The following is a 57,267-nucleotide window of genomic DNA, read 5'->3' as shown; positions in this document are numbered from 1 at the left end:
GTGGCAGATTTTTGGTGCGCTGGCGGATCAGCGTGCGCATCAGCCCCAGTTCGCTGCGCCGCGGCTCCTCCGCGACGGCTTCCTGAGCTTCGAGCAGCCGTGTCATGCCCGCGAGGTTCGGCGACTTCTGCATCTGCGAGCGTGCCAGCGCATGCGCGGCATCGGGTCCGCGCAGCGTGGCGACGTGCTGGTAGGCGACGTCGAGCAAATCATTGGTCGGATAGCGGTCCACCCACGTGGTAAGCAGATCGGCGCCTTCCTGCGGGCGGCCGAGCGCTTCGTAGGCCTTCATCACCTTTTCCGCGACGAGCGGCAGATAGGACGAATTCTGTTCCTCCACCCGCCGCCACTGCGCGATAGCCGCTTCCGGCGCACCGCCGGCCGCATCGACGTCGCCGAACAGGATCGTGGCGCGCACATTGGTCGGGTTCGCCTTCAATGCGAAGCCGAGCTGGCGGCGAGCCTCGTCCGGGTTCTTCTGCTGCAGCGCCTCCTGCGCCAGTTCGCAATGGAACTGGGCGATTTCCTTGTCGAGCGATTCGGCGCCCATCGTTTCCAGATGGCGGGCCGTGTCGATCGACTTGACCCAGTCCTTCTCGATTTCGTAGATGGTGAGCAGCGCGCGCTGCGCCCCGAGCGCGTAGTCGCCGGTTTCGAGCGAGCGGAACGTTTCCTCCGCGCGATCGAGCAAGCCGGCTTTCAGGAAGTCCTGACCCAGTTCGTAGAGCGCGTGGTCGCGCTCGTTGACCGGCAAATCGGCGCGGCTCAGCAGATTCTGATGCACGCGAATCGCGCGGTCCGTCTCACCACGGCGCCGGAACAGGTTACCTAGCGCGAAGTGCAATTCGATCGTTTCCGGGTCGAGCTTGACGACTTCGATGAACGCATCGATTGCCTGGTCGGGCTGCTCGTTGAGCAGGAAGTTCAGGCCACGGAAATACGACCGCGGCAGGTTGGCGCTTTCGGACAACAGCGTCTTGAGGTCGTAGCGCGCGGCCATCCAGCCGAACGCGAAGGCGACGGGGATGACCAGCAGCCACCAGAAGTCTAGATCCATGCGATTAATGCAAATGTGCGGGACAGCGAAAACGGAAAGCCGCGCTTAATACGCGCGGCGCAAGAAAATTCAGATCAGCGGCGGCATGGGCGGCTGTTCGACCACCGCCGGGGTTTCGCGCGCCACACGCAACTCGCGCTTGAGCCGGCCATTTTCCATGCGCAAGCGCACCATGGCCGGCATTGAGGACACCAACCCTGCCAGCAGCCCCACCACGAAAAACGCGAGGCCGATCAGGATCAGCGGCGCAGACCACGCGTAGCCAGCGAGGAAATTCAACGTAGCAGGTTGTGTGTTGGAGAGCGCCAGCACCAGCAGCAGCACGAACACCAGCACACGGATCAGCCAGACGATAAATTTCATGAATAGGTCTCTTGACGGCAGTTGCGGGGTGACGCCGGCTTGATGACGCGTCGCGCCACGGTGTTGCCCGCGCCGAAGTGACCCGTATTGTAATTGAAGCCCTCGCGGCTGGGCAGGAACTGGCGGATTGCCGGTTGATGCCGCGAAATGAATGAAACCTGTGGACGAAAAAAAAGCGCCCTAAGGCGCTTTTTCTGGTCTTTTGCCGACTGGCTTTGGCCGCTGACGCTACCATGCCGCGCTGCAAAAGGCACAGCGGAGCATTTACAGATCGTCATCCGGCTCTTCGGCCTTCAGCGGTTCGCCCGAATGTCGGTCTACCCGCTCGCGCAATTCCTTGCCAGGCTTGAAGTGCGGTACGTACTTCTCAGGCACCAGCACCTTCTCACCGGACTTCGGATTACGCCCCACGCGAGATGGACGACGATTGAGGCCGAAGCTGCCGAAGCCACGAATTTCAATGCGATGACCGTTGGCAAGCGCCTCCGACATCGCATCAAGCATCGTCTTCACCGCGAAATCCGCATCTTTAAGTACAAGTTGCGGAAATCGCGTAGCCAGCTGGGCGACCAATTCCGATTTGGTCATACTGCAGCAGACCTCTCAAGAAAACGCCGGGCCACCCCCGATTTTTCTGCTCCGCACCAAGTCCCGCAGGGGGCCTGGCGCGAAGAAACAGCTTTGGGGGCGTTCCTCAATTACTGGTTCTGGCCGTCGAGCTTGGCCTTCAGCAGCGCGCCGAGGTTCGTCGTGCCGGTAGCAGCTGCGCTCGAGTCCGACGAAGCCAGACCGCGGATCGCTTCCTGCTGCTCAGCCGAATCCTTGGCCTTGATCGACAGGTTGATGCCACGCGACTTGCGATCGATGTTGATGATCATCGCGTTGACCTTGTCGCCGTCCTTCAGCACGTTGCGAGCATCTTCCACGCGGTCTTGCGACAGCTCCGAAGCACGCAGGTAGCCTTCGACTTCCGCCGACAGCTGAACCACTGCACCCTTTGCGTCCACCGTCTTGACCACGCCGTCGACGATCGAACCCTTGTCGTTCATTGCAACGAAGTTGCTGAACGGGTCGCCTTCGAGCTGCTTGATACCCAGCGAAATGCGTTCCTTCTCGACGTCGATGCCGAGAACGATCGCTTCCACTTCGTCGCCCTTCTTGTACTTGCGGACAGCTTCTTCGCCCGTTTCCGACCACGACAGGTCCGACAGGTGAACCAGACCGTCGATGCCGCCCGGCAGACCGATGAAGACGCCGAAGTCGGTGATCGACTTGATTGCGCCTTGCAGCTTGTCGCCCTTCTTGAAGTTGCGGCTGAAGTCGTCCCACGGGTTCGGCTTGCACTGCTTCATGCCGAGGCTGATACGGCGGCGGTCTTCGTCGATTTCGAGAACCATGACTTCGACTTCGTCGCCCAGCTGCACAACCTTCGACGGTGCAACGTTCTTGTTCGTCCAGTCCATTTCCGACACGTGAACCAGGCCTTCGATGCCCGATTCGACTTCGACGAATGCGCCGTAGTCGGTGATGTTGGTGACCTTACCGAACAGGCGCGTGCCCGACGGGTAACGGCGCGAGATGCCTTCCCACGGATCGTCGCCCAGTTGCTTGATGCCCAGCGAAACGCGGTTCTTCTCTTGATCGAACTTGAGGATCTTCGCGGTGACTTCCTGGCCAACCGACAGCACTTCGCTCGGGTGACGCACACGACGCCATGCGATGTCGGTGATGTGCAGCAGGCCGTCGATACCGCCGAGGTCCACGAATGCGCCGTAGTCGGTGATGTTCTTGACCACGCCTTCCACGATCGCGCCTTCCTTCAGCGTTTCGAGCAGCTTTGCGCGCTCTTCGCCTTGCGTCGCTTCGATCACAGCGCGGCGCGACAGCACCACGTTGTTACGCTTGCGGTCCAGCTTGATGACGCGGAATTCCAGCGTCTTGCCTTCGTACGGCGTCGTGTCCTTGACCGGGCGCGTGTCGACCAGCGAGCCCGGCAGGAATGCGCGAATGCCGTTGACCATGACGGTCATGCCGCCCTTGACCTTGCCCGTGATCGTGCCGGTCACGAGTTCGTTGTTGTCGAGAGCCTTTTCCAGCGACAGCCACGAAGCGAGGCGCTTCGCCTTGTCGCGCGACAGGATGGTGTCGCCATAGCCGTTTTCCAGCGCGTCGATCGCGACGGAAACGAAGTCGCCCGCCTGCACTTCTACCTCGCCCGCGTCGTTCAGGAACTCTTCGAGCGGGATGTAGGCTTCGGACTTGAGACCAGCGTTGACGACCACAAAGTTGTGGTCAACACGCACGACTTCGGCGGAGATCACTTCGCCGGCGCGCATGTCTTGCTTGGTCAGCGACTCTTCGAACAGAGCCGCAAAAGATTCGGTATTCGGGGTAGAGGTTTGCAGGTCGGACATAAAAATCAAAATTTGCATGGTTCTCGCGGTGCCCGGCTGACCGTACGGCCAGCAAATTCGGCAATAAAGCGAATGCCACGCGGGGTTAAAGGGTTAATACAACGCTTCACGACAATCGCGAAGCACCTACTGACAACGGACTTCTACTGCGCCCGCCGCTGATCAGCAACTCATGTTTCAATCAGGCATGCGGGGTTAAAGCTTCATACCATTGCACCACCTGCTCGACCGCCTGGTCGATCGACAATGCGGAGGTATCAAGCAGCTTTGCATCCGCCGCGGGCTTGAGTGGCGCGGCTGCGCGCTGACTGTCACGCTCGTCGCGCTCACGCAAATCCCGGAGCAAGTCATCTATATTAGCAGAAAATCCTTTTTGGATCAATTGCTTATACCGGCGCGTCGCACGGGCCTCGACGCTGGCGGTCATGAACACCTTCAGCACGGCGTCCTGGAAGATCACGGTGCCCATGTCGCGGCCGTCGGCGACCAGCCCGGGCTCCTTGCGGAATGCCCGCTGACGCGCCACCAGCGCGGTGCGCACGGGGGCGTGCACGGCGATTGCCGAAGCGCGGCTGCCCACTTCCTCGGCACGAATCTCAGCCGACACGTCGATGCCGTCGAGTTGCGCCAGCCCCTCGCGGAACGTGATATGGAGGTCGTCGACCAGTTCCACAAGGGCGTCGGCATTGTCCGCCGCGATGCCATAGCGCAGGCTGGCCAGCGCGGTGAGACGGTACAGCGCGCCGCTGTCCAGCAGATGGAAGCCGAGGCTCGCGGCCACCAGCGCGGCCACGGTGCCTTTGCCGGAGGCACTTGGGCCGTCGATCGTAATGACGGGCGTCTGGTGAAAGGGACGGGTCGGTTTCATCGAAAAAGTCGCACGTCAGTCAATTCGGGGTCGAATCAGGGTTGAGCGAGCGCCGTGAAGCGCTCGAAATAATCGGGAAACGTCTTGCCGACACACTTCGGGTCGTTGATCCGGACCGGCACGCCGCCGAGACTCACCAACGAAAAACACATCGCCATGCGGTGATCGTCGTAGGTGTCGATAGCGGCGTTCGGAATCAGCTTTTCAGGCGGCTCGACCACGAGGAAATCCTCGCCCTCCTGAACCTTCGCGCCCACCTTGCGAAGTTCGGTGGCCATCGCGGCGAGCCGGTCGGTTTCCTTCACGCGCCAGCTGGCGATATTGCGCAGCGTGGTCGCACCGTCCGCGAACAGTGCTGCGACGGCAATCGTCATCGCGGCATCCGGGATCAGATTGCAGTCCATGTCGATCGGCTCGAGCTTGCCGCTGTCGTGACCGACGCCTCGCACTTCGATCCAGTCCTCGCCCATCTGCAGGTTCGCGCCCATCCTGATGAGCGCATCGGCGAAGCCGACGTCGCCCTGAATGCTGGCGCGGCCCACGCCTTCCACTCGCAACGGGCCACCGCCGAGCGCGCCGGCCGCGAGGAAATACGAGGCGGACGAGGCATCGCCCTCCACCATGATCGTGCCCGGCGACTGATAACGCTGGCCGGCCGGCACCACGAACTGATGCCAGCCATGACGCTCGACCTTGATGCCGAAGCGCTCCATCAGCTTGATCGTGATCTCGATATAGGGCCTGGAGATCAGCTCGCCGTCCACCTGGACGGTGCTCACGCCGCTGGCAGTGCGCAGGAGCGGCAGCGTCATGAGCAGCGAGGTCAGGAACTGGCTCGACACGTCGCCACGCACGCGAATCGGCGCTTCGGCGGAAATCTGCGCTGGGCGGATCCGCAGCGGCGGATAGCCTTCGTTCTCCTCGTAGTCGATTCGCGCGCCGAGCTGACGCAGGCCGTCGACCAGGTCGCCGATCGGCCGCTCGTGCATGCGCGGCACGCCGTGAATACGATAGTCGCCGCCATTGACCGCCAGTGCCGCGGTCAGGGGACGCACCGCCGTGCCGGCATTGCCGAGGAACAGATCGGCCGTGCGCGCGGTGAACGCGCCGCGCGTGCCGGTCACGACGCAGGTGTCGCCCTCGCGCGTGAAGCGCACGCCGAGCTTCTCGAGCGCGTCGAGCATGACGCGGGTGTCGTCGGAATCGAGCAGATTGGTGATCGTGGTTTCGCCTTCGGCCAGCGCCGCAAGCAGCAGAACCCGGTTCGAGATGCTCTTCGAGCCGGGCAGACGTACCGTGCCGGACGCGCGGGAAAACGGTCCGAGATCGAGGAATTCCATGATTGAGTCCAGTTTCCGGTTATTTCGACGCGTCGCTGTTGGCAACGCCGGCAGCGCGCTGTTCCTGCCATTCTGTACGCGCCACGCGTGAGCGCGCGAACACGGCTTCGAGGGTGGCGCCGTCCGCAGACTCGATAGCGGCGCGCAAACGCGCCAGCACGGCCGTGTAGGCGTCAAGCTCGTCGAGCAGTGCAACGCGATTGGCCACGCACACGTCGCGCCACATTTCCGGGCTCGACGCGGCAATGCGCGTAAAGTCGCGGAAGCCACCCGCCGCGAACGAGAATTTCAATGCCGCGTCGGGCGAATTGAGAATCTGCTCGACCAGCGCGAACGACAAGACGTGCGGCAAGTGGCTGACTGACGCGAACACGCGATCATGCTGCTCAGGCGCCATGTTGCGCACGAGGGCGCCGGTTGCCCGCCACATCGCCGCCACGCGCTCGACGGCCTCCGGCGCATTCTCCGGAAGTGGGCACAACACGACGTTACGGCCCACGTACAGGTCGGGCAAGGCGGCGTCCACGCCACTGGACTCGCGCCCGGCAATGGGATGCCCCGGCACGAACTGGCCGACGCGCGCACCGAGCGCGGCTCGCGCCGCGGCGACCACGTCCGATTTCGTGCTGCCCGCGTCGGTGACGATCGTACCCAGGTCGAGAAACGGCCCGATGCGCTCGAGCAAGGACTGCGTCTGAGCGACGGGCGCCGCCAGCAGGACAAAGTCAGCGCCGGACAGCGCGTCGCGCAGCGCCGCATCGTCGTTCAACGCCGCCGCGCCGTCGATCACGCCTAGTTCCGCGGCGCGTTCGGTCGACGCGGGCGAGCGCCCGACGCCGATCACCTTGCGCCCGCCCTCGGCTTCGCCGCGCTCGCGCAGTGCGCGCGCCAACGATCCGCCGATCAGGCCGACACCGAAAATTACCAGCTTGTTAAATGAAAACGCGGCCACGTCGGTCACAGAATAAGCGCGCCTTTCATGCTAATTAGGCGCGCGGGTCAAGGGGCAACGCTTACGCGGTGGCGAGCGTCTTTTCGAGCGCCGCGAGGAACGCTTCATTTTCTTCCGGCAGGCCGATCGTAATACGCAGCCATTGCGGCAAACCGTAATTGCCGACCGGGCGCACGATCACGCCCTGCTTGAGCAACTCGAGGTTGACGCGCTGGCCGGCCGCATCGTCGTTGCCGACGCGCACCAGCACGAAGTTGCCGTCCGACGGCACGTACTCCAGACCGAGCTTGTCGAACGCTTCGGTCAGCCGACGATAGCCCTGAGCGTTCAACGCCGCACTCTTTTCCAGAAACGCCTTGTCGTTCAGTGCCGCGATGGCCGCCGCTTGCGCCAGCGTGTTCACGTTGAACGGCTGACGCAGACGGTTCAGCAGATCGGTCAACTCGGGCTGCGCAATCGCAAAACCAACGCGCAGACCTGCGAGGCCGAACGCCTTCGAGAACGTGCGCGACACCAGCAGATTCGGGTAGCGGCGCACCCACGCGATCGAGTCGTAGCGCTTCTCTTCTGGGAGATATTCTGTGTAAGCCTCGTCCAGCACGACGACCACGCTGCGCGGCACCTTGTCGAGAAACGCCTCGAGCTTCGCGCCGTCGATGAAGGTGCCGGTCGGGTTGTTCGGATTGGCGACGAAAATCAGGCGCGTGTCGTCGGTGACCGCGGCGAGCATCGCGTCGAGGTCATGACCGTACTGGACGGCCGGCACGACGATCGCGCGCGCGCCCACGCCTTGCGTGGCCAATGCGTAGACGGCAAAAGAATACTGCGCGTAGACAATCGACTGGCCCTTTTCCACCAACGCATGCGCGGCGATTTCGAGGATATCGTTACTGCCGTTGCCGAGCGTGACCCACTCGGCCGGCACGCCATAACGTTCGCTCAACGCAGCCTTCAGCTCGAACGCGTTCGCGTCCGGATACCGGCCCAGTTCGCTGGCGGCCTGCGCCATGGCGCGCTGCGCCGACTCCGGCATGCCGAGCGGATTCTCATTCGACGCGAGTTTCACAATGGTCGCTTCGTCCAGCCCGAACTCGCGCGCCACTTCCGAAATCGGTTTGCCGGCAATGTAGGGCGCAATGGCACGCACGTAGGAAGGACCGAAAGACGCTGTCATGAAAATCTCCGAACGACTATGAATAATTGAAGGTGCGGCCGGCACGCTCGAAAGCCGCCGCGTGCCGCCTGAATGTCCGACTGGATCTCATCAACGGGCGCGCGGATACGAGCCCAGAATCTTCAGGAATGCCGCCTTTTTGCCGAGTTCGGCGAGCGCGGCCGCGACCGCCGGATCGTCGCGATGCCCTTCGATGTCGATGTAGAAGTAGTACTCCCACGTGCCGACGCGTGCTGGACGCGATTCGAAACGCGTCATGGACACGCTGTGACGCGCCAGCGGCTCCAGCAGCTTGACCATCGCGCCCGGTTCGTTCACGACCGACACGATCAGCGACGTCTGGTCGTAACCGCTCGGGCCGGCCGGCTGCTTGCCGATCATCACGAAGCGCGTGCGGTTGTGCGGATCGTCCTGGATCAGCGCATACGCGACTTGCAGGCCGTAGTGGGTGGCGGCGCGATCGCCGGCGATCGCCGCAACGGTGGGATCTTCCGCAGCCATGCGGGCCGCTTCCGCGTTGCTCGACACCGCCTGGCGCTCGAGATGCGGCGCATTAGTCGACAGCCAGCGCTGACACTGGGCGAGCGCCTGCGCATGCGCGCACACGCGCGTCACGCCGGTGAGGCTGCCGTTCAGCGTCAACAGATTGTGGTGAATCGGCAAGGCCAGTTCGCCGCCGATCGTCAGTTGCGTTTGCAGGAGCAGATCGAGCGTACGCGACACCGCGCCTTCGGTCGAATTCTCGACCGGCACGACGCCGAACTCCGCGGCGCCCGCTTCGACCGAGCGAAACACTTCGTCGATCGACGGACACGGCAGTCCTTCGATCGACTGACCGAAGTATTCGTGCATGGCCTGTTCGCTATAGGTGCCGACCGGCCCAAGGTACGCGGCCTTGATGGTCTTCTCAAGCGCACGGCTCGCGGCCATGATCTCGCGCCAGATCGCGCTGATATGTTCGCTCGCGAGCGGTCCTTCGCTCATGTCCTGCAGACGCGCGATCACCTGCTGTTCGCGCTCCGGGCGGAACACCGGCGCGTTGAAATGCTTCTTTACCTCACCTACTTCGAGCGCCACCGCGGCGCGCTGATTGAGGAGCGCGATCAACTGCGCGTCGCGCGCGTCGATGCGCTCGCGAAGAGGCTTGAGTCGGGTATTGAGTTCGTCGTCCATGCGTGAAAACGGCCCTGCCGGTAGCTGCTGCAAAAATGCGTGCTGGAAAGGATGCGCGCGCCCCGAATACTCAGGCGCTACGCTGTTCGAATTCCTTCATGTATTCGACAAGCGCTTTGACGCCTTCGAGCGGGACGGCGTTATAAAGCGACGCCCGCATGCCGCCGACGGACTTGTGGCCCTTTAGCTGCACCATTCCCCGCGCTTTCGCGCCGGCCAGGAAATCTTCGTTGCGCGACTCGTCGGCGAGGAAAAACGGTATGTTCATCCGCGAGCGCGAGCCACGCTCGACCTTGTTCAGATAGAAGCTGCTCGAGTCGATCGCGTCGTACAGCAGCTTCGACTTCTCGACATTTCGCGCTTCCATCGCGGCAAGGCCGCCCTGCTTCTTCAACCACTTGAACACCAGCCCGGCGGCATAGATCGCGTACGTGGGCGGCGTGTTGTACATCGAATTGTTCTCGGCGACGGTTTTCCATTCGAACGCCGAAGGGCAGATTGGCTGCGCGCGATTGAGCAGGTCTTCGCGCGCGATCACCACCGTCACGCCGGCCATGCCGATATTCTTCTGCGCGCCGCCGAACAGCACGCCGTATTTGGCGATGTCCATGGGACGCGACAGGATGTGCGACGAGGCGTCGGCCACCAGCGGAATGTCGCCGAGGTCGGGTATCTCGAACGTTTCGACGCCGTGAATGGTCTCGTTCGTGCACAGATGCACGTAGGCCGGATCGTCCGACAACTGCCATTCCGAACGTGCGGGCGCGCGCGTGAAACCATCAGCCGTCTGGCCGCTCGCGGCCAGGTGCGCGGTGCCCTACTTCTGCGCTTCCTTGAACGACTTCTGCGACCAGGAACCCGTTACGACGAAATCCGCGCGCGGCTTCGCGCCCATCAGGTTCATCGGCACGATTGCGTTCTCGCCGAGCCCCCCGCCCTGCAGGAACATGATGTGATGGCTCGCCGGCACATTGAGCAGGTCGCGCAGGTCGACGAGCGCTTCCTCGTGGATCGACATGAACTCTTTGCCGCGATGGCTCATTTCCATCACGCTCATGCCGCTACCTTGCCAGTCGAGCATCTCGGCGGCAGCCTGACGCAGGACTTCTTCGGGCATGGCCGCAGGGCCGGCGGAGAAATTAAAGACGCGCATCGTGTGATCCTGGAAGCAGGCGCGAAAAACGGACGTTCGCGCAAAAATCGGCGAAATTGACAGCCGCAAAAGCCACGAACGTGAAACAGGCAATGTGCTTTTGCTGGCGATTCCGCGCCGAAAAAAGATAATGGCCGTCTGCGCGTGTGCGCAAACGACCATTATCGCATTGTCACCGCCAAGCCGCCAAACCCGGCGCGCCACGCAGCTTACGAGGCGGGCCGGTCAGGCGGCGGCTGGCGCAATGTCAGTGCGGCCTTTCGACCCTGGGCTGACTTATTACCTGGGCTGACTTATTACTTAGCCGGCTTGACCGAAGCGACTTCCTTGTCAGCCTGGTCACGCGTTGCCTTGATCGATTGCGGCATGTACTTTTGCATCAAGCCATTTACGACGTCGCGGCCAACCTGGTCTTGCACCTGGATGAACTTGCGGCCGGTCGGGCTCTTGTAGAACGCCGTCAGATCCTTGATTTCCGACGTGCTGTAGTACTTCGCGTACGCGTCGTACTGAGCTTGCATCGCGTCCTGACGGAAACTGTCGGTTGCGAACACCTGGCCCGCGCCGTCAACCAGCTTCGGCACTGCGTTCTTTTGCAGCGTCGGAACGGAAGCCTGCTTCTGCTTGTCCGTCATCGTCTTGTTTTCGCTCAGGGCGTCCGACAGGATCGCCGGAACCAGCTGCTTGGCTTGCATCTGGGCGCTGTTGCCGATCGCGCCGACGAGCTTCTGCGCGTCGATTGCGTCCAGCAGGTCCTTGATTGCAGCCTGCTTGGCCGGATCAACCGGTGCCGCGGCGGGAGCCGGGGCCGCAGCCGCCGGAGCCGAGCTCTGAAGAGCTTGAGCCATGGCGAACGTCGGCACGAGAGCAGCCAGCAACATCAGTTGTTTGAATCGTTTTTGCATCATTACTCCCTAATAGAATTGAACTTGAACTGCGAGCTGCGCGGGATACGTATCGGCCCGACACGCCATTATTCCCGGCGCAGCTTTCAACCAATCACTGAGACTGTAAGACGCTGACGCGAATCAGGCCGCACCGCCCTCTTCACCGCCGTTGCCACCTTCAGCGGGACCTTCGGCGTCACCTTCCGTATCGCCCTCCGCCTCAGCAACCTGTTGCAGACCAGAAAGCTTGGTCCCTTCGTCAAGGCTGATGAGTGTAACACCTTGGGTTGCGCGCCCCATTTCTCGAATTTCCGACACGCGCGTACGGATCAGGACGCCGGTATTGGTGATCAGCATGATCTGCGCTTCCGGATCCACCAGCGTGGCGGCGACGACCTTGCCGTTACGCTCCGACGTCTGGATCGCGATCATGCCCTTCGTACCGCGGCCGTGACGGGTGTACTCGGTAATCGGCGTGCGCTTGCCGTAACCGTTTTCCGTGGCGGTGAGCACCGACTGCTGCTCGTCGCCGGCCACCAGCAACGCGATCACGTTCTGGCCGTCTTCAAGCTGCATGCCGCGCACGCCGCGCGCCTCGCGGCCCATCGGACGCACGTCGTTCTCGTCGAAGCGAACCGCCTTGCCTGAATCCGAGAACAGCATCACGTCATGCTGGCCATCCGTAATGGCAGCGCCGATCAGGTAGTCGCCGTCATCCAGACCGACCGCAATAATACCTTTGCGCAACACGCGGCCAAAGGCTTCCAGCGGCGTCTTTTTTACAGTTCCTAACGCGGTGCCCATAAAGACGAACTTGTCTGCCGAGAATTCCTTGACCGGCAGGACAACCGTAATCTTTTCGCCTTCCTGAAGCGGGAAGATATTCACGATCGGACGGCCGCGCGAGTTCCGCGAGCCTTGCGGCACTTCGTAGACCTTCACGCTATAGACCCGGCCGCGATTCGAGAAGCACAGAATATGATCGTGCGTGTTCGCGATGAACAGCGTATCGATCCAGTCGTCCTCTTTCATTGCCGTGGCCTGCTTGCCGCGACCGCCGCGCTTCTGCGCGCTATATTCGGACAACGGCTGCGATTTCACGTAGCCGGCGTGCGACATGGTCACGACCATTTCTTGCGGCGTGATCAGGTCTTCCGTGTTCAGCTCGGTCGCGTTCATCTCGATCTTCGAGCGGCGCGCGTCGCCGAATTCGGCTTTGATCGACGTGAGTTCGCCGACGATGATCGCCGTAATGCGCTCCGGGCGAGCCAGAATGTCCAGCAGGTCGGCGATTTGCGCCATGACTTCGCGGTATTCGCCGATGATCTTGTCCTGCTCCAGGCCGGTCAGGCGCTGCAGACGCATCTGCAGAATTTCCTGAGCCTGGGTGTCGGACAGACGGTAGAGGCCGTCCGACTGCATACCGAACGACGGATTCAAACCGTCCGGACGGTAGGCCTCGCGGCCACCCACCGACGCGTTTTCCGTCTCGGCGCGCGACAGCATTTCGCGAACCAGCGACGAATCCCACGGACGCGCCATCAATTCCTGCTTGGCGATCGGCGGGGTCGGCGCGGCCTTGATGATCGCGATGAACTCGTCGATGTTGGCGAGCGCAACGGCGAGACCTTCGAGCACGTGGCCGCGTTCGCGCGCCTTGCGCAGTTCGTATACAGTGCGCCGCGTCAGCACTTCCCGGCGATGCGACAGGAAGCACGACAGCATTTCCTTCAGATTCAGCAGCTTCGGCTGGCCGTCGACCAGCGCGACCATGTTCATGCCGAAGGTGTCCTGAAGCTGGGTCGCCTTGTACAGATTATTGAGGACGACTTCCGGCACTTCGCCGCGCTTGAGCTCGATCACGACGCGCATGCCGCTCTTGTCGGACTCGTCGCGGATGTCGGAAATGCCCTCGAGCTTCTTCTCGTTGACCAGTTCGGCAATGCGCTCCAGAAGTGAGCGCTTGTTCACCTGGTACGGCAATTCGTCGACGATGATCGCCATGCGCTGGCCGCGGTCGATTTCCTCGAAGTGCGTGAGCGCACGCATCACCACGCGGCCCCGGCCGGTGCGATAGCCGTCGCGCACGCCCGCCACGCCATAGATGATGCCGGCGGTAGGGAAATCAGGCGCCGGAATGATCTCGATCAGCTCGTCGATCGTGGCTTCCGGGTTCTTGAGCAGATGCTGGCACGCGTCGACAACCTCATTAAGGTTGTGCGGCGGAATGTTGGTCGCCATGCCGACCGCGATACCGGACGAGCCATTGATCAGAAGATTGGGAATGCGCGCCGGCAAGATGGCCGGTTCGTTTTCACTGCCGTCGTAGTTCGGCGTGAAGTCGACCGTTTCCTTGTCGATGTCGGCCAGCAGTTCGTGGCCGATCTTCGCCATGCGGATTTCGGTGTACCGCATTGCCGCGGCATTGTCACCGTCGACCGAGCCGAAGTTGCCCTGACCGTCCACCAGCATGTAGCGCAGCGAGAAGTCCTGCGCCATCCGGACAATGGTGTCGTAGACAGCCGTGTCGCCGTGCGGGTGATATTTACCGATGACGTCGCCGACAATACGCGCCGACTTCTTGTAAGCCCGGTTCCAGTCGTTGTTCAGTTCGTGCATCGCGTACAGCACGCGCCGGTGAACCGGCTTCAGGCCATCGCGAACATCGGGAAGCGCACGCCCTACGATCACGCTCATCGCGTAATCGAGATACGAACGGCGCATTTCCTCCTCTAGGGAGATTGGCAGAGTCTCTTTGGCGAATTGATCCATTATCCGTATCTTTTACGTGCCAAGGCGACGGCTTAACCACATTGCGCCGCGCCTTCGCGTAAGCATTGCAGGCGCAATGCATCACACGATTCTAACATGCCGCGAATCCGGCCCCGGCTGACCTACGTATACCTATTAGTGGGATGCACGCAAAGCGCATCTCGACCCACTCATTTTTGAGATGCAGCAGGCTCGATTCGTGCGTGGGGCAAATCGCCGCTCAGCCAAGACTGGCGGTGCCTCCAGACGATTACTTCTGTTGCGCATGCACCACAATTGGTGGGCGTTTTGATGGGGGGCAGATTTTTTTATCGTCAGAAGGGAACGATATGGCAAAATGCCAACGCACAAAGAGTTAGACACTGCTCGAAGTCTACACACCGCGTTTTTTGTTCCGCACCAATGTTATACTTCGAGCAATGTATGACTGGTCTTCGTCAACAGGCTCGCAGTAAACCTGCGGTAATCTCAATTTCGAGAGGAGAAATATGAATAAACTTTCAAAGCTCGCGTTCATTGCAGCTACCGCAGTTATGGCTGCATCCGCCATGGCGCAGTCGGTGCCGGCGTCGCGACAAGCTACCAACGACAACTGGGTGAATGGTACTGGCGAATACGTGTGGATGAACGGCACGAACGAGCTTTGCTGGCGCGATGCATTCTGGACGCCGGCAACGGCCAACGCAAAGTGCGATGGCGCGCTGGTTGCCCAGGCTCCGACGCCGCCGGCTCCGGTCGCACCGCCCGCACCGGCTATCACGAGCCAGAAGATCACGTATCAAGCTGACGCACTGTTCGACTTCGACAAGGCAATCCTGAAGCCGGCTGGCAAGGAAAAGCTGGACGATCTGGCATCGAAGGTCGGCTCGCTGAACCTGGAAGTCATCGTTGCAACGGGTTACACAGACCGCATCGGTTCGGACAAGTACAACGACCGTCTGTCGCTGCGCCGTGCTCAAGCTGTGAAGGCATACCTGGTCAGCAAGGGCATCGAATCCAACCGTATCTATACGGAAGGCAAGGGCAAGCGCAACCCGGTCACGACCGGTTGCAACCAGAAGAACCACAAGCAACTCGTCGCCTGCCTCGCACCGGATCGTCGCGTGGAAGTCGAAGTTGTCGGTACTTCGAAGCAGTAAGCTACAAATTACCGCAGTATCAAAGCCCCGCTTCGGCGGGGCTTTTTTTATGCCCGATCTCCGCGCACTGTCGCGTAGCGGCACCCGGCCGGATATCGACGGAGCGTCATTTTGCCGCCCCGTCCCGCGCCCTATATACTCCGGGTTTATCCTCGAGCGCCCGCTCACCGCTCACATCGAGGCAGCTTCCGCCATGACCAACGCCGATCCCCACGAACTGCAGAAATTCAGCGACCTCGCGCATCGTTGGTGGGACCCGAATGCCGAATTTAAGCCGCTGCACGAGCTCAACCCGATTCGCCTGAGCTGGATCGACGCTCACGCGCATCTTGCGGGCAAGAAGGTGCTGGATATCGGCTGTGGCGGCGGCATCCTGTCCGAATCGATGGCCGGCCTGGGCGCGCACGTGAAGGGCATCGACCTCTCGACCCAGGCACTTGGCGTCGCAGATCTTCACAGTCTTGAAAGCGGTGTAACGGTCGATTACGAAGAAATCGCCGCTGAAGCGCTTGCCGCCCGCGAGCCCGGCACCTACGACGTCGTAACCTGCATGGAAATGCTTGAACACGTGCCGGAGCCTGCCGCGATTGTCGAAGCCTGCAAGACGCTGGTGAAGCCGGGTGGCTGGGTGTTCTATTCCACGTTGAACCGCAATGTGAAGTCGTACCTGTTCGCCGTAATCGGCGCCGAATACATTGCCCGGATGCTGCCCAAGGGCACGCACGACTACGCGCGCTTCATTCGCCCCTCGGAATTGGCGAGCTTCGTGCGCGCCGCAGAGCTGCGTACGGTCGATATCAAAGGCATCGTCTACCACCCGCTCGGCAAGCATTTCGCACTGTCCGCCGACACGAGCGTGAACTACATGCTCGCCTGCCGCCGCGACGCCTGATCTGCCCCGACCCGCCGGACCTATCGAATCAATGAGTGATCCCACGCCCCTGCCCCAACGCGAAGACAACGAAGACGCCCTCGGTCTTTGCCAAGCCGTCCTGTTCGACCTCGACGGCACGCTAGCCGACACGGCGCCCGATCTCGCGGCGGCCGTCAACAAAATGCGCCACGATCGCGGGCTCGAGATGGTGCCGCTTGAAAACCTCAGGCCGCTTGCGTCCGCGGGCGCGCGCGGGCTGATCGGTGGAGCGTTCGGCATTGGCCCCGACAATCATGAGTTCGGCTCGATGCGCGAGGAATTTCTCGCCAACTACGAAGCGGACCTGTGTATCGAAACCACGCTGTTTCCCGGCATTCCTGAATTGCTGGACGAACTCGACGCACGCGGCGTGCGCTGGGGCATCGTCACGAACAAGGTTGCACGGCTGACCGAGCCGCTGATCGCGCAACTCGGCCTTGAGGAGCGCGCCGGCTGCGTCGTGAGCGGCGACACGACTGCGCATGCGAAACCGCACCCGGCGCCGTTGCTGCACGCCGCGCGTGAGCTCGACGTAGAGCCGGAGCGCATCGTCTACGTCGGCGACGACCTGCGCGACGTGCAAGCGGGTTTTGCGGCCGGCATGAAAACCGTGGCGGCCGCCTACGGCTATTGCGGCAACGATATTCCACCGACGCAATGGCACGCCCAGCATGTGGTCCAATCACCCGCCGAATTGCAGCGGCTGCTGCGCGACCTCGGCTAACGTGCCGTGCGGCGGCAAGCCCATGCAGCGGGCCGCCGCGCGTGTCACGTCAATAAGCTACGCCAATGAGTCAGGACGTGGCCGTCAATCTATTGTAAAATCTACGTTGGCTCAGTATTTTGAGCAACGAACCGCGGGGGCGACCTGGTTTCGACAGGGGTTGCGAAGCGGCTAGGGCATGTCGAGGACCCGTCACCTCGTTAATCAATGGGAAAAACGTAACTGCAAACGACGATACGTTCGCACTGGCAGCCTAAGGGCCGCCGTCCTCTGCCTAGTTCACTGACGGGCTAGTGTCGCAAGACCGGTAGCAATACCGACAGAGGTCATATACGTCAGTTAAGCCTTGACGGAGTCACGACGTCCGGGTCGAAAAATTAGTGAATCGCCGTAGTGCAGCGTGTTCGTCCGCGTCGCTACGGTTAAATCAAATGACAGAACTAAACATGTAGAACTGGTCGTAGAGTGCTTCTGGACGCGGGTTCGATTCCCGCCGCCTCCACCAAACACCTTGCAGGCAGCAGCAATTGTTTTATCAAGAACCCCGATAGTGTCAGGCTCTCGGGGTTTTTTGTTGCTCGATCGCCTGCCCGCCCTGCCGCCTTGCAATTCTTCACGACTGCAATATAAAAAGGGAATCTGTCGTTTCTCTCGCAAGGCATTGGCATCGAGTGGAATAAACGCAGCCACTCAATCGTTACGTCTTCACGCGCGCGCACGCCGCGTCTCGCGTGAGACCAACACCAAGATCAGGAGCCGACATCATGCGCAAAACCCTCTTCTGCCTCGCCCTCCTCGCACTGCAACAAAGCGCATTCGCCGAAGCGCCCAAAGTCGCCGACGGCCGCCTTGTCACCGCGGACGGCATGACGCTCTACACCTTCGACAAAGACACCACGCCCGGCACGAGCGCCTGCACCGGCGGCTGCATGAGTCTCTGGCCGGCGGCCATGGCCAGCGCGTCGGACAAACCATCCGGCGACTGGACGCTGATCGCGAGCGCCGACGGCAAGCAGCAGTGGGCGTACAAAGGCCATCCGCTGTATCACTACTCGGGCGACAAACAGGCGGGAGATATGAAGGGAGAAGGCTTCAAGGACTTGTGGCACACCGCGAAGCCCTAAGCGGCCAACACAAAATCACAATCGCGCCAGGCTAAAGCTGGCGCCCAAATGGAAAGCGCCGGCAGACCGCCGGCGCTCTCAACAGCAACGGACTGATCTGTCCGCTTACTCGTCTTTAGGACACTGCAGATTGCAACCGTTCGGATCGCCCAAATCGCCGCGTTTGCGCATGGAAGATGTTTTGCCATGCTGATATTTGTCCGAGGGCGCCGATGCGGCAAACGGCATTTGCGGATGTTCGGCAAGGCGGAACTGGTCTTGCAATATCCCGCCCGGGACACCCGGCGAATTCTGTGCGAATCCAACTGAAGCGGTGGCGAGAAGCGCACCGGCCGTGGCAACGGCAGCACAAGCGTGAAGGAGAACTTTCATAGTGATCGGCACGGCGTAGCGCGTGGTTTAAGCGGAATCGGGAGTGTAAAGAGTATCCCAAACGGACGCCATGCGCAGCGAGGATCAGCGCTTTCTGGTTACAGCGTCTTACGCCCGCGTTTCGCCGAGACCTTCATCAGGATCGACCAGCTTGCCGCAGTCCCGCGGATCGTAGCCTTCGAGTTGCTCGACGCGTTGCCGGAACGCGCTGCTGCGCAGTAAATCGATCACGCTGGCGAGCGGCGCGCGCTCGAGGCGCGCACGGTCGCAGGCGAAATAATAGTCTTCGTCGACAACCGGAATGAAGTCGAGCCCGAAATGATGCGCCGCGGGCTCCACGCCGAAACCCACATCAGCCATGCCGCTTGCGACGAACGCCGCAATCGCGGAATGTGTCAGTTCGGTCGACGCATAGCCGTTGACCCGGTCCGGATCTACCCCGACTTTCCGTAGCGCGAGATCGAGCAGCATGCGCGTGCCGGAGCCCGGCTGCCGGTTGACGAAGCGGATGTCGTCGCGCGCGAGGTCGCTTAGGCCCGCGATGCCTCTGGGATTGCCCTTGCCGAGGAAGAGCCCCTGTTTGCGCCGCGTCAGATGCACGAGCACGTGACGCTGCGGATCGAGCCAGCGCCGATAGGTATCGGCGCACACAGCGCGAAACTCGCCGAGCGGCAGATGGAAGCCGGCCAGATCGCACTCGCCGCGCGCAAGCGCACTGACCGCGTCCGCACTGTCGCGATACTTGATGTCGACCGGCAGATTGTTCGCCACCAGCGTCGTCACCAGCGCGGCTACCGCATAACCGTGCGACGCGTGAATACGCACGTCGTCGGCGGGAGGCGCGAGCCAGCGGTTCAGATCGCTGGCCACCTCGCTCGCGAGCGCCTGCATGTTGCCGTCGAGCCGCTCGCCGCACAAACGCTGTGCGCGCAACACGGCCTGGCCGAGATCGGACAGCACCGAGCCGCGGCCGCGCTCCTTCGCGATCAACGGACCGCCCAGGCGCTCTTCGATGCCGCGCAGCAACCCCCATGCGTGACGGTAGGACAAACCCTTAAGCGCCGCCGCCTGCGCGATGCTGCCGGATTCGTTCACCAACGCGAGCAGCGGCACCACGTCCGACAGGCTTGCCTCACGGCCGTCCGGGCCCTTCACCACCAACTGCGCCTGGCATTCGATCCGGATCATATATGCTCACCTCTTTCCTATTGCACAGGCCGGCGCACCCGCCTATTGTTCAATTATTCCCTATTGAATATACGAAGCATAAGTGCACACATTATGAATAACAAGTGCATATATGACTTTGGAGGAGCCCCCACTTGGACGATTCCATCGCCGTCGCGCCGGACCAACTCGTGCAGCGTCACGCACAGCCAGGCAGGTCGTTACTGGCAGTCTTGCACGCGATTCAGGACGAGCTCGGCTACGTGCCGCCCGCCGCGGTCGCACCGCTCGCGCGTGCCATGAACCTGTCGCGCGCGGAAGTGCACGGCGTGATCACCTACTACCACCACTTCCGCACGCAGCCCGCCGCGCCAGTCACGGTGCAACTTTGCCGCGCGGAAGCCTGCCGCAGCATGGGCACGGAAGCGCTTGCGCAGCATATCGAGGCGCACACCGGCTGCCGGTTTGACGTCCATCACGACGCTGAACATCAGCACGGCGCAACGGTGGAACTGGAATCGGTGTACTGCCTCGGACAATGCGCGCTCTCACCGGCGCTCATGCTCAACGGCACGCTGCACGCCAAAGTCACGCCTCAGAAATTCGACGCGATTTTCGCGGCCGCCAGCAAGCGCGTGGAGGTGACGGCATGACACGGATCTATGTCCCACGTGATTCGTCGGCGCTGGCACTTGGCGCGGATGAACTGGCCCAGGCGATCGCAACGGAAGCGACCCGCCGCGGCATTGCAATCGAAATGGTTCGCAACGGCTCGCGGGGCCTGCTGTGGCTCGAACCGCTGGTCGAAGTTCAGACGCCTGAAGGCCGCGTCGGCTACGCGAATGTCGAAGCCGGCGAAGTCGCCGCGCTGTTCGACGCCGGCTTCACGGAAGGCGGCGCGCATGCCCGGCGAGTCGGGGTGGTCGACGAGATTCCATATCTGAAGAATCAGCAACGCCTGACCTTCGCCCGCATCGGTATCACAGACCCCCTTTCCATCGACGACTACGTCGCCCACGGCGGCCTCGAAGGCCTGCGTCAGGCGCTGCAAACCGACGGCGATGCCGCCTGTGAAGCCTTGATCGAATCCGGCCTGCGCGGCCGTGGCGGCGCGGCGTTCCCGGCCGGCATCAAATGGCGCACGGTGCGCGCTGCCAAGGCAGCTCAAAAGTACATCGTCTGCAATGCGGACGAAGGCGACTCCGGCACCTTCTCCGATCGCCTCGTGATGGAAAGCGATCCGTATGTGCTGATCGAGGGAATGATCATCGCGGGTGTCGTGACGGGCGCGACGGTCGGCTACATCTACGTGCGCAGCGAGTACCCGCATTCGATCGCCACGCTCGAAGCGGCTATCGCCAAAGCGCGCGCCGCCGGCTGGCTCGGCGACAGCGTGCTCGGCTCGACGGCGCATCGCTTCGATCTGTTCGTCGCGAAAGGTGCCGGCTCGTATGTCTGCGGCGAGGAAACTGCACTGCTCGAATCGCTCGAAGGCAAACGCGGCATCGTGCGCGCGAAGCCGCCGGTGCCGGCGCTCGTCGGTCTTTACGGTCAACCGACCGTGATTAACAACGTCATCACACTCGCCACCGTGCCGATCATCTTCGCGCGCGGCGCGGAGTTCTACAAAGACTTCGGCATGGGACGCTCGCGCGGCACACTGCCGTTCCAGCTGGCGGGCAACGTCAAGCAAGGAGGCCTCGTCGAACTCGCATTCGGCGTGACGCTGCGCGAATTGCTCTACGACTACGGCGGCGGCACGGCGAGCGGCCGTCCCGCGCGCGCCGTGCAAGTGGGCGGCCCGCTCGGCACGTATCTGCCGGAAAGCCAGTGGGATATTCCCATGGACTACGAAGCCTATGCGGCGGTCGGCGCGGTAGTCGGCCACGGCGGGCTTGTCGTGCATGACGACACGTCGAATCTCGCCGAACTCGCGCAGTACGCCATGCACTTCTGCGCGCTCGAATCGTGCGGCAAATGCACGCCATGCCGGATCGGCTCGACGCGCGGCGTCGAAGTCATCGCCCGGATTCGCAACGGCGATACGTCCACCCGCCAGGTGCAATTGCTGCGCGATCTGTGCGACACGATGGTGTCCGGTTCGCTCTGCGCGATGGGCGGCATGACGCCGTACCCGGTGCTGTCCGCACTCGACCATTTCCCGGAAGACTTCGGTCTCGCCAACGTGTCCAATCACGCGCCCAAAGCTGCGGCCTGACCCAGGAGCCCACAACATGTCCGACATGCTCAACTCTCCCACCGGCGGCTGCGGCTCTGGCAATTGCGCGTGCAAGTCGCAGGCCCTGCAAGCACAGCAGCGCGCGGCCCACTCCATTTTCGACGAGACGGACTACGGCACGCCCGCTCGCCACGCCGATGTCGACGTCACGCTCGAAATCGACGGCCAGTCCGTGACCGTTCCCGCCGGGACCTCCGTGATGCGCGCCGCCGCCGAAGCGGGTGTGAACGTGCCTAAGCTCTGCGCGACCGATTCGCTGGAGCCGTTCGGCTCGTGCCGCTTGTGTCTCGTGGAAATCGAAGGCAAGCGCGGCTACCCCGCCTCGTGCACGACGCCGGTCGAGGCCGGCATGAAGGTGCGCACGCAGACCGATCGTCTGCAGTCGCTGCGCCGCAACGTGATGGAGCTGTACATCTCCGATCACCCGCTCGACTGCCTCACCTGCCCCGCCAACGGCGACTGCGAGCTGCAGGACATGGCGGGCGTCACCGGCTTGCGCGAAGTGCGCTACGGCTTCGACGGCGCGAATCACCTGAAGGACAAGAAAGACGAGTCGAACCCGTACTTCACGTACGACCCGTCGAAGTGCATCGTCTGCAATCGCTGCGTACGCGCGTGCGAGGAAACGCAAGGCACATTCGCGCTGACCATCACGGGGCGCGGTTTCGAATCACGCGTGGCGGCGAGCGAGAACCAGCCGTTCATGGACTCCGAGTGCGTGTCGTGCGGCGCGTGCGTGGCCGCATGCCCAACCGCCACCTTGCAGGAGAAGACCGTCATCATGCTCGGCCAGCCCGAGCATTCGGTCGTCACCACGTGCGCGTATTGCGGCGTCGGCTGCTCGTTCAAGGCGGAGATGAAGGGCAACGAAGTCGTGCGGATGGTGCCGCACAAGAACGGCCAGGCCAACGAAGGCCACGCCTGCGTGAAGGGCCGCTTCGCGTGGGGCTACGCGACGCACAAGGACCGCATCACCAAGCCGATGATCCGCGCGAAGATCACCGATCCGTGGCGCGAGGTCAGCTGGGAAGAGGCGCTCAACTATGCAGCCTCGGAATTCCGCCGCATCCAGGCCAAGCATGGCCGTGATTCGATCGGAGGCATCACGTCCTCGCGTTGCACGAACGAGGAAACGTATCTGGTGCAAAAGCTCGTGCGCGCCGCGTTCGGCAACAACAACGTCGACACCTGCGCGCGCGTGTGCCACTCGCCGACCGGCTACGGCCTGAAGGCCACGCTCGGCGAATCGGCCGGCACGCAGACCTTCGCTTCGGTCGATAAAGCCGACGTCATCATGGTGATCGGCGCGAACCCGACCGACGGCCATCCGGTGTTCGGCTCGCGCCTGAAGCGCCGCGTGCGCGAGGGCGCGAAGCTGATCGTGGTGGATCCGCGGCGCATCGATATCGTCGATACGCCGCACGTGAAGGCGTCGCATCATCTGCAATTGCGTCCGGGCACCAACGTGGCCATCGTGAACGCGCTGGCGCATGTGATCGTCACCGAGGGCCTCGTGAACGAAGCCTTCGTCGCCGAGCGCTGCGAGACGCGCGCGTTCGAACAATGGCGCGATTTCGTCGCGCTGCCGGAGAATGCGCCCGAGGCGACCGAAGCGGTGACCGGCGTGCCGGCGCAAGCCGTGCGCGAAGCGGCCCGCATCTATGCCACCGGCGGCAATGCCGCGATCTACTATGGTCTCGGCGTCACCGAGCACGCGCAAGGTTCGACCATGGTAATGGGCATCGCAAACCTCGCGATGGCCACGGGCAACGTCGGCCGGGAAGGCGTGGGCGTGAATCCGCTACGCGGCCAGAACAATGTGCAGGGTTCATGCGACATGGGCTCGTTCCCGCACGAACTGCCGGGCTACCGGCACATCAGCGACACGGTCACGCGCACGCTCTTCGAAGACGCCTGGAACGTCACGCTGCAACCGGAACCCGGCCTGCGCATTCCGAACATGTTCGACGCCGCCGTGCATGGCACCTTCAAGGGCCTGTATTGCCAGGGCGAAGACATCGTTCAGTCGGACCCGAATACGCACCATGTGTCGGCGGCGCTGTCGGCGATGGAATGCATCGTCGTGCAGGACATTTTCCTGAACGAGACCGCCAAATACGCGCACGTGCTGCTGCCCGGCTCGTCGTTCCTCGAAAAGGACGGCACCTTCACCAACGCGGAGCGCCGCATCTCGCGCGTGCGCAAGGTCATGCCGCCGGTGCCGGGTTACGCCGACTGGGAAGTCACGGTACAGCTCTCTCGCGCGCTCGGCTACGAGATGGACTACACGCATCCGTCGCAGATCATGGACGAGATCGCGCGTCTCACGCCGACTTTCCACGGCGTCTCGTACAAGAAGCTCGACGAGCTCGGCAGTATCCAGTGGCCCTGCAACGAGCAGGCGCCGGACGGCACGCCGACCATGCACGTCGATGCCTTCGTGCGCGGCAAGGGCAAATTCGTGATTACGAAGTTCATCGCCTCACCCGAGAAAGTCACGCGCAAGTTCCCGCTGCTGCTCACGACGGGCCGGATCCTGTCGCAATACAACGTGGGCGCGCAAACACGCCGCACCGAGAACTCGCGCTGGCATGACGAAGACCGTCTGGAGCTGCATCCGCACGATGCCGAGGAACGCGGCATCAAGACGGGCGACTGGGTCGGCATCGAATCGCGCGCAGGGCAAACCGTGTTGCGCGCGAAGGTGACCGAGCGCATGCAGCCGGGCGTGGTCTATACGACGTTCCATTTCCCCGAATCGGGGGCGAACGTGATCACTACCGATAGCTCAGACTGGGCGACCAATTGTCCGGAGTACAAGGTGACTGCCGTGCAGGTGACACCGGTCGAACAGCCGTCGCAATGGCAGCAGGACTATTCGCGCTTCAACACTGAACAGCTCGACCTGCTGCGGCAGCGCGAACTGGCCAACGCGAACTCGGGCAAATAAGGTAAGCCATGGACACACAAAACCTGATCGACATGGCGAACCGGATCGGCGACTTTTTCGATTCGATGCCCGATCGCGAAGAAGCGCTTGCCGGGATCGCCGACCATATCCGTCGCTTCTGGGAGCCGCGCATGCGGCGCGCGTTGCTGACGTCGCTCGACGAACCTGAGGCGGGCGGCATCGAGATGTCGGCTATCGTCAGGGAGGCGCTTGTCAAGCATCGCGAGTCATTGACACCGGCTGCGGCGCCCGTGGTGTAAGCCCGCCCGCGCAAGCAGCACGCGCCGCTGCCTGGCGCTTTGGCGCCGGCCCGGCGTCAAAGCGCGGTTTGCTCGGGAATCTCCCCGCCTACGGTGAACCACGCTTCGCAATGGCGCAGCAGGCCGCTCAGATCGGACCCGATACGGCCGCGCGTGCTGATGTAGCCGTCCGGCCGCACGAGATAGAACGACGGCCGCGTGCGTCCATACGATTCGGAGAGTGGCGGTCCGCCATCGCCGGTGGTGTCCGTGATGCGCCAGATGCGCACCGCGCCCGGCAACATCCTCTCGACTTCCGCCGCCACGCGTTCCAGTTCCGCGTCGGGCGGCGGCTCGTGTTTCGCCGCGGGATCGAGCGGTGTGCCGTCGACGGGCAACGGCGGCAGCAGCAGGAACAGCGAGAAGAACGCCGGGTCGTGCAGATCGAACAGGCAGCCGACGCCCGGCGCGCGGCCAAGCGGTCCGTCCACGACATGCACCAGCGCGTCCGGCGCACGTTCACCGGCGCGCGGTCCACCGTCAAGCACGCGCTCCTGCGTCAGCGGACTGTGCCGATACTGGATCGACAACTCGCTGATGGTCTGGCGCGCGGCATCGCGCAGTGGGCCCAGCGCGGCCAGTACCGGCATGACGCGTTCGCGCAGCAGCTTGAGCGGACCATGATCGGCCTCGGCCATCTGCATGATGAAGCCGGTCTGCCGCAGCACGTCGCGTTCGATCGGATGCCGTTCGAGATGGTACGTGTCGAGCAGGCGGTCGGGGGCCGCGCCTTTCAACACGCGCGCAAGCTTCCAGCCGAGATTGAACGCCTCCTGAATGCCGGTGTTCATGCCCTGCGCGCCAGCCGGGCTGTGGACGTGGGCGGCGTCACCCACGAGGAAAATGCGGCCCACGCGCAACCGGTCCACCATCCGGCTATTCAGATGGAAATACGAGGACCACGCCAGCTCCGACACGTCGACCCGTTGCCGCACGCGCCGGGCAATCAATGCCTTGCATTGCGCGAGCGATGGCGGCGGCACCTGGATCAATGGCGGTTCGCCCAGCACGACCGGCGTCGCGGGCGGCTCGGCGGCCGCAGGTTCGATGGCGTGATCCGCGATCAGACGATGCCGGCCGTGCCCCATCGGAAACAGCGCCATCAGGCCTTCGCCCGATGCGAAGATATGGAACTCGTCGTCGGGCCAATCGGTTTCGGCGTGCAGGTCGGCTAGCAGGAAAGTCTGCTCGAAGGTCTTGCCCGTAAAGCTCAAACCCAGCCGATGACGAATCGCGCTGTGCGCGCCGTCGGCGGCGATCAGGTACGAGGGGCGCATTGTCTCGGTATGGCCGTCCGCGCGGCGCAACGTCGCCTGAATGCTGGCGGATCCTTGCGTGAACATGGTCAGTTCGACGCCGCGCTCGATCGTCACGCCGAGCGTTGCGAGATGCTCCGTCAGCAAGCGCTCCGTCACGGACTGATCCAGAAACAGCAGATACGGATAGCGCGTATGCAGCGGATCGAAATCGAGCTGCGCGAGACGCGTGCCGTTGGAAAACAGATTGGCAATCCGCGCGCGATGACCAAGCTCGAGAAACGGCTCGATCAGCCGATGCTGCTCGAGCAGTTCGAGCGTGCGCGCCTGAATGCCGATGGCCCGGGAATACGGGTTCGGCACCATCGCCTTGTCGACCAGACGAACGGGAATGCGGGCGCGCGCCAGACTCATCGCCGCGGCAAGCCCGGTCGGCCCCGCCCCGACGATCAGCACCGGCGGCACATCGGCTGCGGCAGCATCCATGCGGACCTCCCGAGGCAACAATGCGTTCTAGTGTACGCCCGGAGGGCGACCACCTGTGAGGCGCCGGGAACGTGCTCGACGGTGCACCGCATCAATCCCGCGCAGGGGCGCGCAGGGGCGGACGCCGCATCGCCGGCCGCGCTGACGCGCGTCAGTGCGCGCGCGGCAGATGATCCATCGCACAACGATGTTCGGTCGTACCGAGGTCCACTTGCAAGGTCGCGTGCTGCATCGAAAAGCGCTCGCGCAGCATCGCGACGATGCCGTCGATCGACTCGTCGCCGGGATGGCCCGCCGGCATCACCAGATGCGCGCTGAGTGCGTTGCCGGTGGTGGACAGCGCCCATACATGCAGGTCGTGCACGTCGATCACGCCGGGCTGATTTTCCAGGTAGTCACGGATGCCCTGCAGATCGACACCCGGCGGCACGGCGTCTAGCGCGAGGCGCACCGAGTTGCGCAGCAGGCCCCAGGTGCCGACCACCACGACCGCCACGACGAGCAGGCTCATCACGGGGTCGAGCCACGTCCAGTTGGTGTACACGATCACCAACCCGCTCACCGCCACCGCCGCCGAGATGCCAGCATCGGCCGCCATGTGCAGGAAGGCGCCGCGAATATTCAGGTCGTCCTTCTGCCCGCGCATGAAAAGCCACGCGGAAATGCCGTTGACGACCACGCCGATGGCGGCAACCACGAACACCGCGAGGCCCGCCACCGGCGCCGGGTTGATGAGCCGCCCGATCGCCTCGGCAACGATCACGCCGCACGCGAACAGCAGCAGCGCGGCGTTGGCGAGCGACGCGAGAATCGACGAACTGCCGTAGCCGAACGTGTAGTGCCCCGACGGCCGGCGCGTGGCGAGCCAGGCGGCGCCCCAGGCGAGCAGCAGGCCGAGCACGTCGGAGAGGTTGTGGCCGGCGTCGGCGAGCAGCGCGGTGGAATGCGCGAGCACGCCGTAGATCGCCTGCACGACCACGATCGAGATGTTCAGTATGACCGCAAGTGCAAATGCGCGGCCATGCCCGGCGACTGGGGCGTGGGCGTGATGATGACCCGCGTGACTGCCGTGGCCGTGACCATGACTGTGGCCGCGATGGCTGTGGCTGCTGTGCTGGTGATCGGCGTGGGCGCCGCTGCCATGCTCATGGCCTGAATGATCATGTCCATGCGCTTCGTGATCGTGCTGCTGGCCGGATCGATCGCACGCATGTTCCGCATGATCGTCCTCGTGCACGTTCGCGGCGTGGCCGGGTGTGTCTGTTTTTTTCATGACGGGTCCAGAGAATAATCGCCGGCCGGTTCAGCCACGTGCTCGAGCATGCCCGCCAGCATCGCGCTGATGTGACGGTCCGCGGCGAGATAGAACACCTGCTTGCCCTGCCGCTCGGCGCGCACGATCCGCGCCGCGCGCAGCAAGCGCAAATGATGGCTCACGAGCGATGACGACAAGCCCAGCGTCTCGGCAATCGCCCCAACCGCACGCCGTTCGTCGACGCACGCGAGGACGATGCGCAACCGCGTGGGGTCGCCGAGCAGACGAAACAGGTCCGCCAGCGGCGCAACGGTGTCGGCCAGACGGTCGTCGATGATGTCAATCGAGGCGGAAGAAACCATGATGAATGTCGCTACACCAAGAACATATGAATAAGTGTTCACATGTTATAGATATTGAGATGACTGGTCAAATCGGAGCGCGGTCCGGCGAGTGTGGGAAAATGCGCCCTCTGCCTCACCCGAATGCCATCCCCCGTCATGCAACCTGTTTTTGACCGCGCTTTCGCGGCGCATCGTGACGGCCGCCTCGACGATGCCGAACGCGGCTACCGCGCGACGCTCGACGGCAATCCCACGCACGTCGACGCGCTGCACCTGCTGGGCGTACTGCGCCACCAGCAGGGCCAGCACGCCGAAGCCGCCGAGCTGGTACGGCGCGCGGTGAACCTGCGCCCGGAAGACGCCGCGCTGCAGCTGAACCTGGGCAACGCGCTGAAGGCGCTGGGCCAGATCGACGACGCTATCGAACAATTCCGCAATGCGCTGACGCTCGCGCCGTCGTTCCCGATGGCGCACTACAACCTGGGCAACGCATACGCGGCGGTGGGCCGTCATGAAGACGCCGCCGACGCGTTCGAGAAATCGCTGCGCCTGCAGCCGGACGACGCCTCGTCGCATAACAACCTGGGCAACGCACTGCACGCGCTCGGGCGTCATACGGAAGCGATCGAATCGTTCCGGCGCACGCTCGAACTGCGCCCCGGGCATGCCGGCGCGCTCAACAACATGGGCATGTCGCTCAATGCACTGGGCCGCGCCGACGAGGCGGCACCGTGCTTCCAGGCGGCCTTGGCCGCCGAGCCGCGCTTCGTCGCCGCGCACTTCAATCTCGCCAATACCTTCGACGCCACCGGCCGCCATGCGGACGCGGTCGCCTCGTTCCGGGCGGCGCTTGCTTTGCAGCCGAACCTGCCGCCGGCCATCTTCGGCATGGGCAACGCACTCGCATCCGCGGGACGCCATGAAGAGGCGCTGCCGTATCTCGAGCGCGCGGTCGGTCTCGATCCGCAGTTCGCGCTCGCGTGGCTGAGTCTGGGCACCGCACACCAGGCGCTGGGGGCCTACCCGGCCGCGGTCCGCGCGTTCGATCAGGCGCTGCGCCTGATGCCCGACCTCGCCTCCGCACACATGAATCGCGCACTGGCGTGGCTCGCGCAGCGCGATTTCGCGCGCGGGCTGCCGGAGTACGAATGGCGGCTACAAGCCATGGCGAATCCGGTAATCCAGACGCTGCCACGCTGGCACGGCGAGCCGATCGAACAACGTACGCTGCTGATCCATGCGGAGCAGGGTTTTGGCGACACGCTGCAATTCGCGCGCTTCGTCCCGCTGGTTGCACAGCGCGCGGCACGCGTAGTGCTCGAAGTGCAACCGCAGCTGCTGCCGTTGCTGGCACCGGCCGCACAGGCCTGGCGCGTCACGCTGATCGCCCAGGGAACGCCTCGCCCCGCTGCCGATCTCCAATGCCCGTTGCTGAGCCTGCCGCTCGCGCTCGGCACGACCTACGACAGCATTGCGGACCGCACGCCGTACCTCAGCGTGCCTCCCGCGTATGGCCGCAAATGGCGCGGTTCGCTGGGCGGCCACGCAAAACGCAAGATCGGCATTGCGTGGTCAGGACGCATCCAGCAACAGGAAACGCGCTCCATGCCGCTCGCCGCCCTCGAGCCGCTCTTCGCGCTCGAAGGCATCGACTGGATCGTGCTGCAACCCGCGCTGAGCGCCGACGAACGCGCGGCGCTCGACGCGCATCCGCGCGCGGCATCGATTCATCGCTTCGACGGGCGAGTCGGCGATTTTGCGGATACGGCGGCGATCATCGAACGGCTTGATGCGGTGGTGTCGATCGATACGTCCATCGCTCACCTGGCCGGCGCGTTGCGCAAGCCACTGTGGCTGATGCTGCCGTTCGCGGCGGATTGGCGCTGGTTCGCTGGTGATTCGCGCAGCCCGTGGTATCCGGGCGCGACATTGCTGCGGCAGCCGCGACCCGGCGCATGGGGTGACGTCGTCAAAGCGGTCGCAAAGGAGCTTCGCAACGGTTAGCCAGGCGCGCCGTCTGACCTGGCGAGTCCGAGCCGCCGCCGCGCCAAATAAAAATCCCCGCGTTCTTGCGAACGCGGGGATTTTTCGTATAAGCGAAACCGTGAGCCTGTCCGTCAGGCTGTCCGGTACTGATCGCGCGACTCCGGCGTGCGATACAGCACCAGCGTCGCGATCAGCCCGCAAATCGCCGCGAAGCCCAGGAACAAACCCGGCGCAGCCTTGTTACCGGTCGTGTGAATCAGCAGCGTCGAGATAGCTGGTGTGAAGCCGCCGATCGTCGTGGCGAGGCTGTAGGCCAGCGAGAAGCCGGCGGTACGCACTTCGACGGGCATGACTTCGGTCAGCGCCACGACCATCGCACCGTTGTAGCTGCCGTACAGGAACGACAACCACAGTTCGACCGCCAGCAGGCGCGCGAACGACGGATCGGCGACCAGCCATTGCAGCGCCGGATACGCGGTGACAATGGTCAGAATCGTGAAGATCAGCAGCACCGGACGGCGGCCGATACGGTCCGACAGCGCGCCTGAGAGCGGCAGCCAGACCAGATTCGACAGACCGATACAGACCGTGACGATCAGCGTGTCGATTGCCGACAGCTTCAGCACCTCTTTGCCGAAGGTCGGCGTGTACGCGGTGATCATGTAGAACGACACGGTGGTCATGATCACCATGCCCATGCCGCCGAGCACGATGCCCCAGTTCGCCGCCATTGTCTTCAGGATCTCACCCATGCTCGGGCGATGCTTGCGAGCCTTGAACTCCTCTGTTTCCTGCAGCGAACGGCGAATCAGGAACAGGAATGGCACGATCAGGCAGCCGATCAGGAACGGCACGCGCCAGCCCCACGCCGTCATCTGGTCAGCCGGCAGCAGCTTGTTCAGGAACACGCCGATCAGCGCGGCGAACACCACGGCAACCTGCTGGCTGCCCGACTGCCATGAGCAGTAGAAGCCCTTGTTGCCCTTGGTCGCGATCTCCGACAGATACACCGACACCCCGCCCAGTTCGACCCCGGCGGAGAAGCCTTGCAATAGCCGGCCGAAGAGCACGAGCACCGGCGCGAGCACGCCGATCGTCGCGTAACCTGGAATCGAGGCGACCGTGAGCGTGCCGAGCGCCATCAGGCCGAGGGTGAGGATCAGGCCCTTGCGCCGGCCGTGATGGTCGATGTAGGCACCGAGCACGATCGCGCCGAGCGGCCGCATCAGGAAGCCCGCGCCGAACACCGACAGCGACAGCATCAGCGACGCGAAGTCGCTGCCGCTCGGGAAATAGGTCTTGGCGATCGCCGAAGCGTAATAGCCGTAGACCATGAAGTCGTACATTTCAAGAAAGTTGCCGCTGACAACGCGGAATACTGTCTTGACCTTGGATTCTTCGGATTGGGAAGTAGCGTGTGACGCAGTAGACATGACATTCTCTGATTAGCCCGTCGCCGCGAGGTGCAGGGGGCGACAGGCAGTTGAAACGATCCATTGCGTTCGGCAAGTGGATGCCACGGGCGAACTATAGGAAACGCGCCGGGGGCGCCGCACGCTCTTACTGAAAGCGTTGGGCCGGTATCAGGGTAAACGTGGTGAATCACAGGGCCGCCACTGCACGTAATGTTACCGTTGATGCCGCTGTCGCGAAATGCATACATTTTTATTACGCACCACCGGAAGTGCCCCTTGTGGGACAGACAGCATCGCCTATCGTCGCGGTGGCATTGGCAGGCAGGTATTTCCGTTGATCACGACCCCGATGCGAACCGATCCCGCTCTTTCGCTGCGCCCCGCGACACTCGCGGATGCCGCGCTCATTGCTTCGATCCACAGTGCCAGCTGGCAGGCTACTTATCGCGGCCTGCTGCCCGACGCCTTCCTCGATGGTGAAGTCACGCGTGAGCGCGCCGCCTATTGGGAAGCGCGCCTGAGCGCGCCGGGCGGCGAACGCCGCATGGTGCAGATCGCCGAACTCGCGGGGGAGCCGGCCGGTTTCGTCTGCGTCGAACGTCAGCCGGAATCCGCGTGGGGCGTGTTGCTCGACAACCTCCATGCGCTGCCGGGCTATCAGGGCGTCGGCGTCGGCAAGCTGTTGATGCGTGCGGCCGAAGACTGGGCCCGCGCGCAAGGCGAGGCGCAGCTCTATCTGTTCGTGCTCGAAGGCAACGTGCCTGCGATCGGCTTCTACGAACGGCAAGGCTGGCAGTTTGCCGGCGCCGAACCGGATCACATGGGCGGCGTGGACATTACCGCGCTGCGCTATGTGTACCGGCTAAATCGATAGAACAGACGCGGCCCGTTTGCTTGTTATGTCGACGCGGTCCGCTCCAGTTCAAGAAGAATCAGCACGTATTTTCAGAGCTGTCTGATCGTTAAGGCGACGGACTCCTTGCATCATCTTGCCTACCCAAATGGCCGCACAGTGAGGCGCCCACACCCTCCGTGTACGCAAACGGGGCATGGCAACGGCGCCCGCCGTCGACATACGGCGTGCAAGCAAGACATTTCACGCGCCTCGCCTCGAGGCCTGGGTCCCGACAGACCCCCGGGCTGCCGATCGGCGGCCCAACTTAAAGGCGCTGCAAGAGACCTATGTCCACCATTCCGTTCACCCCGATCGTCGGCTATCTGGCTTTGCCGCGTTTGCGCCCGCTCAGTCAGCTGCCGGCACCTTTCGGCTGTGACTGGGCGCTGCTTCCGCCGGGCTACAGCTTGCGGGCTGAACTCAAGGCGCTCTATGCCGCCTTGTTGCGCACGTTCTGTATGAGCGATCAGGCAATTCGCTCGTTTTGCCAGTGGTCGCCGCTAGAGGAGTCGCACGCGCCCATGGGCGCTGCAGCTGTGGCGCGGCCGGCGGTTTCCGAGGCACCGCACGGCGTGGCGGCCCAGGTGGCCAATGAAACTGTGACCACTCCATGGGTTGTCGGGTCGGCCAACTATTGGACGGCATTGGCAGGCGGCGCCTGCGCGCTGGGTGGCGCTGCGGTGCTGGCTTGGATCGGCGTCGATCATCTGACGCATCGCCACACGATCACTCACGCCAATTACCCCAGCACGGGATCGACTCAGCATGACTCGCAACCGGCAACTTTGCGCAAGCCGACCACCGCGCCCACCCATGCCGACCGCGCCTCAAACGCGTCCGGGCTGGTGGCCGCATCGGCGCCCGCGTATTCTGGCGCGGCGTCGGCAAGGACTACTGCGCCCAGTCCTGTTGGAGCATTCGCGCCCACGACGGCTTCGGTTCCAGCATCGCCAGCGGCATTGCCTATGGCCGCGCCTCACTTCACGGGCAGTCAAGCGGTTTCGCCTCGCCGCAAACCCATTGGCGACAAAGCCGCCAGCGAACGCAATCAAAACCAGCGGCACAAAGCGCACTACGTTGCAACCAAGCACGCGACGCATGTAACGACAAATACCGCGGACACTTCACGTTTCACTACTCCGAAGAGCCTTGCGCACGTGTCGCCCCGCCCGTCGGCTGCGGGCCCCTTCTCGCCACTCTCCCCGGCACGGCTCGGCGTCGATGAATATGCGGACGTGGCAGTTTCCGCATCGACGCATCTGCGCGACATCCCGCGCGCGCCGCGCTCTGCCTCGGCAAACGCGCCGTCGGCCACCAGCAGTACGGAATGGATGAATCATCTGTCGCAGCGCCGGGTCACTGAGGTCCCGGAACAATTTGCGAAGTAACACGCGCCGCGATCGCGTTTGCGCACACAAAAAAAGCCTGGCCATCAAATTTGACGGCCAGGCTTTTTCACATTCATGCAGTTACTTCTGAACGGGCAAGCCCATTTCGGTCTGGCGCTGCAACTGCAGCACTTCGCTTTGGACCTGGCGCAATTGCGCTTGCGCGCGCTCCTTTTCCGCGCGCAGCGCGGTGGCTTCACCCTGCGTTTGCCGCTGATAGTCGTTGACCTTGGCTTGCTGCGTACGCGCCACGTCGAGATCGGCTTGCAGGCGCTTTGCGCGATCTTCCGACACCGCGATGATGTCTTCGATGTAGGCCTTCTGTGCCTGCAACTGAGTGCGACGAATCTCAATATCCGCGAGTTGCACTGTCTGTTGCGCAAAGCCCGTGTAGATGGCTTCCGCGCGGCCGGCATCCTCAGTCTTGATCACTCGCCAGAAATGTTTATCCTGGAATAGTGCGACGTAGTACGTCATCTCCGGCGGATAGAAAAACAGACTCGCGCCGTAACTGCCGTTATACGTGGTGCGCAATTCGCTCAGCTTGGCGTCGTGAATCATCTGCATGAGTTCGGCGACATTGCCCTGCGCGTCCACCGCCGCGGCTGCCGTGCCGCCTGACGCACCGGGCAGCGCGTCGGCCACGCGCTGCGGCGTCAGGGTGTTGATGGCCGGCCGCGTGCCGGCCAGCGGCGCGGCCTCGCCGTCCTGTGCAGCCAGTACGAGACCGCCTTGCTGCAACAGCGCACACGAGGTCGCGAGCAGCATGGCGCGCCGTACAATTAAGGGGTACTTCATACGTGCATGCTCCATGCAATTCCAGATCAGCCGCAGATTATCGCGCGGATTAGCCGCTAAGCGAAGCATTCAAGTGTCGCGCAGACGGACTTTAAATCGAGATAAAAGGCGCGCGAATGATTTAATCAGGCAAAGCCATCAATCGCGGAATAAACGCAATCAGGTAATTTAGGAATGCGATGATTTTACTCTGCAGATAATTCTGAATTTGCGTAGGATTCGCACGTATCAAGTGCAATCTCGAAAAATCGGTGTCGGCCGATTTAGAAGAGGAAGCAGCCCGCGCCCCAGGCAAAAGGCGGCCCGGCGCGCAAAACAGGCTAAACCGAAATCCGCTGTCGGACCAAGCAAGAACAACCAGGCGCCGGTTTGCCCGGAACCCCACCGCATACCACGGCAACGCCCCGAACAAACCAGCCTCCACGACACCTGCGAAAAGCCGCGCCGCAAAACGCGGTGTGAAACAACTCGCGTTAAAACCGCGTTTCGCGCGCTACCCGCAAGAACGTATCGAGCAACGGCGTGCAATCGAGCAACTCCGGGCCGCCCGCGCGATGGAACTCCGGATGCCACTGCACCCCCATCACGAAAGGCGCACGCCGATAGCGCACGGCTTCGATAATGCCGTCCGACGCCGACACCGCCTCGATATTGAGATCGCGGCCGAGCGTCTTGACCGCCTGATGGTGGATCGAGTTGACGATTGCATCGCGCCGGCCCGGAAACATATTGGCCAGCGTCGAGCCGTCCGGGAAATGAATCCCGTGCCGATGCTGATCGTAGTTCTCGTTGACGTGCGTGCCCGCGGTCGGCACATCGGTGGCGATGTCCTGATACAAGGTGCCGCCGAACGCCACGTTAATCAGCTGACAGCCGCGGCACACGCCCAGCACCGGCTTGCCGGACTCGATGAACTCGTGCAGCAATTCGAGTTCGTACATGTCGCGCACGCGGTCGCCGGGCCACTCGTGGCTGCTGGCCTGTTCCGCATAAGACTGCGGCGAGACGTCGGCGCCGCCTTGCAGCAGCAGCCCGTCGAGATGCTTCGCGTAGTCGCGCAAGCGGATATTGCTTGGGTGCAGCATGCCCTGATGACCGACCGTGGGAATCATGAACACCAGCACGTCGCGCGACATCACCCAGTGCGCGATCGATTCCTCGAGGTACTGCAGGGTCTTGCCCCGCAGCCCCTTCGCGCCCGGCTCCGGGTGGAAGATGCGCGCCGACACGCCGATGCGCAGCGTGCGCTGCGTGATCCGTTGACCGGCGCGGTCGAATATCTGGCGGGCACGCGCCGCAATGATGCGGCCGAACACCGTCCACGCCGAATCGCTGTGCTTCAGATAGCGCGGCGGCGACGGCGGCAACGCATTGGGCGGCGGCGGGTTGGTCGCCGAGAAGTCGGGGGCGGCGCCAAAGCCGGGCGGCGGAGAGCCGGGCCGGCGCCCCGTGGAGGCTTGCGCTTCTTCGACCACCGTCGCGTCGTCGGTCGCGGTGATCAACCCGCCGTCAAGGGGGTCGTTCCTTTCAAGGCTCGACGCCGGATTAGCCGCATGCATGCGGGCACGTGGCTCGTTCTCGTGAACGGCCGCTTCCTGCCGCGCGACGGATGCCGCAGCCGAACTGCGTGCCTCGGCCGCGTCGCGTTGCTGCGCCGTTTGCGCGTCGGCGGGCGTCACGGCCGACGCGCTGCCGAGGTCGTCGGTCGACGATCGCATGGCAGCCTCTTCCGCAGAAGGCGTCACCGTTGGCTCAGCAGGTCTGCCGGCCGGCGACGCGGCGGGTGGCGCGACCGGGTCCTTGACGGGAGACTGGATGGCATCTTCGTGCGAGAGAGGTAGCGAAGCCGCCGGTTCCGCCAATTCGGAGACGCGTGCCGGCGCGCCAGACGGTGCCGGCGCTGGCGAGGCGGAAGACGACGGCGGATTGCCGGGCTGACCGGCATTATCAGGTTTGTTTTCGCTCATGACAGTCAGACAGGCGCCTTCAACGCGAACGAATGAATATGCCCTGATTATCCGCTAGCGCGGCAAGCCCCGCAAACCCGCACACAAATGGTCACATTGTTGCGGGCGCCCCAAAGCAAGCGCCTTCGGCAAGCGCGCGTCTGACTTATGGATCCGGCTGCTCGTCGAACGTTTCCCGCAGAGCGATCTGCATTGCCGCGTGGATCTTCACGCACCATCGCCAGACGAGCGCCAGCAGCAGCGCGGCGCAGATCAGCACAGCGGTGAGCAGCCCGGTCGGCGGCAAGATGCTGCTCGACAGCGCCGCGACCAGCAGAAACACGCCCACCATCGAGACCACCGGCACCAGGTCAGAGATCGCGTAACGGATCGCACTCGTAAAGCGCCCGGCCGTGGCCGGCTGCACGCTGACCTCGGCGAGCAGCAAGGCGAGTGATTTGGTCTTGCGATACACGGCCACCAGGAACGGCATCGACAGGACCAGCGCAAGGCTCCACAACACCACGCGCTGCATCGGCTCGGAGCTCAGCCAGTGCGCGAGCAGCCTCGTCGAATAGGGCGCGCTGTACGACACGGCCACGAAGATCGCGGCGACCAGCGCCAGGTTGACAGCAATCTGCAGAACAATACGGCGGGTCATGCCGAACACCGTCGGTTCGCCGCTCGCCGTGCTGAGGCTGCGCAGCCACTGCCCATACAATCCGAACACGTTCGCCAGCGTGGGCGGCATGGCACGGCCGAGGCGCCGGGTCAGCGGGTCCGCCGCGCGGATCAGATATGGCGTGAAAAGCGTGGTCAACGCGGACACCGCCACCGCAATCGGATACAGAAACGCGCTCGTCACCTTCAGCGTCAACCCGAGCGAGGCGATGATGAACGAAAACTCGCCGATCTGCGAGACCGTCATGCCGACGCGCATCGCCGTGCGTCCGTCCTTGCCGGCCAGAAAGGTGCCGAGCCCGCACGACACGATCTTGCCGACTATCACCGCCACCGTGATCACTGCGATCGGCCACGCGTAGTCGACCAGCACGGCCGGATTCAGCATCAGGCCAATGGTCACGAAGAAGATCGCGGAAAACGCGTCGCGCAGCGGCGCAATCAAATGCTCGATGCGGTGCAGATGGCGCGATTCGGCCATGATCGCACCGATCAGAAACGCGCCGAGCGCGATGCTGTAGTCGAGCTTCACGACCAGCAGACAGAAGCCGAAACAGAAGCCCAGCACGGAGACCAGCAGCATCTCGTCGCTGCGGGCGCGCGCCACGTAGTTCAGGGCGCGCGGCACCAGCAGAATGCCGACCACCAGCGACACGGTCATGAACAGCAGCAGCTTGCCCAGCGTGACCACGGCGACACCCGCGCTCAACTCCCCGGTCTGGGCGATACCGGACAGCAGCACGAGCATCGCGATGGCCAGAATGTCCTCGACAATGAGAATCCCGAACACCAGCTGCGCGAAGCTCTCGCGCTTCAAGCCCAGCTCGGAGAGCGCCTTGACAATGATGGTGGTCGACGAGATTGCGAGAATCGCGCCGAGGAACAGTGAATCCATCGAGTTCCAGCCGAACGCGCTGCCGATCTCGTAACCGAGCCACAGCATCAGCACGATCTCGGACAGCGCGGCGACGATCGCCGTTACTCCGACCTGAAACAGCTTGCGCAAACTGAATTCGAGTCCGAGCGAAAACATCAGAAACACCACGCCGAGCTCGCCCAAGGTCTGAATGGTCTGCTCGTCGTGAATCAGCTGGAACGGCGGCGTGTACGGTCCAATGATCACGCCGGCGGCGATATAGCCGAGCACCACCGGCTGCTTCAGGCGATGGAACAGCACGGTGACGACGCCGGCCAGCGCCATCACGACCGCCAGGTCCTGAATAAAGCCAATGCCATGGTGCATGAAGGCGTTCCTTACAAAAAGTAATGTATCAAGAAGCGCAGTGTAGCAAACGAATCCGACGCGCCGGATCGCGCGAGCGGCCGACAGGCTCTGGCTTGCTGCCCGCTCGAACCCCACGGCCGCGCCGCGAACAGGAAAGTTTTTGACACGCTGGACATCTGTGAAATATCACAATAATATTTGCAGCATATTTTGTGGAGAGTCGAGTGATGCAGCAGGTGTCCTTCAACGTTGTAGACCGTTCCGGCAGCCGGAGCGCCGAGCTTGCGGAAGTGAATCGTCTGACCATAGCCGGCTGGGCCGGCCGCGATCAGGCCGCCATCGAGCATCACATTGCCGAGCTGGCCGAACTCGGGGTGAAGCGGCCGTCCACCACGCCGTGCTTCTACCGCCTCGGCGCGGAATTGCTGACGCAAGCCGGCCAGATCGACGTGGTCGGCGTGAAGTCGAGCGGCGAAGCCGAATGCGTGCTGGTGCAAACGGACAATGGCTTGCTCGTCACTGTCGGCTCGGACCACACGGATCGCGAGGTCGAGGCCTATGGCGTGACCGTCTCGAAACAGGTCTGCCCGAAGCCGCTCGCGCGCGAAGCGTGGCGTTTCGAAGACGTGTCCGCTCATTGGGACCAGCTGGAATTGCGCGCCTATGCCGTGGTGAACGGCGAGCGGCGCGTCTATCAGCAAGGCAGTGTCGCGTCGCTGCTGCCCGCCGCCGATCTGCTCGGGCGCGCGCCGCTCGCGCAAGGCGCGGCGATGTTCTGCGGCACGCTGGCCGTGCAGGGCGGCATCGTCGGCATGGCTGACGGCGATGCGCTCGAACTCGAATTGCACGACCCCATCCTGAACCGCACGCTGCGCCACGCCTATAGCGTGCGCGCGCTTCCCATCGTCGAATGAGGCTTCGTTCATGAGCTCGACTTCGCAATCCGCCGCCAGCGCGTCCGCCGACGCATTACTCGAAGCCGCCGCACTGCGCAAGATCACCTGGCGCATCATGCCGTTCCTGTTTCTCGTCTATGTGCTGTCGTATCTGGACCGCGTCAACATCGGCTACGCGAAGCTGCAGTTCACCGGCGACCTCGGTCTGTCGAATGCGGCGTACGGACTCGGCGCGGGGATCTTTTTCTTCGGCTATTTCGTGTTCGAAGTGCCGAGCAATCTGCTGCTGAAAAAGTTCGGCGCGCGCGCCACGATTGCCCGCATCACGATGCTGTGGGGCCTGCTGTCGTGTCTGATGATGTTCGTGCGCTCGGAAACGATGTTCTACGTGCTGCGCTTTTTCCTCGGCGTCGCCGAAGCCGGTCTGGTGCCGGGCGTGGTGCTGTATCTGACGTTCTGGTTTCCGTCCGACCGGCGCGCGCGCATGGTCGCCGTGTTCATGGCGGCGATTCCGGTAGCGGGCATCATCGGCGCGCCGTTATCGGGCTTTCTGATGTCGGCGCTGCATGAGGCGCACGGTTTGCGCGGCTGGCAGTGGATGTTCCTGATCGAAGGCATCCCGTCGATCCTCGCCGGGTTCTGGGCGCTCGCCGTCCTGCGCAACACGCCCGCCGAAGCCGCCTGGCTCACCGCCGACGAAAAGCGCGTGATTATCGGCCGCATCGCGCGGGAAAACAGCGCGGCGGCCGCGGCCGGCGCCGAGCATAGCCTCGCGGTTGCGCTTCGCTCGGGCCGCTTCTGGCTGCTCACACTGATCTACTTCTGCCTCGTCACCGGCAACGCGGGCTTCTCCTTCTGGCTGCCGCAGATCGTCAAGGATCTCGGCGTGACGAATCTCGTCACCAACGGCTTCGTCACCGCGATTCCGTATCTGGCGGCAGGCATCGGCATGATCCTGATCGGACGCTCGTCGGACATCACCGGCGAGCGGCGCTGGCACTACGCCGTGTGCTGCTTCGTCGGCGCGGCGGGCCTGCTCGGCAGCGCCTCCGTGACCAACTCGATTCCGCTTGCCGTGACCGGCCTGTCGATTGCGTACGTCGGCATCCTGGCGGGCTTCGGCATCTTCTGGTCGATGTCGACAACCTTCCTGCAAGGCACGGCGGCCGTCGCCGGCATTGCGGTGATCAACTCGATTGCGAACCTTGCCGGCTATGTGAGCCCGTATGTGCTCGGCATCGTCAAGGACGCGACGCATAGCGTGACGCTTGGTCTGGTGCTGATCGCGGGTGCGCTGATTGTCGGCGGCCTCGTCACGCTGATGATGCCGCGCGTCAAGGTGCAGCATGCGGCGGCGGTTTCGCCGAGCCGCGCCTGACGGGGGTGCCTCCCGCCCGAGGCAGCCATGCAACGCATAGCGCGCAAAACCTTGCTCTACAATGCGGACGACATCGCCCGCTCCTTCTTCACATGACGCTTTTGCAGACTGCACGCCCTGCCACACCCAGCCGCGCGACCGCCGCCGCGAGTCTCGCCGAACAGGCCTACGCCTTCGTCAAGCGCGAGATCATCACGCTGCGTTTGCGGCCGAGCGAAGTGCTCAACGAAGCCGAACTGATGGCGCGGACCGGCATCGGCAGGACGCCGGTGCATCAGGCGCTGCACCGGCTGGTGCACGAAGGCATGCTGACCATCATGCCGCGCAAGGGCATCATGGTGCGCCCGGTTTCGCTCGACGACGTGCTGGCGAGCATCGACGTGCGGCTCGTCAACGAGTGCTACTGCGTCGAACTGGCCGCGCGCCACGCGCAACAGCACGACTTCGACGCCATGCAGGCGCTGCTGGAGCGCTCGGCGGTCTGCGTCGCCGCGCACGATATCGAAGGCATGATGGATATCGACCGCGAGTTTCATCTGGCGATTTCGGCCGCTTCGCGCAACCCGGTGCTGGCCGATATCCTGCGCGGGCTGCACGAGCGTTCGCTGCGCTTCTGGTTCATTTCGCTTTCCGAGCCGCAACATCTGCGAGACGTGCACGAGGAACATCTCGAACTGTTTCGCCTGCTGCGCGAGCGCGATGCCGAAGGCGCCCGTCAGTCGGTGCAAAAGCATATCGAGGCATTCCGCGCCACGCTCTTCAATCGCATCTGATTTCTTACCGACATCATGGCCACTGACTTCACGCCCTTCCCGCCGCTCACCCAGCTTGCCGCCGATCTTGCCGCCGGACGCACCACCAGCCGCGCGCTCGTCGAAACGGCGCTCGACCGTATTGCCGATCCGTCCGGCCAGGGCGCGGCCGTCTTCATGCACGTCGACGCCGACAGTGCCCGCGCCGCCGCCGACGCGCACGACCGCCTGCGCGCCGCCGGCACGGTGCTCTCGCCGCTCGCCGGCATTCCGGTGTCGGTCAAGGACCTGTTCGATATCGAAGGCCAGGTGACCCGCGCCGGCTCCGTCGTGCTCGCCGACGCGCCTGCCGCCCAGGCGGACGCTGTCGCGGTCGCGCGTTTGAAGCGCGCGGGCGCCGTGATCGTCGGCCGCACCAATATGAGCGAGTTCGCGTTTTCCGGACTTGGCCTGAACCCGCACTTCGGCCATCCTTTGTCTCCGTACCAGCGCGGCGTAAAGGGCGATGAACGGATTTCGGGCGGCTCGTCGTCGGGCGCGGCGGCCTCGGTCGCCGACGGCATGGCGGCGGTCGCGCTCGGCACCGACACCGGCGGCTCGATCCGCATTCCGGCCGCGCTGTGCGGCCTGACCGGCTTCAAGCCGACCGCCGCGCGCATCCCCAAACACGGCGGCGTGCCGCTCTCGCCGACGCTCGACTCGTTCGGGCCGATCGGCGTCTCCGTGGCGTGCTGTGCGCTGGTCGATCGGATGCTGGCCGGCCTCGAGCCGCGCATTCCGGGCGCCCGCAAGCTCGAAGGCGTGCGCCTTGGCGTGCTGACGAATTTCGTCACCGACGGCGTCGAGCCGGCGGTCGCCGCGGCGATCGACACGGCGCTGAAGCATCTGGAAGCGGCCGGCGCGATTGTCAGTGAGGTGCGTTTCGCGCCGCTCGACCGTTTGCTCGAGATCAACCGCTTCGGCTTTTCGCCCATCGAGGCGTACGCGTGGCACCGTCCTCTGCTGGAAAAACACCGCGACCAATACGATCCGCGCGTGCTGGTGCGGATTCTCAAAGGCCAGCCGGCCAGCGCCGCCGACTATCTGGACCTGGTCGCCGAGCGCGAGGCCATGCTTGAAGAAGCGGCCCGCACGCTGTGGCAACGTTTCGACGCGGTCGTCGCGCCCACCGTGCCGGTCGTGCCGCCGCGCGTGGCCGACCTGATCCACGACGACGACGCCTTTGGCCGCACCAACGCGCTGATCCTGCGCAACCCGAGCGTGTTCAACTTCCTCGACGCCTGCGCGCTGTCGCTGCCCTGCCATCTGCGCGGCGACGCGCCGGTCGGCTTGATGCTGGCGGGCGCGCCGCACGCCGACGACGCCTTGCTCGCCATCGGCCGCGGCGCCGAAGCGGTGCTCAATTCGATCCGCTGAGCGGAAATATGCCGTAAAGGCACGCCAAGCGCCTGGGCGGGGGTTCGCGCTAGAATCGCGGGCACCCCGCCCTTTTTGTTTCCAGACAGCCACACGATCCATGAATAACGACACTGCAATGCTGCGCCGCGAGCGCTCCCTGCTGGTTCTGCTAGGCCTGATCTGCATCGCCCTGGTGGCCGGCGCGCTGTATCTGCAATACGGCCTGCACGAAGATCCGTGCCCGTTGTGCATCATCCAGCGATATTTCTTCCTGCTGATCGCGATTTTTGCGTTCCTCGGCGCGCGCTTCAATAGCTGGCGTGGCGTGCGGCTGCTGGAAGTGCTGGCCGCCCTGTCGGCACTGGCCGGCATCGTGACCGCGGCGCGCCACGTCTATGTTCAGGCGAATCCGGGCTTCAGCTGCGGCTTCGGCGCGCTGCAGCCGTTAGTCGACAGCCTGCCGCCCGCCCACTGGCTGCCGGGCGTGTTCAAGGTCGCCGGCCTGTGCGAAACCGCCTACCCGCCGATTCTGGGCCTGACGCTGCCGATGTGGTCGCTGGTCGGTTTCGTCGTAGCGTTCATCCCGCTCGCGCTGAGCCTTGTGCGCAATCGCCGCCGCATCGCCTGAACAGGCCTGAACGGGCTTTTGTCCTGCTGAATCCGCGCCGGCTTGCGAGCCGGCGCCCCCTGAATTTCACCGCTCCTCCCCCTCCCACCTGGATTTGCGCCGCCCGCTGCGCTTAAATTCAACTTGGGGCAACTCCCCGCAACTTCCTGCCTTAGCGCGAATCGTACTTATCTCATAACGGCATTCGCATTAGCGTCATGCGATATGGGAAATATTTTCGTGACAAGGTAATGCTATCTTCGGATATGGATGGCGATCTACGTGCGCGAGGCCGGCTTTGGCGCGACCCCATGCGTAACGCGCGCCCGGTCCGCACTGTCTTTCGGATTCGCCATGACAACGCAAACCATCCGCTTTTACCACCAGGGGTCCGTCCGTGAGGTCGCGGGCGTCCCTGCGTCGCGCACCGTGCTCCAGTACCTGCGCGAAGATCTGCATTGCACCGGCACCAAGGAAGGCTGCGCGGAAGGCGATTGCGGCGCCTGCACGGTCGTCGTGGGCGAACTTGACGCGCAAGGCGCTCTCGCGCTGAAAGCGGTCAACGCCTGCATCCAGTTCCTGCCCACGTTGGACGGCCGGGCCCTCTTCACCGTCGAAGATCTGCGCGCCGCCAACGGCGCCCTGCACCCCGTGCAACAGGCCATGGTCGATTGCCACGGTTCGCAGTGCGGTTTCTGCACGCCCGGATTCGTCATGTCGATGTGGGCGTTGTATGAAAACCAGCCGGCCGCCGCCGGCCTGCCCACCCGCGATGAAATCAACGCCGCGCTCTCAGGCAACCTGTGCCGCTGCACCGGCTACCGGCCGATCGTCGACGCCACGCAGAAGATGTTCGACTACCCGCTGTATCCGCGCGTGACGCTGGACCGCGAGGCCGTCGCCGAGCAACTGCGCGCGCTGCAACGCCGCGACACCTTCGAATACCGCGCGCCCGACACACGCGGCGCCGCCTTCGGCTCGCCCACGTTCCACGCACCCGTCACGCTCGACGCGTTCGCCCGGCTGCGCGCCGAGCATCCGCAAGCGCGGCTGCTCGCCGGCAGCACTGACGTCGGCCTGTGGGTCACCAAGCAATTCCGCGATCTCGGCGACATTCTGTATATCGGCAACGTCGCCGAACTGAAGACGATCGAGCGCGATGCGCAGACGCTGACGATTGGCGCGGCCGTCACGCTCGAAGACGCCTATGCGGCGCTCGCCGTCGATTACCCCGAGCTGGCGGAACTGTGGACGCGTTTCGCATCGCTGCCGATCCGCAACGCCGGCACGTTGGGCGGCAACGTCGCGAACGGCTCGCCGATCGGCGATTCGATGCCGGCGCTGCTCGCGCTCGGCGCCGAGGTCGTGCTGCGCCAAGGTCCGAAATCGCGCACCTTGCCGCTCGACGCGTTCTATCTCGGCTACCAGAAAACCGCTCTCGCTCCCGGCGAATTCGTCGCGGCGCTGCGCGTGCCGCGGCCCACGGGCAACCTGCGTTTTCGCACTTACAAGGTGTCGAAGCGCTACGATCAGGACATCTCGGCCGTGTGCGCCGCGTTCGCACTGCGCGAGGCCGACGACGGCACGATCCTGGACGCCCGCGTCGCTTTCGGCGGCATGGCGGCCACTCCGAAACGGGCCGCGCAAACCGAAGCTGCGCTGAACGGCGCAGCATGGAGCGAGGACACCGCGCGGCAAGCCATGACCGCCCTCGCCGCCGATTACCAGCCGCTCACCGACATGCGCGCTTCGAGCGCCTATCGACTGAAGGTGGCGCGCAATCTGCTGTGGCGCTTCCACCTCGAAACGCGCGATGACGCGCCGCTTACCCTCTGCGACGTGAATGCTTTCGCGTTCGAACTGGGCACACCGGACGCCGCCGTTGCGAAGGAGTCGCCGTAATGAACCGGACCGATGCTTTCGTCGAACACGCCGCGAGGCACACCGCCGCCGAGGATGGCGTCGCGGCCATCGGCGTTTCGCTGCCGCATGAATCGGCCGCGCTGCACGTGAGCGGCGAAGCCGCCTACACGGACGACGTGCCCGAGTTGCAAGGCACGCTGCACGCGGCACTGGGCCTGTCGCGCCACGCGCACGCGCGGATCGTGTCGATCGATCTCGACGCAGTCAGAAAAGCGCCTGGCGTGATCGCCGTGCTGAGCGCCGAGGATATTCCCGGCGAGAACAATTGCGGCCCCGTGCTGCACGACGACCCGATTCTCGCCGTCAATGAAGTGCTGTATCTCGGCCAGCCCGTGTTCGCCGTGATCGCCGAAAGCCATGAACTCGCGCGCCGGGCCGCCGCGCTCGCGAAAAGCGACGACGTGGTTCGCTATGAACCGCTCGAACCCGTCCTCACCGCCGCCGAAGCGAAAGCCAGCAAGCAATACGTGCTGCCGCCGCTGCATCTGAGACGCGGCGAGCCGGACGCGAAGATCGCCGCCGCGCCGCACCGAATCAGCGGCACGTTCGAGGTGGGTGGCCAGGAGCAGTTTTATCTGGAAGGCCAGGTCGCATACGCGGTGCCGAAAGAAATGGACGGCATGTTCGTCTACAGCTCGACCCAGCACCCGAGCGAAATGCAGCAGGTAGTCGCGCACATGCTCGGCTGGCCCGCGCATAACGTGGTGTGCGAATGCCGGCGCATGGGCGGTGGCTTCGGCGGCAAGGAATCGCAATCGGCGCTGTTCGCCTGTGTGGCGGCGCTGGCGGCTAAGCTGCTGCGGCGCCCGGTCAAACTGCGCGCCGACCGCGACGACGATTTCATGATCACCGGCAAGCGCCACGACGCGGTCTACGCGTACGAAGCCGGCTTCGACGACAGCGGCCGCATTCTCGGCGCGCGCGTCGAGATCGCTTTGCGCGCGGGCTATTCCGCAGACCTGTCCGGCGCCGTCGCGACGCGCGCCGTCTGCCACTTCGACAACGCGTACTACCTGTCCGACGTCGATATCGTCGCGCTGTGCTGCAAGACCAACACGCAGTCGAACACCGCGTTCCGCGGCTTCGGCGGCCCGCAAGGCGCGCTCGTGATGGAAGTGATGGTGGACAGCATCGCGCGTCAGTTGCGCTGCGATCCGCTCGACGTGCGCCTCGCCAACTACTACGGCATCGGCGAGCGCGACACGACGCCGTACGGACAGCGCGTCGAAGACAACATCATCGCGCCGCTCACCGACGAGCTGCTGAGCACCAGCGAGTATCGCGCACGCCGCGAGGCGATTGCGGCCTTCAACGCGAACAGCCCGGTGCTCAAGCGCGGCCTCGCGTTTTCGCCGGTGAAGTTCGGCATCTCGTTCAACGTGCCGTTCCTGAATCAGGCCGGCGCGCTGGTGCATGTGTACAAGGATGGTTCGGTGCTCGTCAATCACGGCGGCACCGAGATGGGCCAGGGACTCAACACCAAGGTCGCGCAAGTCGTCGCCAATGAGTTCGGCTTGCCGCTCGCCCGCGTGCGGGTCACGGCCACCGATACCTCGAAGGTCGCCAACACCTCGGCGACGGCAGCCTCCACCGGCAGCGATCTGAACGGCAAAGCGGCCGAGGCCGCGGCGAAAACGATACGCACCCGGCTCGCCGAACTGGCGGCAAAGCAGCTTGGCGGCACGGCGGACGCCGTGCAGTTCGCCAACGGCGAAGTATCGGTGAACGGCGGGGCGATGCCGTTCGACCAACTGGTCGGCGCGGCCTACCTGGCACGCGTGCAGTTGTGGTCGGATGGCTTTTACACGACGCCGAAAGTGCACTGGGACGCGAAAACGCTGACCGGGCACCCGTTTTATTACTTCGCGTACGGCGCGGCGGTATCGGAAGTCGTGATCGATACGCTAACCGGCGAATGGAAACTGGTGCGCGCGGACGTGCTGCACGACGCCGGCCAGTCGATCAATCCGGCCATCGATATCGGCCAGGTGGAAGGCGGCTACATTCAGGGCATGGGCTGGCTCACCACGGAAGAACTGTGGTGGAACCGCGATGGCCGTCTCATGACGCATGCGCCGTCCACGTACAAGATTCCGGCGGTGAGCGACACGCCCGCCGCGTTCCACGTGAGGCTCTACCAGAACACCAACGCCGAGCCGACCGTGTTCCGCTCGAAGGCGGTCGGCGAGCCGCCGCTGCTGTTGCCGTTCTCGGCTTTCCTCGCGATTCGCGACGCGATCGCCGCCGCGGTGCCGGACGCGCAGCAGGCGCCGCCGTTGCGCGCGCCGGCCACGCCTGAAGCGATTCTCGATGCTTTGGAAGCATTGCAAGCACCGGCCGCGACCGAGCTTGCGATGCAACCGGCGACGACCGACACAACGGGCACGACAGTTTGAACAATGACCCCAGGGTGGGACGCGACACGAACGCGTCACGCCGCCCTCAACCGGCCGCATGGATACCCCGCGCGGCCACGTATGGAGAACCGCCGGATGCAAGCCTGGCTACCTGACCTGCAACAACTGCTCGCGCACGGCGACGCCGCCGTGCTGGTGACGGTCGCGCGCGTCGAAGGTTCGGCGCCCCGCGAGGCCGGCACCAAGATGATCGTCACGCGCGATTCCGCGAAGCACACCATCGGCGGCGGCCATCTCGAATGGAAAGCCATCGAGACCGCGCGCCAGGTGCTGCGCGACGGCATGCGCTCGCCGAATATGCGCCGGCTGGAGCGCTTCGCGCTCGGCCCGAGCCTCGGTCAATGCTGCGGCGGCGCGGTGATTCTCGCGTTCGAGCGTCTCGACGTCGGCGATCTCGGCTGGCTCGCGTCGCTCGCGAAACGCCTCGCGGCGGGCCATTCGACGGTGCGTAGCGTATCATTCGGCCCCGCACCGGATGCGGTGATGCTGTCCGACCCCGAGCCGGGTGTCGATGCCGCCGACTGCCTGCTGTGGGACGGCGCCGGCTTCGACGACAGCAGCGCGCTGCTCACTGAAACCATTGCGCCAGGCGACTTCTCCGTCGTGCTGTTCGGCGCCGGTCACGTGGGCGCCGCGCTGGTTCGCGTGCTGGCCACGCTGCCGTGCGCGATCCGCTGGGTGGATGAGCGCGACGCGCAGTTTCCGCCCGCGGAAGCACTGCATGCGCCGAACGTGACGATCGACCCGAACGACGCCCCCGACGAAGCGATCGACCAGGCTGCGCCGAACACGTACTTCATCGTGATGACGCACAACCATGCGCGCGATCTCGAGTTGGCCGAGCGGATTCTGCGGCGTGGCGACTTCGCGTTTTTCGGCATGATCGGCTCGCACACCAAGCGCAAGCAGTTCGAACACCGGCTGGCCGCGCGCGGTCTCGATCCGGCGCTAATCGCGCGGATGAAGTGCCCGCTCGGCGTGGACGGTATCGTTGACAAGTCGCCCGAGATCATTGCGATCTCGGCGGCCGCGCAGGTGCTGCAGGCTGTCGAAGCGCACGCGGGCATGCATCACGCCTCGCAGACGGTCTAAGGCACGGCGCCCCGGCTGAAGGCGGCCTTGCCCACCACCGACAGCATCCGGCGCGAACCGACTCCAACAAACCTTTGACCGACCATGACTACAACAACCGCTACCCCTGATACGCTGGCCGCAAAAACCGCGCTGGCTCCCAAGGCCGAGCTGCATATCCATATTGAAGGCTCGCTCGAGCCCGAGCTGATCTTCGCGCTCGCCGAACGCAACGGCGTGAAGCTCGCCTACGACTCGATCGACGCATTGCGCGCCGCGTACGCGTTCACCGATCTGCAATCGTTCCTCGACATCTACTATGCGGGCGCGAGCGTGCTGCTGCACGAGCAGGACTTTTACGACATGACGATGGCGTACGTCGAGCGCTGCCTCGCCGATAACGTGGTGCACAGCGAGATCTTCTTCGACCCGCAGACGCACACCGAACGCGGCGTGCCGATCGCGACCGTGGTGGCCGGCATCGAACGCGCGCTCGCCGACGCGGAGAAGCGCGGCATGTCGAGCAAGCTGATTCTGTGCTTCCTGCGCCATCTGTCCGAAGAGGACGCGCTCGCCACGTTCGACGAAGCGCTGCCCCTGTTCGAGCAATACAAGCATCGCCTGATCGGCGTGGGGCTCGACTCGTCCGAGCGCGGCCATCCGCCTTCGAAGTTCGAGCGCGTCTTCGCCAAGGCGCGCGCGCTCGGCCTGAAGCTCGTCGCGCATGCGGGCGAGGAAGGCCCGCCGTCGTATATCTACGAAGCGCTCGATCTGCTCAAAGTGGACCGCGTCGACCACGGCGTGCGCAGCATCGAAGACCCGGCGCTCGTCACGCGTCTGGCCGACACGCGCGTCGCCTTGACCGTGTGCCCGCTGTCGAACCTGAAGCTTTGCGTGTTCGACGATCTGACCAAACACACGCTGAAGGACCTGCTCGATCGCGGCGTTGCCGTGACGGTAAATTCCGACGATCCGGCTTACTTCGGCGGCTACGTGAACACCAACTATTTCGCCACCATCGACGCGTTGAAGCTCAACGATGCCGAGGTCTACACGATCATCCGCAACAGCTTCGAAGCGTCGTTCGTCACGCCCGAGCAACGCAGCGAACTGATCGCGAAGCTCGACGCGTATTGGCACCCAGGCGGTCCGCACTGACGGGCCGATGTATCGCAGCCGGCGGCGGCACGGGTTCGAACGAGGGCCAGCAACGAACCGCCGTCCGCGCTGCGCAGCTTTTCACATTCGGAGACGGTTTTTTCATGACTCAATCGGCTAAAGCAGGCCAATCGGCATTCCGCGCGCAACTGCTGACGTTCAACGGCGATCCCGCGCAATCGCCCAATGCGGCGGTCTTCAATGAGGACGGCTTGCTGATCGTCGAAGACGGCCATGTCGTTGCAGCAGGCGCGTATGCGGCGCTTGCCTCGCAACTCGCCCCCGGCACGCAAGTGCAGGAAATGCGCGACAAGCTGATCGTGCCGGGTTTCATCGACACGCACATTCACTATCCGCAAACGGACATGATCGCGTCGCCGGCGGCCGGCTTGCTGCCGTGGCTCGACACGTACACGTTCCCGACCGAGCGCCGCTTCACCGATCCGGCCTATGCGCGCGACACAGCGAGCTTTTTCGTCGAAGAACTGCTGGCGTGCGGCACGACCACCGCGCTCGTGTATTGCACGGTCCACAAGGAATCGGCCGACGCGCTCTTCACCGAGAGCGAAGCGCGCAATCTGCGCATGGTGGCCGGCAAGGTGCTGATGGACCGCCACTGCCCCGAGTTCCTGCGCGACACCGCGCAATCGGGCTACGACGACAGCGCCGAGCTGATCGGCCGCTGGCACAATCGCGGCCGCCAGATGTACGCGCTCACGCCGCGTTTCGCGCCGACTTCGACCGAAGCTCAACTGGAAGCGTGCGGTGTGCTGGCGAGCAAGAATCCGGACATCTTCATCCAGAGCCACGTCGCGGAGAACACCGACGAATGTAAGTGGGTCGCCGATCTGTTCCCGGGCCACCGCAGCTATCTGGACATCTACGATCACTACGGCCTGCTGCGCCGCCGCGCGGTGTACGGCCATTGCATCTACCTCGACGAGGAAGACCGCAAGCGCATGGCGCAAACCGGCGCGGTCGCTTCGCATTGCCCGACCTCGAACCTGTTCCTCGGCAGCGGCCTGTTCGACTTCGACAAGGCCGATGAAGCCGGTATGCCGATCGCACTGGCGACGGACGTCGGCGGCGGCACCTCGTTCTCGATGCTGCAGACCATGAACGAAGCGCACAAGGTCGCGCGTCTGACCGGCCATCATCTGACGGCCACGCGCATGTTCTATCTGGCTACCGCCGGCGCGGCGGAAGCACTCGATCTCGCGGACAAGGTCGGCACGCTCAAACCGAAGTCGGAAGCGGACTTCGTCGTGCTCGATCCGCGCGCGACGCCGCTGCTCGCGCGCCGCACCGCGCGCACGGAATCGCTCGAAGAACTGCTGTTCGCGTTCGCGCTGCTCGGCGACGATCGCGCGATCTACGAAACGTATGCGGCCGGCAAGCGCGTGCATCGCCGTGATGATGTGCGGCAGCTTGCGTCGGGTACGGCGAAGATTGCGGCTTGAATTGGGTCTGAACTGACTCACGCGGCTGAATGAAAAAACGGCGCTTCTATCCAGAAGCGCCGTTTTCATTTGGCGTGGCCCATATCACCCGAAACAGCGGCTATTCGTACCCACTGAGGTCATCGACCTTGATGAGTTTCCACTGACCATCCGCCTGTTTCCGCATAAACGCCAAAACTGTCTGGACCGTGGCCTTGGTGTCGCGCCCAAGAACAACCGGCACAACAGCGGTGTCACCGAATCTCAGTGCAGGACGCGCCTCAATGTGTGCGGCCCAGTCCTTTTCGTCGTAATCCTGAACTTTCGTGAAGGGGTCGCCGTCTTCGGCGAACTTGTTTGCCTTGTATTGCGCGCGCAGAAAATCGACCGTTGGCTTTGCTACGTATCGATAGATTTCTTTATCCAGCAAGGGAAACCCTCGCTTGTCCGATTCGCGCTTGATGTACCACGCGTAAAAAGCCTTCGCGCTTGCCTCAGGCGTGACCGATTGCCCCTGCGCCATGGCTAGCGGGTGAAAAAGCACGCCCAAAACCATGCTTAGCGCGACGGCTAAAACTGCCAGATATCTCTTCATGATTCTGTTCAGTCGTGACGGTGGGATGTTGTACGGCGGTTGTGCAGCCGGCATGCCTGATGATGCACCCTGCAACCCACGCCGCACAACCGGCTCATCACTTCTGCATGCACACCTCGTGCAACGCATTCAACCGCCGCACCGGATCGGCGACATACGGATTCGACTCATCCCACGCATACCCCGCCAGCACCGCGCTGATCATGCGGCGGATCGACGGCGTCTGGTCCGGATAGAAAATGATGTCCTGCAGCTCGCCCGTGTACCAGCGTTCGACGAACGCGCGGAACGTATCGATCCCCTTGCGCAGCGGCACGTCGTAGTCGGCCGACCAGTCGACCGTCTCACCGTCCAGTTGCCGGTTCAGAGTCTGTACCGCGAGATGCGCGGAGCGCAGCGCGATCGTCACGCCGGACGAGAACACGGGGTCGAGAAATTCGCCCGCATTGCCGAGCAGCGCGTAACCCGGCCCGTGCAGGCGCTCCACGTTCGCCGCATAGCCGCCGATGTGGCGCACCGGCATCAGGAACGGCGCGTCGCCGATCAGGCGGTTCAGCGTCGGCTCCCGCCGGATCAACCCGCGCAGTGTCGCGTCGCGCTCGGCGTCCGGCACGTCGAGAAAGCTCGCCTCGGCGACACAACCCACCGACGAACGTCCGCCCGCCAGCGGAATCATCCAGAACCACACGTCGCGCCGCTCGGGATGGGTCACGATGGCGATCTTGTTGCGGTCGGTGGCGCCGGCCGGAATACCGTCCTGCACATGCGTGAAGATCGCGGCGCGCGTCGGCATCCGCGTCGGCGTTTCGAGGTTCAGCAGGCGCGGCAGCACACGGCCGAAACCGCTCGCGTCAAACACGAAACGCGCTTCGATCTGGTAAGCATGGTCCGCCTCGTCGACCACGTCGACGAGCGGCGCAGCGCCCGTGTGAACCGCGCGCACCGTATGGCCGAAGCGCACGTCGGCGCCCTGCTGCGCCGCGCAGCGAATCAGGATGTCGTCGAATACCGCGCGCTCGACCTGATAGGTGGTGCCCCACCCCGGCGAATGCTTGTCGCGGAAGTCGAACGCCGACGTCTGGTCGCGATAGATGAAATGCGCGCCGTTCTTGTACTGGAAACCGGCCTCGACCACCGCCTGCAGCATGCCGGCCTCTTCGAGGTACGCCATGCTTTGCGGCAGCAGGCTCTCGCCGATCGAGAAGCGCGGAAAGTGCTGGCGCTCCAGCACCAGCACGGAGCGTCCCGCTTTGCGCAGCAGCGCTGCGGCGACCGCGCCTGCCGGACCCGCGCCGATGATCACGACATCGACAGCCGTACGCGTTGACGAATGTGTACTCAAGTTTGCCTCAATCGTTTGTCTTGCCCGGAGCAGCGTTTCGCTGCATCCTTACGTCTGGTTACAATTACGCTTCGAACGCCCCGAAGGAGGTTCTTCGGGGACAACAAGAACAGCCATTCCCGGGGAACCGCGTGTCGCCATCCGAAACATCCAGCGTGCCTTTCGTGCCGGAAACGGCTTTCGGGATCTGGTTCCTGCGTACCTACACGTGGGAACATCACGTGTTGCGGGTCGCGATCAACGACCTCAAGCGCCTGATCGACACGCCCCTACCCGAGGCGCCGGTGATCGTCGACGTCGGCTGCGGACAAGGCATCTCGTTTCGCCTGCTCGCCGAGGCATTCAAGCCGCGCCGCCTCGTCGGCATCGACTTCCACGAGCCGTCCCTGACACTGGCGGCACGAGCGGCCAGCGCCTGCGGCGACAAGCTCGCCGATATCGAACTGCTGCATGGCGACTGCGCGAAGCTGCCGCTTCCTGACGCAAGCGCCGATATCGTGTTCTGCCACCAAACGTTCCACCATTTGGTCGAGCAGGACCGCGCGCTCGCCGAATTCCGCCGCGTGCTGAAACCGGGCGGCGTGCTGCTGTTCGCCGAATCCACCGACGCGTACATCAAATCGTGGGTGATCCGGCTGCTGTTCCGTCACCCCATGCACGTGCAAAAGAGTGCCGACGGCTACCTCGATATGATCCGCCGCGGCGGCTTCAGTTTCGCCGAGCGCAACGTTTCCTTGCCTTACCTCTGGTGGAGCCGCGCGAAAGACTTCGGTCTGCTGGAGCGGCTCGGCCTTTACCGTCCGCGACCCGGCAAGCGTCGTGAAACGCTGGTCAACGTCGCGGCGGTCAAGGCCGGTTGATACGCAGCAAGGCGCGAGCCCGATACGGTAAAGCGGCGCAAGGCGGCAGCACCTGCCGCGTTTTAGCTTCTCCCGTGCTTATACCAGGCTGTCCGCGCTTACTTGTGCTTTTTCGTGTTTATTCGCGCTTTACTTGCGCAGCGTCACCACGTCGCCCGTCAGCGCCACACCGGCAATCACCGCACCCGCACCACAGGTGAACTCAGTCGCGCTCTCACGCAATTCGTTCTTGTAGTTGCTCTTGATGTTGACCACCGCATTGCCGCCTTCCTTGCGCGCACGCTCCTGCAACTCGATCACCGCCGAGAGGAACACGTGCTGGCACGCCTGCAGGTCGCTCTTGCCGAACGCGTTGGTCTTCTTGTTGGTGGCGAATTCGCCCATTGTCTTGACCACGGCCGGATGCGGCTGGCCCGCGAAGTACAGCGCGACGTCGTCGCTCACCTTGCCGGGCTCGCTTTTCAAGGCCTGATCGACGGGGTAATAGCTGACCGTATCGCGGGCAAAGGCCGGTGCGGCGCTCAGCGTGGCAAACGAAGCAAACAATGCGGCAAATAATGTGGCAAACAGCGGACTGCGGTTCATCTGGACTCCTTGGTGGTTGTTGTTGCTGTAGTGAGTTCTCTCTCAAACCGGCTCAGTTCGAATCCAGCACGACGAGCTGGCCACGCACCGCGATCGCGGCGGCGCTGGGGCTGACCCCACACGTAAAGTCGCTCGACGAGTTGGTCTCGGTGCTGTGAAAACGTGTCGACACATCGATCACGGCATTGGCATGGCGCTCGTTTGCCGCCGTGCGAAGTTTCCGGACGGCTTCTGCAAGCGCTTCATGGCAAGCGTCTTCAGGGCCGGCAACCTTGCGCGCGATCCGCACCGAGTAAGACACATCGCCGAGCTGGCTCTTGACCGACGGATGATCCTGCTGGCCGAAATAAATCGGCACACCTCCGCGAGATTGGCCACCGGCCGCCGCGAGCGGCAGCGACATCACCTGCGTTGCGCACCCCGCCTGCGTCATCGCCACCACCGCCAGCGCGCCCAGTACATAGGTTCTTTTCATTTTTTCCAGTCCTCGTTATTTTTGAAGTCGCAGCCGTTTCAACCGCCCTGCCATGCTTCGAACATCAGGCTCGCGCAACTGCCGCCAAACCCGAATGAAATCGACATTGCCGTGCCGATGCGCGCCTCGCGTGTGGTACGCACGAGCGGCATGCCGCCGACAGCCGGCTCCGGCGTTTCGATGCCCGGCGCCCCCGCAATGAACCCGTCGCGCATCATCAACAGCGTATAGATCGCCTCGTGCGCGCCGCACGCGCCAATCGAATGCCCGGTCATGCCCTTGGTCGACGAAAACGCCGGCACGCGAGCGCCGAACACTTCGTTCAATGCACGCAATTCCTCGAGGTCGCCGAGTAGCGTCGACGGCGCATGCGTGTTGACGTAGTCGGGCCACTTGCCCGCTTCGCCCAGCGCACCGCGCATGGCTCGCGCGATTCCCGCCGCATGCGGCGCGACCATCCCGGCGCTGTCGGTGCAGTCGCCGAATCCGCTCAACTCCGCGTAGATGCGCGCGCCGCGCGCCAACGCATGATCGAGTGCTTCGAGCACCAGCACGCCGCCGCCCGACGCGATCACGAACCCGTCGCGCTCCACGTCGTAGGGACGCGAAGCCAGCTGCGGCGTGTCGTTGAAGCGGCGCGACAACGCCCCCATCGCATCGAACATCAGCGTGGTGTTGTCGTGCAGCGCCTCGCTGCCGCCGGCCAGCACGATCTGCTGACGGCCGGTCTGGATCAGCTGCATCGCCTGGCCAATCGCGAGCGCCGAAGTCGTGCACGCCGACGACGGCGAATAGCTGACGCCTTCGAGCCCGAACACCTGCGCGACATTCGCCGACGCGGTGCTGCTCATCGCATGCGGCACGGTGTACGGCGGCGCCTTTTCGACCCCGCGGGCCTGCGCGATCGCCACGGCCGCGTCATAGCTCGCCAAGGCGCCCACGCCCGAACCGATCACCGTGCCGGTGCGCGGCGAGCGCAACGCCGCCGCGTCGAGTCCGGCGTCGCGAATCGCATGACGCGCGGCATGACAGGCAAAGCGCGCGGTGTCGCCCATGAAGCGCTCGTGCTTGCGCTCGAACGGCGGCTCGTGCGCAACCGAGGCCACGCCCGCCACCTGCGAGGCGAAACCGCGCTCACGCCACGCGCCGATCCGATCAATGCGCGAGCGGCCCGCGCGCAGCGCGGCGGCGACTTCGTCGAGCGTATTGCCGAGACACGACACGATCCCCATGCCGGTGACGACCACGCGTTGAAGTGCCACGCTCATCGAACGCGCCGGAAAATGAGCGACGTATTGATGCCGCCGAACGCGAAGTTGTTGCTCATCACGTATTCGGCGTCGAGCTCGCGCCCCGTGCCGACGATGTAGTCGAGCGGCGCGCAGGCCGGATCGACATTGGTCAGGTTCAGGGTCGGCGCATACCAGTTGCGCTTCATCATCTCGATGGTCCACCAGGCTTCGAGCGCGCCGCACGCGCCGAGCGTGTGGCCGACGTAGCTCTTGAGCGAACTGATCGGCATGCGCGCGCCGAAGGTCTGGGCGGTCGCATGGCTCTCGGCAATGTCGCCGCGATCCGTCGAGGTGCCGTGCGCGTTCACGTACTCGATGGCTTGC

The 57,267-nt window shown here is 63.8% G+C and carries 50 protein-coding genes, 1 other RNA gene and 1 pseudogene (2 of these 52 running past the window's edge); 24 read left to right on the top strand and 28 right to left on the bottom strand.

Going from position 1 to position 57,267, the window contains the following annotated elements; all coding sequences use genetic code 11:
- From lapB to gyrA, 13 genes and pseudogenes are all read right to left on the bottom strand, one after another.
- A protein-coding gene (gene lapB, locus A6V37_RS23430) for a lipopolysaccharide assembly protein LapB (protein ID WP_064268527.1) crosses the window boundary here: on the bottom strand, window positions 1–1,057 show its 5' portion. 119 nt of this gene lie to the left of the window's left edge; only the first 1,057 of its 1,176 coding nucleotides appear in the window; its start codon is at window positions 1,055–1,057; the stop codon falls past the left edge of the window.
- Window positions 1,058–1,126: 69 nt separating this feature from the next.
- Entirely contained in the window at window positions 1,127–1,420 is a 294-nt protein-coding gene (locus A6V37_RS23425; RefSeq protein ID WP_064268528.1) for a LapA family protein, read from the bottom strand.
- On the bottom strand, window positions 1,417–1,698 hold the full coding sequence (locus A6V37_RS40920) for a hypothetical protein (RefSeq protein WP_131799886.1): 282 nt from the start codon (window positions 1,696–1,698) through the stop codon (window positions 1,417–1,419). The genes A6V37_RS23425 and A6V37_RS40920 overlap by 4 nt, the downstream gene beginning before the upstream one ends.
- Entirely contained in the window at window positions 1,685–2,008 is a 324-nt protein-coding gene (locus A6V37_RS23420) for an integration host factor subunit beta (protein WP_064268529.1), read from the bottom strand. Before A6V37_RS23420 ends, A6V37_RS40920 begins: the two co-directional genes overlap by 14 nt.
- 110 nt (window positions 2,009–2,118) lie before the next feature.
- Entirely contained in the window at window positions 2,119–3,852 is a 1,734-nt protein-coding gene (gene rpsA, locus A6V37_RS23415; RefSeq protein WP_064268530.1) for a 30S ribosomal protein S1, read from the bottom strand.
- Between the two features lie 163 nt (window positions 3,853–4,015).
- Window positions 4,016–4,702, bottom strand: coding sequence for a (d)CMP kinase (gene cmk, locus A6V37_RS23410; protein WP_064268531.1), 687 nt, complete (start codon window positions 4,700–4,702; stop codon window positions 4,016–4,018).
- A 35-nt stretch (window positions 4,703–4,737) separates the two neighbouring features.
- Window positions 4,738–6,042: a 3-phosphoshikimate 1-carboxyvinyltransferase gene (gene aroA, locus A6V37_RS23405; RefSeq protein WP_064268532.1), complete on the bottom strand. Its 1,305-nt coding sequence runs from the start codon at window positions 6,040–6,042 to the stop codon at window positions 4,738–4,740.
- Window positions 6,043–6,061: 19 nt separating this feature from the next.
- Window positions 6,062–7,003, bottom strand: a complete 942-nt coding sequence (locus tag A6V37_RS23400) for a prephenate dehydrogenase (RefSeq protein ID WP_064268533.1) — start codon at window positions 7,001–7,003, stop codon at window positions 6,062–6,064.
- 52 nt (window positions 7,004–7,055) lie between these two features.
- Window positions 7,056–8,168, bottom strand: a complete 1,113-nt coding sequence (gene hisC, locus A6V37_RS23395) for a histidinol-phosphate transaminase (RefSeq protein ID WP_064286392.1) — start codon at window positions 8,166–8,168, stop codon at window positions 7,056–7,058.
- Between the two features lie 90 nt (window positions 8,169–8,258).
- Window positions 8,259–9,341, bottom strand: coding sequence for a prephenate dehydratase (pheA, locus tag A6V37_RS23390; RefSeq protein ID WP_064286391.1), 1,083 nt, complete (start codon window positions 9,339–9,341; stop codon window positions 8,259–8,261).
- Between the two features lie 70 nt (window positions 9,342–9,411).
- Window positions 9,412–10,494 (bottom strand): annotated as a pseudogene (gene serC, locus A6V37_RS23385) (3-phosphoserine/phosphohydroxythreonine transaminase).
- Window positions 10,495–10,790: 296 nt separating this feature from the next.
- Window positions 10,791–11,399, bottom strand: a complete 609-nt coding sequence (locus tag A6V37_RS23380) for a DUF2059 domain-containing protein (RefSeq protein WP_064268536.1) — start codon at window positions 11,397–11,399, stop codon at window positions 10,791–10,793.
- A 123-nt stretch (window positions 11,400–11,522) separates the two neighbouring features.
- Window positions 11,523–14,153, bottom strand: coding sequence for a DNA gyrase subunit A (gyrA, locus tag A6V37_RS23375; protein WP_075643543.1), 2,631 nt, complete (start codon window positions 14,151–14,153; stop codon window positions 11,523–11,525).
- 488 nt (window positions 14,154–14,641) lie between these two features.
- On the opposite strand from gyrA, the gene ompA reads away from it, so the two are divergent.
- The 5 genes from ompA to A6V37_RS23350 all read left to right on the top strand — a co-directional run bounded on the left by ompA (window position 14,642) and on the right by A6V37_RS23350 (window position 18,053).
- Entirely contained in the window at window positions 14,642–15,292 is a 651-nt protein-coding gene (ompA, locus tag A6V37_RS23370; protein WP_064268538.1) for an outer membrane protein OmpA, read from the top strand.
- A 193-nt stretch (window positions 15,293–15,485) separates the two neighbouring features.
- Entirely contained in the window at window positions 15,486–16,184 is a 699-nt protein-coding gene (gene ubiG, locus A6V37_RS23365; protein ID WP_064268539.1) for a bifunctional 2-polyprenyl-6-hydroxyphenol methylase/3-demethylubiquinol 3-O-methyltransferase UbiG, read from the top strand.
- A 31-nt stretch (window positions 16,185–16,215) separates the two neighbouring features.
- Window positions 16,216–16,929, top strand: a complete 714-nt coding sequence (gph, locus tag A6V37_RS23360) for a phosphoglycolate phosphatase (RefSeq protein ID WP_064268540.1) — start codon at window positions 16,216–16,218, stop codon at window positions 16,927–16,929.
- Between the two features lie 135 nt (window positions 16,930–17,064).
- Window positions 17,065–17,434, top strand: a transfer-messenger RNA (tmRNA) gene (gene ssrA / locus A6V37_RS23355).
- A 259-nt stretch (window positions 17,435–17,693) separates the two neighbouring features.
- Window positions 17,694–18,053 (top strand): COG4315 family predicted lipoprotein, encoded by a 360-nt coding sequence (locus A6V37_RS23350; RefSeq protein WP_064268541.1) that lies wholly within the window; start codon window positions 17,694–17,696, stop codon window positions 18,051–18,053.
- Between the two features lie 105 nt (window positions 18,054–18,158).
- Here the strand turns inward: A6V37_RS23350 and A6V37_RS23345 are convergent, their stop codons facing one another.
- Window positions 18,159–18,425: a hypothetical protein gene (locus A6V37_RS23345; RefSeq protein WP_064268542.1), complete on the bottom strand. Its 267-nt coding sequence runs from the start codon at window positions 18,423–18,425 to the stop codon at window positions 18,159–18,161.
- A gap of 108 nt (window positions 18,426–18,533) precedes the next feature.
- Window positions 18,534–19,613 carry a substrate-binding domain-containing protein gene (locus A6V37_RS23340; RefSeq protein WP_064268543.1) on the bottom strand — a complete coding sequence of 360 codons (1,080 nt, stop codon included), beginning with the start codon at window positions 19,611–19,613 and terminating at the stop codon, window positions 18,534–18,536.
- 134 nt (window positions 19,614–19,747) lie between these two features.
- Here A6V37_RS23340 and A6V37_RS23335 point away from each other — a divergent pair, with 134 nt between their 5' ends.
- From A6V37_RS23335 to A6V37_RS23320, 4 genes are read left to right on the top strand one after another with little or no spacing between them, the layout of a single operon-like run.
- Window positions 19,748–20,245, top strand: coding sequence for an NAD(P)H-dependent oxidoreductase subunit E (locus A6V37_RS23335; protein WP_064268544.1), 498 nt, complete (start codon window positions 19,748–19,750; stop codon window positions 20,243–20,245).
- The gene (locus A6V37_RS23330) at window positions 20,242–21,810 is read left to right on the top strand and encodes a formate dehydrogenase beta subunit (RefSeq protein ID WP_064268545.1); all 1,569 of its coding nucleotides are present in this window, start codon (window positions 20,242–20,244) and stop codon (window positions 21,808–21,810) included. The genes A6V37_RS23335 and A6V37_RS23330 overlap by 4 nt, the downstream gene beginning before the upstream one ends.
- 16 nt (window positions 21,811–21,826) lie before the next feature.
- On the top strand, window positions 21,827–24,781 hold the full coding sequence (gene fdhF, locus A6V37_RS23325) for a formate dehydrogenase subunit alpha (protein ID WP_064268546.1): 2,955 nt from the start codon (window positions 21,827–21,829) through the stop codon (window positions 24,779–24,781).
- 8 nt (window positions 24,782–24,789) lie between these two features.
- On the top strand, window positions 24,790–25,041 hold the full coding sequence (locus tag A6V37_RS23320) for a formate dehydrogenase subunit delta (RefSeq protein ID WP_064268547.1): 252 nt from the start codon (window positions 24,790–24,792) through the stop codon (window positions 25,039–25,041).
- Window positions 25,042–25,097: 56 nt separating this feature from the next.
- On the opposite strand, the gene A6V37_RS23315 is transcribed toward A6V37_RS23320, so the two are convergent.
- The 3 genes from A6V37_RS23315 to A6V37_RS23305 form a co-directional block, all read right to left on the bottom strand.
- Complete coding sequence (locus A6V37_RS23315; protein WP_064268548.1) at window positions 25,098–26,822, bottom strand: FAD-dependent monooxygenase; 1,725 nt, start codon at window positions 26,820–26,822, stop codon at window positions 25,098–25,100.
- A 151-nt stretch (window positions 26,823–26,973) separates the two neighbouring features.
- Window positions 26,974–28,095, bottom strand: coding sequence for a cation diffusion facilitator family transporter (locus A6V37_RS23310; protein WP_082902740.1), 1,122 nt, complete (start codon window positions 28,093–28,095; stop codon window positions 26,974–26,976).
- Complete coding sequence (locus A6V37_RS23305) at window positions 28,092–28,439, bottom strand: ArsR/SmtB family transcription factor (RefSeq protein WP_064268549.1); 348 nt, start codon at window positions 28,437–28,439, stop codon at window positions 28,092–28,094. Before A6V37_RS23305 ends, A6V37_RS23310 begins: the two co-directional genes overlap by 4 nt.
- Before the next feature lie 138 nt (window positions 28,440–28,577).
- On the opposite strand from A6V37_RS23305, the gene A6V37_RS23300 reads away from it, so the two are divergent.
- Window positions 28,578–30,425, top strand: a complete 1,848-nt coding sequence (locus tag A6V37_RS23300) for a tetratricopeptide repeat protein (RefSeq protein ID WP_064268550.1) — start codon at window positions 28,578–28,580, stop codon at window positions 30,423–30,425.
- 113 nt (window positions 30,426–30,538) lie between these two features.
- Here the strand turns inward: A6V37_RS23300 and tcuC are convergent, their stop codons facing one another.
- Window positions 30,539–31,840, bottom strand: coding sequence for an MFS transporter (gene tcuC / locus A6V37_RS23295; RefSeq protein ID WP_064268551.1), 1,302 nt, complete (start codon window positions 31,838–31,840; stop codon window positions 30,539–30,541).
- 331 nt (window positions 31,841–32,171) lie between these two features.
- Here tcuC and A6V37_RS23290 point away from each other — a divergent pair, with 331 nt between their 5' ends.
- Window positions 32,172–32,696 carry a GNAT family N-acetyltransferase gene (locus A6V37_RS23290; RefSeq protein WP_064268552.1) on the top strand — a complete coding sequence of 175 codons (525 nt, stop codon included), beginning with the start codon at window positions 32,172–32,174 and terminating at the stop codon, window positions 32,694–32,696.
- Window positions 32,697–33,004: 308 nt separating this feature from the next.
- A complete protein-coding gene (locus A6V37_RS23285) occupies window positions 33,005–34,105 on the top strand; it encodes a hypothetical protein (RefSeq protein ID WP_064286390.1) in 1,101 nt (366 codons plus the stop codon).
- Window positions 34,106–34,186: 81 nt separating this feature from the next.
- Here A6V37_RS23285 and A6V37_RS23280 read toward each other — a convergent pair whose 3' ends face one another.
- Window positions 34,187–34,903, bottom strand: coding sequence for a DUF2968 domain-containing protein (locus A6V37_RS23280; protein WP_064286389.1), 717 nt, complete (start codon window positions 34,901–34,903; stop codon window positions 34,187–34,189).
- 473 nt (window positions 34,904–35,376) lie between these two features.
- On the bottom strand, window positions 35,377–36,621 hold the full coding sequence (locus A6V37_RS23275) for a gamma-glutamyl-gamma-aminobutyrate hydrolase family protein (protein ID WP_242665819.1): 1,245 nt from the start codon (window positions 36,619–36,621) through the stop codon (window positions 35,377–35,379).
- On the opposite strand from A6V37_RS23275, the gene A6V37_RS42520 reads away from it, so the two are divergent.
- Window positions 36,620–36,841, top strand: coding sequence for a hypothetical protein (locus A6V37_RS42520; RefSeq protein ID WP_242665820.1), 222 nt, complete (start codon window positions 36,620–36,622; stop codon window positions 36,839–36,841). The two genes, A6V37_RS23275 and A6V37_RS42520, sit on opposite strands and share 2 nt — an antisense overlap.
- Window positions 36,842–37,015: 174 nt before the next feature.
- On the opposite strand, the gene A6V37_RS23270 is transcribed toward A6V37_RS42520, so the two are convergent.
- Entirely contained in the window at window positions 37,016–38,773 is a 1,758-nt protein-coding gene (locus A6V37_RS23270) for a cation:proton antiporter (RefSeq protein ID WP_064268556.1), read from the bottom strand.
- Between the two features lie 209 nt (window positions 38,774–38,982).
- Here A6V37_RS23270 and A6V37_RS23265 point away from each other — a divergent pair, with 209 nt between their 5' ends.
- The 10 genes from A6V37_RS23265 (at window position 38,983) to guaD (ending at window position 51,815) form a co-directional block, all read left to right on the top strand.
- Window positions 38,983–39,669, top strand: coding sequence for a DUF2848 domain-containing protein (locus A6V37_RS23265; RefSeq protein ID WP_064268557.1), 687 nt, complete (start codon window positions 38,983–38,985; stop codon window positions 39,667–39,669).
- 10 nt (window positions 39,670–39,679) lie between these two features.
- Entirely contained in the window at window positions 39,680–41,029 is a 1,350-nt protein-coding gene (locus A6V37_RS23260; RefSeq protein ID WP_064268558.1) for an MFS transporter, read from the top strand.
- A gap of 92 nt (window positions 41,030–41,121) precedes the next feature.
- A complete protein-coding gene (locus tag A6V37_RS23255) occupies window positions 41,122–41,802 on the top strand; it encodes a GntR family transcriptional regulator (RefSeq protein ID WP_064286388.1) in 681 nt (226 codons plus the stop codon).
- Window positions 41,803–41,817: 15 nt separating this feature from the next.
- Window positions 41,818–43,197 (top strand): amidase, encoded by a 1,380-nt coding sequence (locus A6V37_RS23250; RefSeq protein WP_064268560.1) that lies wholly within the window; start codon window positions 41,818–41,820, stop codon window positions 43,195–43,197.
- Between the two features lie 100 nt (window positions 43,198–43,297).
- Window positions 43,298–43,807, top strand: a complete 510-nt coding sequence (locus A6V37_RS23245) for a disulfide bond formation protein B (protein WP_064286387.1) — start codon at window positions 43,298–43,300, stop codon at window positions 43,805–43,807.
- 333 nt (window positions 43,808–44,140) lie between these two features.
- Window positions 44,141–45,688, top strand: a complete 1,548-nt coding sequence (gene xdhA, locus A6V37_RS23240; RefSeq protein ID WP_075643544.1) for a xanthine dehydrogenase small subunit — start codon at window positions 44,141–44,143, stop codon at window positions 45,686–45,688.
- The gene (gene xdhB / locus A6V37_RS23235) at window positions 45,688–48,105 is read left to right on the top strand and encodes a xanthine dehydrogenase molybdopterin binding subunit (protein ID WP_064268563.1); all 2,418 of its coding nucleotides are present in this window, start codon (window positions 45,688–45,690) and stop codon (window positions 48,103–48,105) included. The genes xdhA and xdhB overlap by 1 nt, the downstream gene beginning before the upstream one ends.
- Window positions 48,106–48,201: 96 nt before the next feature.
- Complete coding sequence (gene xdhC / locus A6V37_RS23230) at window positions 48,202–49,218, top strand: xanthine dehydrogenase accessory protein XdhC (RefSeq protein WP_064268564.1); 1,017 nt, start codon at window positions 48,202–48,204, stop codon at window positions 49,216–49,218.
- 84 nt (window positions 49,219–49,302) lie between these two features.
- Complete coding sequence (locus A6V37_RS23225) at window positions 49,303–50,355, top strand: adenosine deaminase (protein ID WP_064268565.1); 1,053 nt, start codon at window positions 49,303–49,305, stop codon at window positions 50,353–50,355.
- 104 nt (window positions 50,356–50,459) lie between these two features.
- Complete coding sequence (gene guaD / locus A6V37_RS23220; RefSeq protein WP_064268906.1) at window positions 50,460–51,815, top strand: guanine deaminase; 1,356 nt, start codon at window positions 50,460–50,462, stop codon at window positions 51,813–51,815.
- A 100-nt stretch (window positions 51,816–51,915) separates the two neighbouring features.
- Here the strand turns inward: guaD and A6V37_RS23215 are convergent, their stop codons facing one another.
- Window positions 51,916–52,389 (bottom strand): DUF3828 domain-containing protein, encoded by a 474-nt coding sequence (locus A6V37_RS23215; RefSeq protein ID WP_064268566.1) that lies wholly within the window; start codon window positions 52,387–52,389, stop codon window positions 51,916–51,918.
- 97 nt (window positions 52,390–52,486) lie between these two features.
- Entirely contained in the window at window positions 52,487–53,731 is a 1,245-nt protein-coding gene (locus tag A6V37_RS23210; RefSeq protein WP_064268567.1) for an NAD(P)/FAD-dependent oxidoreductase, read from the bottom strand.
- Between the two features lie 131 nt (window positions 53,732–53,862).
- Between A6V37_RS23210 and A6V37_RS23205 the strand changes: the two genes are divergently transcribed.
- Window positions 53,863–54,591 carry a class I SAM-dependent methyltransferase gene (locus A6V37_RS23205; protein WP_064268568.1) on the top strand — a complete coding sequence of 243 codons (729 nt, stop codon included), beginning with the start codon at window positions 53,863–53,865 and terminating at the stop codon, window positions 54,589–54,591.
- 129 nt (window positions 54,592–54,720) lie between these two features.
- Here A6V37_RS23205 and A6V37_RS23200 read toward each other — a convergent pair whose 3' ends face one another.
- The 4 genes in view from A6V37_RS23200 to A6V37_RS23185 are tightly spaced (at most 52 nt apart) and all read right to left on the bottom strand, a layout consistent with a single transcriptional unit that may run on beyond the window.
- Window positions 54,721–55,176, bottom strand: coding sequence for a hypothetical protein (locus A6V37_RS23200; RefSeq protein ID WP_064268569.1), 456 nt, complete (start codon window positions 55,174–55,176; stop codon window positions 54,721–54,723).
- A 52-nt stretch (window positions 55,177–55,228) separates the two neighbouring features.
- Window positions 55,229–55,651 (bottom strand): hypothetical protein, encoded by a 423-nt coding sequence (locus A6V37_RS23195; protein ID WP_064286386.1) that lies wholly within the window; start codon window positions 55,649–55,651, stop codon window positions 55,229–55,231.
- Between the two features lie 38 nt (window positions 55,652–55,689).
- Window positions 55,690–56,919 carry a beta-ketoacyl synthase N-terminal-like domain-containing protein gene (locus tag A6V37_RS23190; protein WP_064268571.1) on the bottom strand — a complete coding sequence of 410 codons (1,230 nt, stop codon included), beginning with the start codon at window positions 56,917–56,919 and terminating at the stop codon, window positions 55,690–55,692.
- Window positions 56,916–57,267, bottom strand: the 3' portion of a protein-coding gene (locus A6V37_RS23185; RefSeq protein ID WP_064268572.1) for a beta-ketoacyl-ACP synthase. It continues 875 nt past the right edge of the window; the window shows 352 of its 1,227 coding nt (coding positions 876–1,227); its start codon lies off the right edge, out of view; it ends in the stop codon at window positions 56,916–56,918. Before A6V37_RS23185 ends, A6V37_RS23190 begins: the two co-directional genes overlap by 4 nt.

The organism is Paraburkholderia ginsengiterrae (genome assembly GCF_001645125.1).
In the GTDB taxonomy this organism is placed as follows: Bacteria; Pseudomonadota; Gammaproteobacteria; order Burkholderiales; family Burkholderiaceae; genus Paraburkholderia; species Paraburkholderia ginsengiterrae.
The sequence above is the reverse complement of the archived record's forward strand: the minus strand, read 5'-3'. Positions and strand labels throughout refer to the sequence as shown.

Excerpts from the sequence above, each read along its gene's own strand:
- A6V37_RS23425 (WP_064268528.1), bottom strand. The coding sequence starts at position 1,420 with ATGAAATTTATCGTCTGGCTGATCCGTGTGCTGGTGTTCGTGCTGCTG.
- A6V37_RS40920 (WP_131799886.1), bottom strand. The coding sequence starts at position 1,698 with ATGACGATCTGTAAATGCTCCGCTGTGCCTTTTGCAGCGCGGCATGGT.
- A6V37_RS23420 (WP_064268529.1), bottom strand. The coding sequence starts at position 2,008 with ATGACCAAATCGGAATTGGTCGCCCAGCTGGCTACGCGATTTCCGCAA.
- rpsA (WP_064268530.1), bottom strand. The coding sequence starts at position 3,852 with ATGCAAATTTTGATTTTTATGTCCGACCTGCAAACCTCTACCCCGAAT.
- cmk (WP_064268531.1), bottom strand. The coding sequence starts at position 4,702 with ATGAAACCGACCCGTCCCTTTCACCAGACGCCCGTCATTACGATCGAC.
- aroA (WP_064268532.1), bottom strand. The coding sequence starts at position 6,042 with ATGGAATTCCTCGATCTCGGACCGTTTTCCCGCGCGTCCGGCACGGTA.
- hisC (WP_064286392.1), bottom strand. The coding sequence starts at position 8,168 with ATGACAGCGTCTTTCGGTCCTTCCTACGTGCGTGCCATTGCGCCCTAC.
- pheA (WP_064286391.1), bottom strand. The coding sequence starts at position 9,341 with ATGGACGACGAACTCAATACCCGACTCAAGCCTCTTCGCGAGCGCATC.
- A6V37_RS23380 (WP_064268536.1), bottom strand. The coding sequence starts at position 11,399 with ATGCAAAAACGATTCAAACAACTGATGTTGCTGGCTGCTCTCGTGCCG.
- gyrA (WP_075643543.1), bottom strand. The coding sequence starts at position 14,153 with ATGGATCAATTCGCCAAAGAGACTCTGCCAATCTCCCTAGAGGAGGAA.
- ompA (WP_064268538.1), top strand. The coding sequence starts at position 14,642 with ATGAATAAACTTTCAAAGCTCGCGTTCATTGCAGCTACCGCAGTTATG.
- ubiG (WP_064268539.1), top strand. The coding sequence starts at position 15,486 with ATGACCAACGCCGATCCCCACGAACTGCAGAAATTCAGCGACCTCGCG.
- gph (WP_064268540.1), top strand. The coding sequence starts at position 16,216 with ATGAGTGATCCCACGCCCCTGCCCCAACGCGAAGACAACGAAGACGCC.
- A6V37_RS23350 (WP_064268541.1), top strand. The coding sequence starts at position 17,694 with ATGCGCAAAACCCTCTTCTGCCTCGCCCTCCTCGCACTGCAACAAAGC.
- A6V37_RS23345 (WP_064268542.1), bottom strand. The coding sequence starts at position 18,425 with ATGAAAGTTCTCCTTCACGCTTGTGCTGCCGTTGCCACGGCCGGTGCG.
- A6V37_RS23340 (WP_064268543.1), bottom strand. The coding sequence starts at position 19,613 with ATGATCCGGATCGAATGCCAGGCGCAGTTGGTGGTGAAGGGCCCGGAC.
- A6V37_RS23330 (WP_064268545.1), top strand. The coding sequence starts at position 20,242 with ATGACACGGATCTATGTCCCACGTGATTCGTCGGCGCTGGCACTTGGC.
- fdhF (WP_064268546.1), top strand. The coding sequence starts at position 21,827 with ATGTCCGACATGCTCAACTCTCCCACCGGCGGCTGCGGCTCTGGCAAT.
- A6V37_RS23320 (WP_064268547.1), top strand. The coding sequence starts at position 24,790 with ATGGACACACAAAACCTGATCGACATGGCGAACCGGATCGGCGACTTT.
- A6V37_RS23315 (WP_064268548.1), bottom strand. The coding sequence starts at position 26,822 with ATGGATGCTGCCGCAGCCGATGTGCCGCCGGTGCTGATCGTCGGGGCG.
- A6V37_RS23310 (WP_082902740.1), bottom strand. The coding sequence starts at position 28,095 with ATGAAAAAAACAGACACACCCGGCCACGCCGCGAACGTGCACGAGGAC.
- A6V37_RS23305 (WP_064268549.1), bottom strand. The coding sequence starts at position 28,439 with ATGGTTTCTTCCGCCTCGATTGACATCATCGACGACCGTCTGGCCGAC.
- A6V37_RS23300 (WP_064268550.1), top strand. The coding sequence starts at position 28,578 with ATGCAACCTGTTTTTGACCGCGCTTTCGCGGCGCATCGTGACGGCCGC.
- tcuC (WP_064268551.1), bottom strand. The coding sequence starts at position 31,840 with ATGTCTACTGCGTCACACGCTACTTCCCAATCCGAAGAATCCAAGGTC.
- A6V37_RS23290 (WP_064268552.1), top strand. The coding sequence starts at position 32,172 with ATGCGAACCGATCCCGCTCTTTCGCTGCGCCCCGCGACACTCGCGGAT.
- A6V37_RS23285 (WP_064286390.1), top strand. The coding sequence starts at position 33,005 with ATGTCCACCATTCCGTTCACCCCGATCGTCGGCTATCTGGCTTTGCCG.
- A6V37_RS23280 (WP_064286389.1), bottom strand. The coding sequence starts at position 34,903 with ATGAAGTACCCCTTAATTGTACGGCGCGCCATGCTGCTCGCGACCTCG.
- A6V37_RS42520 (WP_242665820.1), top strand. The coding sequence starts at position 36,620 with ATGGCAGCCTCTTCCGCAGAAGGCGTCACCGTTGGCTCAGCAGGTCTG.
- A6V37_RS23275 (WP_242665819.1), bottom strand. The coding sequence starts at position 36,621 with ATGCGATCGTCGACCGACGACCTCGGCAGCGCGTCGGCCGTGACGCCC.
- A6V37_RS23270 (WP_064268556.1), bottom strand. The coding sequence starts at position 38,773 with ATGCACCATGGCATTGGCTTTATTCAGGACCTGGCGGTCGTGATGGCG.
- A6V37_RS23265 (WP_064268557.1), top strand. The coding sequence starts at position 38,983 with ATGCAGCAGGTGTCCTTCAACGTTGTAGACCGTTCCGGCAGCCGGAGC.
- A6V37_RS23260 (WP_064268558.1), top strand. The coding sequence starts at position 39,680 with ATGAGCTCGACTTCGCAATCCGCCGCCAGCGCGTCCGCCGACGCATTA.
- A6V37_RS23255 (WP_064286388.1), top strand. The coding sequence starts at position 41,122 with ATGACGCTTTTGCAGACTGCACGCCCTGCCACACCCAGCCGCGCGACC.
- A6V37_RS23250 (WP_064268560.1), top strand. The coding sequence starts at position 41,818 with ATGGCCACTGACTTCACGCCCTTCCCGCCGCTCACCCAGCTTGCCGCC.
- A6V37_RS23245 (WP_064286387.1), top strand. The coding sequence starts at position 43,298 with ATGAATAACGACACTGCAATGCTGCGCCGCGAGCGCTCCCTGCTGGTT.
- xdhA (WP_075643544.1), top strand. The coding sequence starts at position 44,141 with ATGACAACGCAAACCATCCGCTTTTACCACCAGGGGTCCGTCCGTGAG.
- xdhB (WP_064268563.1), top strand. The coding sequence starts at position 45,688 with ATGAACCGGACCGATGCTTTCGTCGAACACGCCGCGAGGCACACCGCC.
- xdhC (WP_064268564.1), top strand. The coding sequence starts at position 48,202 with ATGCAAGCCTGGCTACCTGACCTGCAACAACTGCTCGCGCACGGCGAC.
- A6V37_RS23225 (WP_064268565.1), top strand. The coding sequence starts at position 49,303 with ATGACTACAACAACCGCTACCCCTGATACGCTGGCCGCAAAAACCGCG.
- guaD (WP_064268906.1), top strand. The coding sequence starts at position 50,460 with ATGACTCAATCGGCTAAAGCAGGCCAATCGGCATTCCGCGCGCAACTG.
- A6V37_RS23215 (WP_064268566.1), bottom strand. The coding sequence starts at position 52,389 with ATGAAGAGATATCTGGCAGTTTTAGCCGTCGCGCTAAGCATGGTTTTG.
- A6V37_RS23200 (WP_064268569.1), bottom strand. The coding sequence starts at position 55,176 with ATGAACCGCAGTCCGCTGTTTGCCACATTATTTGCCGCATTGTTTGCT.
- A6V37_RS23195 (WP_064286386.1), bottom strand. The coding sequence starts at position 55,651 with ATGAAAAGAACCTATGTACTGGGCGCGCTGGCGGTGGTGGCGATGACG.
- A6V37_RS23190 (WP_064268571.1), bottom strand. The coding sequence starts at position 56,919 with ATGAGCGTGGCACTTCAACGCGTGGTCGTCACCGGCATGGGGATCGTG.